The organism is Amycolatopsis umgeniensis (genome assembly GCF_014205155.1).
In the GTDB taxonomy this organism is placed as follows: domain Bacteria; phylum Actinomycetota; class Actinomycetes; order Mycobacteriales; family Pseudonocardiaceae; genus Amycolatopsis; species Amycolatopsis umgeniensis.
Genome location: NZ_JACHMX010000001.1, coordinates 3,425,714 through 3,480,900, shown reverse-complemented (window position 1 = coordinate 3,480,900; position 55,187 = coordinate 3,425,714). Strand labels below are relative to the sequence as shown.

Genomic DNA, 55,187 nt, shown 5'->3' with positions numbered 1-55,187 from the left:
GGTTCCGCTGGCGTTGGCTGTTCTGGCCGGTGCTCGCGGTCAACGTCGGCCAGGCGTTCGGCGTGTACGTCGTGCCTTTCGAGGTGCACCGGGCCGCGATCGACGAACACGGCTGGCCGGGGGTGCTTCCGTCCCTGGTCACCGACGGCGGCGCGGTGATCCTGTCGATCGTGTTGATCGTCGCCTACGTCCGCTCGCGCCGCCTCACGCGGACAGGCGACCCAGTTCCGCTTTGACCGCTTCGATCGCCGCCTTGGTCTCGGCGACCGGATCGGCACCGTCGCGGGCGATCTTGCCCAGCGCGTCGACGAGCGCGGTGTTCGCCGTCGGGGTCCACAGTGGACCGGCGGCGCGGCCGTTCTCCCGGACGAGCTTCGCGGCGTCGGTCCCCGCGGCGGCCTTGTCGAGCACGCTCAGCCGCGCGGGCAGGTGGGAGCCGAACTTGGTGGCGAACTCCTGCTGGAAGTCGGTGCGCTCCAGCCACAGCCATTTGACGAAATCCTTGGCGGCGTTGGGATTCAGGCTCTTGGAGTGCACCATCGCGCTCAACCCGCTGACCGGGACGGACGGCGCGCCCGCCGCGTCGAGCCGGGGGAAGGCCAAGATACCGAAGTCGTCCTTCATGGTGTCCTGGATCTTCGGCAGGTTCCCCAGCCAGGTCCATTGCATGGCCGTGAGCCCGTCGATGAACGGGATCGGGTCGGCCCAGTCCGTCGAAGCGCCCAGCAGCAGCGAACCGTTGAGGTCGTGGAGTTTCGCGAACGCCGTCGCGGCGCGGGGATCGTCGAAGCCGACGGTTTTGCCGTCCTTGAGGTAGTCGAGTCCGGCGGCCCACAGCAGCGGCCCGGCGAGTGCCGCCGCACCCGCGTCGTTGCCGGCGAACAGTCCTTTGACGCCGTCCTTGGAGAGTTTCCTGGCCGCTTCGACGAGTTCGTCGAGCGTCTGCGGCGGCTGAACTCCGGCCTCCTGCAGGAAACTCTTGCGGTAGAAGAGAACCTGCGTGTCGAGTGCCTGCGGGATGCCGTAGAGCTTGCCGTCGACGGTCTGCGCCGCGAGTACGGACTGGTTGAAGTCGTTGCGCACGGGCCCGATGACGTCGTCGAGCGGCGCGAGGAGGTTCTGCCGGACGCGGTCGACGGTGACGTGGCCCTCGAAGACGTCCGGAACCGGGCCCGCCTGAAGCGCGGCGTTCAGTTTCGTTTCGTAGTCGTCGGGATTCCACTGCACCGCGACCTTGGACCTCTGGTACGCGGCCGCGTACCGCGTGACGGCTTCCTGGACACCGGCTTCGGGATACGGGTGGTACCACTGCGCGAGGTCCACCGGCTTCGGTTTCGGCCTGGTCGCCCCGGCGGAGTACGCCGTCGACGGTGGGGGCTTTCCTGATTGGACGGTGTTCGACCCGCAGGCAGAGAGCGCCGCCGTCCCCGCCAACGCGAGGAACGCGCGCCTGCTTGTCTTACGCACCAACAAACCCTTCCGTGAAGGTCGCCTTGGTGGACAGCGTCCCTCAAGATGGCCTTCACGGAAGGGCAGGCGCGCGGGAGATTAACCCGTTAGAGCTGGCTGATGTCGAGTTTGCCTTCGGAGTGGAACGCCCGCAGCCGCTTCTTGTCGAACTTGCCGACACTGGTCTTGGGGACTTCGTCCACAAAGGTCCAGTTCTCCGGGAGCTGCCACTTCGCGACCTTGTCGGACAGGAACTCGCGCAGTTCCTCGGCCGTGACGCTCTGGCCTTCCTTGAGCACGACGGCAACCAGCGGGCGCTCGTCCCACTTCTCGTCGGGGATGCCGACCACGGCCGCCTCGGCCACCGCGGGATGCGCCATCACCTGGTTTTCCAGGTCGACCGAGGAGATCCACTCGCCGCCGGACTTGATGACGTCCTTCGCGCGGTCGGTCAGCGTGAGATAGCCGTCCGGGCTGATCTTGCCGACGTCGCCGGTGCGCAGCCAGCCGTCGTGGAACTTCTCCGGGTCGGGCTCGTCACCGGTGGTGCCGCTGTAGTACGACGCCGCGATCCACGGGCCCTGCACTTCGAGCTCGCCGACGCTTTCGTTGTCCCACGGCAGTTCCTCGCCGTTGTCGCCGATCAGCCGGGCGCTGACGGACGCGGGGAACCGGCCTTGGGTGTAGCGGTACTCCCACGCCTTCTCGCCGGTGGCGGCGGCGGGCGGACGCGCGACGCTGCCCAGCGGCGACGTCTCGGTCATGCCCCAGGCGTGCAGGATCGGCACGTTGTAGCGGTCCTCGAACGCGTGCATCAGCGACGGCGGCGCGGCCGAGCCGCCGACGACGACCTCACGCAGATGCGAGATGTCCTGCGGGTTCGCGTCGAGGTGCGACAGCAGACCCTGCCAGATCGTCGGGACGGCGCCGGCGAAGGTCGGCTTCTCGGCGTCGAGCATCTGGGCGATCGGGGCGGGCTGGAGGAAGCGATCCGGCATCAGCAGCGACGCGCCGACCATCAGCGCCGCGTACGGCATGCCCCAGGCCATCGCGTGGAACATCGGGACGATCGCGAGGGCCTTGTCGTGCTGCGCCAGCCGCATGCTGTCGGTCATGGTGACCTGCATCGAGTGCAGCCAGATCGACCGGTGGGAGTACGCGACGCCCTTCGGGTCACCCGTGGTGCCCGAGGTGTAACACATCGCGGCGGCCGAACGCTCGTCCACCTCGGGCCAGTCGAAGGTGTCCGGCTGGCCGGCCAGCAGCTCGTCGTAGGAGTGCACCTGGACGCCGTCCGGCGCCGGGAGGGTGGAGGCGTCGCCGTTGGCCACGATGACGTGACGGACGGTCTTCAGCTCGGGGAGCTGCTTGGCCAGCAGCGGGACCAGCGTTCCGTCGACGATGACGACCTGGTCCTCGGCGTGGTTCGCGACGAAGACGAGCTGCTCGGGGAAGAGCCGGATGTTCAGCGTGTGCAGCACCGCGCCCATGGCGGGGATCGCCAGATACGCGGCCATGTGCTCGGCGTTGTTCCACATGAAGGTGCCGACGCGCTGGTCGCCGGTGACGCCCAGGCTCCGGAGGGCGTTCGCCAGGCGCGCGGCGTGTTTGCCGAGCTCACCGTAGGTCTCACGACGGGCTTCTGAACCGGTCCAGGTGATCACCTCGCTCTCGGAGTGCACCGTCGTGCCGTGGCGGAGCAGCCTGCCCAGTGACAGCTGTCCGTCCTGCATCGTGCTCAACATCGCGTACTCCCGTGGTGCTCGTTCTCCGGTGAACTGGGGTGGGGCCGACTCTAATGCGGGTGGGGTGAACTGGTCAGTAACATCGCAGGCAACCGTTCGGTCACAGTGTCGCGCTAACGGGTGTTCGCCGCTTCGGGTCAAGATCATCAATAATTCGTATTTTTCTTACCGTGAAACGAAAAATGGCTAACAGTGCGAAGTCGCGGCATCGCTCATAAGGGTGATGAACGCCATCGAATCGCCGCCCGAAAGGCGTGTTTCCGCAGGCTGGGGCGGGTTGCCCATGGCGTGGTCGAGGGGTAATAAGTGCGTGTCGGTTTCACGGCCGAGGAACGGGTGGCGTTTACTGGAGCCGTGGTACAGAGACGGCTGGCCAGCGCTTGCTCTCGCAAGCATGGGTAAAGGCCGTCGGCCGCGAAAGCGGAGACCTGAGATGAAAGGACTACTACGTTGGCTCTGCCCACGTTGACTCCGGAGCAGCGCGCCGATGCCCTCGCCAAGGCGGCTGAGGCTCGCAAGGCGCGCTCCGAGCTGCTTGCGTCGATCAAGTCCGGCAAGGAGAGCATCGACAAGGTGCTCAAGCAGGCCAAGGAGAACAAGACCATCGGCAAGACGAAGGTCACGCAGCTGCTGAAGGCCGTGCCCGGCCTGGGCGCGGTCAAGGTCGCCGCCCTGCTGGAGCAGGCCGGGATCGACCCTGACCGGCGTGCAGCCGGCCTGGGCGAGCGGCAGCGCGAGGCCCTCCTCGAGGCGCTGAAGTAACGCTTCCGCCCAGGTCACGGGCTGTCCAGGGGAAGGTGCTGCCTGAGAGGCTGTTGCCCGGGCAACACTTTCCCCTGGTCTCAGCCGGAGCCTGGGACGCTGGTGGGGTGACGACCAGTACCGCACCGGCGACCCCGGCAGACCTGGCCGCCCGCTACGAGCGGGGCGACTTCCTCCTGGCCACGGCGCGGCACGCGCTCCTCGCGAGCGGGGCCGCGGCCACCGTGACCGACACCGATCCGGCGCGGCTGTCCCGGGCACTCCCCGGGCTGTTCACCGGTACGGGCGCTCCGGTCGCGGTCGGCGTGCTGCCCTTCGACACCAGCGAGGGCACGTCGAAGCCTGGTCATCTGGTCTTGCCCCGTGCCGTGCACCGCGCGTCGTCCGACCGCGGGGCCGTGCCGCCGCGCACCGCGCTCCCGCAGCCGGTCAAGGTCACGCCCGCGCCCGAACCGGAGGCGCATCTGGCCGCCGTCCGCGCGGCCGTCTCGGCGCTGAGCGACCGGGACCTGCGCAAGGTCGTCCTGGCGCGCGCGCTCGATCTCGACTTCTCCGAGGCCGTCCCCGTCGCCGACGTCGTCCGGAACCTGGCGAACGGCAACCCCCGGCACACGACCTACGCCGCGCAGCTGCCCGGCGGGCGCACGCTGGTGGGCGCCACTCCCGAACTCCTCCTGTCCCGCACCGGTGGCGCCGTGCTGTCCCGGCCGCATGCCGGGTCGATGCCCCGTTCGGCGGACCCGGCGATCGACAGGGCCAACGGTGAGGCGCTCCTGGCGTCCGAAAAGGACCACCTCGAACACGCCGTGGTGGTGGAGTCCGTCGTCGAGATCCTGCGGCCCTTCTGCCGGACGCTCGACGTCCGCGGCCCCGAACTCGTCTCGACGCCGGCGATCTGGCACCTCTCGACCACCGTCACCGGCGAGCTGATCGACCAGGACGTCACCGCGCTGGACCTCGCCGCCGCGCTGCATCCGACCCCCGCCGTCTGCGGCACGCCGACCGCCGCCGCGCGCTCACTGGTGGGGGAACTCGAACCGTTCGACCGCGCGTACTACGCGGGCGCCGTCGGCTGGGTCGACGCGGCCGGGGACGGCGAATGGGCCGTCGGGATCCGGTGCGCGGAGATCGCCGACACCTCCATGCGGCTGTACGCCGGGGGCGGCATCGTGCCCGCTTCCGACCCCCAGACCGAACTCGACGAGACCTCGGCGAAGTTCCGCACCCTGCTGGCCGCCATGGGGCTCGAGATCTGACGCGTTTCGTCCTCTGGATGCGGTCCTTGCGCGTGCAACTACCGCATCCAGAGGACGAAACGCGCCGGGGGCCGACCGGCCAAGTCTCGTCAGCGGTAGGGACGGTTAGAGCCAACCGGGTCTTAGGTACCTACTGGGTTCTGGCTGCGGTTGGTCGTGAGTGGGGGACCGTCAACGTGCACCAGGGTGCCGCGCCGTAGTCGGTTAAGGGGGTCGTAAGCGGTAGGGGACGGTTGGAACGCGACTTACCACTCACGACCACCTGGCTGTGGTACCCCGCCTTGGGGTGAAGGTCCCTTTCCCCTCGTCAGACGCCGCGAAAGGGCCCTTCGCCGCGTCGCATGCGGCGAAGGGCCCCTTCAGCCCACGCCGCGTGCCGCGAGGGGTCAGAGGGTCACGAAGTCTTCGGTCACCGCGATCTCGTCCGACGTCAGCAGCGCGACGGCGGCCCGGTAGCCCTCGGCCGCCTTCAGGTCGGCGAGCCGGGTTCGTTCCGGGTCGAGGGCGGGGTGGCTCGAGCGGGCCAGTCGCGCCTGCTCGTCGTACCCGGAGAACGTGATGCTCTGCAGCGGGATCTTGAGGCCCTTCCCGGTCGCCTTCATGACGGCTTCCTTGCGCGTCCAGTACGTGAAGAACGCCGTCGCGCGCTGGTCGTCGGACAGACCGGAGATCGCGGCCTGCTCCGTCGGGGTCAGCGCGTACTCCATGAGCGAGTCTTCGGCCCGCCTGGTGGCCGTCTCGACGTCGAGGCCGACCGGCGTCCCCGCGGTGGCCGCGACGCCGATGAGGTCGCCGGAATGCGAGATCGACAGCATCAGCGGCGCGCCGGGCACCCGGGGGCGTCCGTGCGGTTTGCCGCAGTCATCGCAGGTCGCGTCGAACGTCACGTCCTCGACGGCGAGGCCGAGGCGTTCGGCCGTGACGGTTTTCGCCAGCACTCGGCCGGTCAGGAACCGGCGTTTGTCGATGTCCTGACGGTAGTTGTCGTACCGGCCTTGCTCGAGTTCGTCGAGCAGGGTCAGGAACCGGGGTTCAGCGGGCAGGGGCTCCGACCAGCGGACCGCACATTCGATCACGTCTTCTTTTTACCCGATTCCACACCGTCATCACCCGAATGTTCGTCGAGCAGCGTCGCTTCGTCGAACGGCGACCGACCGTCCAGCGTGCGGTCCAGCTGCTCGCGGTCGATCTCCTTGGTCCAGGTGCCGATCAGCACGGTCGCGACGGCGTTGCCCGCGAAGTTCGTCAGCGCGCGGGCCTCGGACATGAACCGGTCGATGCCGACGATGAACCCGACGCCGTCCACCAGCTCCGGACGGTGCGACGACAGCCCGCCCGCCAGCGTCGCGAGCCCCGCGCCGGTGACCCCGGCGGCGCCCTTCGACGCGATGATCATGAACACCAGCAACGAGATCTGCTCGCCGATGGTCAGCGGTTTGTCGAGCGCGTCCGCGATGAAGATGGACGCCATCGTCAGGTAGATCGCGGTGCCGTCGAGGTTGAACGAGTACCCGGTCGGCACGGTGATGCCGACCACGGATTTGGAGACCCCGGCGTGCTCCATCTTCGCGATCAGCCGCGGCAGCGCCGATTCCGAAGACGACGTCGACAGGATCAGCAGGAACTCGCGGCCGAGGTATTTCAGCAGCTTGAAGATGTTGACCTTGGCCAGCAGGCCGATGATCAGCCCGAGCACCACGAACACGAACAGCGCGCAGGTGATGTAGAAGCCGAGCATGATCACCGCGAGGCTCTGCAGCGCCTTCCAGCCGGTCTCGCCGACGACGGCGGCGATCGCGCCGAACGCGCCGACCGGGGCCGCCCACATGATCATCGCCAGGATCCGGAACACGAGCCGCTGGATGTGCTCGATGCCGCGGCGGATCGGCTCGCCCTTCGTGCCGAGCTTCTGCAGCGCGAACCCGGCGAGCAGCGCGACCAGCAGCGTCTGCAGCACCTCGCCTTCGGTGAACGCCGAGACCAGCGTCTTCGGGATGATCCCGAGCAGGAACTCGACGGTGCCCTCGCTCTTGGCGATCTGGCCCTGGCCCTTTTCGGCGATCTCGGGGGTCAGGTGCAGCCCGGTGCCGGGCTGGAGGATGTTGCCCACGACCAGGCCGATGACCAGCGCGACCGTCGACATCACCAGGAAGTAGCCGATCGCGAGCCCGCCGACGCGGCCGACCTTCGCCGCCTTCGCCACGGAGCCCACGCCGAGCACGATCGTGCAGAAGATGATCGGCGAGATCATCATCTTGATCAGGTTCACGAACCCGGTCCCGAGCGGCTTCAGTTCCTTGCCGAGCTGGGGGAACAGGATGCCGACCGCGATGCCGAGCGCCACCGCCACGATGACGGCGATGTAGAGGTAATGGGTCCGGTCCCGCTTCGTCGCGGGTGCCTGCGTGCTCATGGGTGCCCTTCGACAAGACGGGGACAGGTTGCGAAAACTTATGACAACTTCTCGGCGAACGACAACCGAAGCGGTACGCTGAGCTAAGCGAGCGCTTAGTCAATGCCGAACAGGAGCGGGCTGACCATGGATTTCTCTCTGAGCGTCGAGGAACGCGAGGTGCGCGACTGGGTCCGCACGTTCGTCCAGCGCGACCTGATGCCGCGTGAGCAGGAGGTGCTGCGCCGCGAACGCGCCGGCCAGCCCGGCCTGACCTCCGACGAGCTGCGCGAACTGCAGCTGAAGGCGAAGGAGTCCGGCTTCTGGGGTGTGCAGACGCCCGAGGAGTACGGCGGCATGGGCCTGTCCGCGGTGATGACCGCGTTGCTGGAGGCCGAACTCGGCCGCACGTTCGTGCCGTTCCGCTTCGGCGGCGCCGCGGACAACATCCTGTACTACGCCAACGACGAGCAGAAGGAGCGCTACCTGCTCCCGACGATCTCGGGCGAGCGCAAGTCCTGCTTCGCGATCACCGAACCCGGCGCGGGCTCGGACGCCAAGGCCATCCGGACGTCCGCCCGCAAGGACGGCACCGACTGGGTCATCAACGGCGAGAAGACCTTCATCACCGGCGGCAACGAGGCCGACTTCGTGATGGTGTTCGCGATCACCGACCCCGAGAAGGGCGCGAACGGCGGCGTCACCTGCTTCCTCGTCGACCGCGACGCGGGCTGGAAGTCCGAATACATCGACACGATGGGCGAATGGGGTCCGGCGGCGCTCGTCTTCGAGGACGTCCGCGTGCCGGAGACCCAGATCCTGGGTGAGCTCGGCCACGGTTTCGACCTGGCCATGCAGTGGATCGGCGCCGGCCGCTACCTGCTTCCCGCCCGCGCGATCGGTTCCTGTGAGCGGCTGATCTCGATGGCCATCGAGCACGCCAACACCCGCGAGACGTTCGGGCAGAAGATCGCCGAACGCCAGGCCATCCAGTGGATGATCGCGGACTCCGGCACCGAGCTCGAGGCGCTGCGCTGGCTGGTGCTGCACGCCGCCTGGCAGGTGGACCAGAAGGTGGACTCGCGGCACGCGCAGTCGATGGCGAAGCTGTACGGCGGGGTGAAGGCGAACGAGATCGTCGACCGCGTCCTGCAGATCCACGGCGGGATGGGCTACACGCGGGAACTGCCGGTCGAGCGGTGGTACCGCGAACTGCGGCTGCTGCGGATCTACGAGGGCACCGACGAGATCCAGCGCCGGACCATCGCGCGCAACCTGCTCAAGGGGCACGTCAAGGTCGGCGGCACCCTCGGCTAGCACAGACGACGAAGGGGCCTTTCCCAGCGGAAAGGCCCCTTCATCACTTCGGGCTCTAGTCTTCCTTCTGGCCCCGCATCGCGATCGGGACCCCGGCCAGGTCCTCCTCGTTGCAGAGAAGCTTCACGTCGTAATACGGCGAACCCTGGCGGTCGTCATAGTCGAGATGGACGGCCAGCACATCGACCGGTTCCCCGAGCCACTCCTGAGCCTGGCGTAGCCATGTCGCGCACCGTTCGAGGGCCGTGGGCAGGTCGTCGTCGCGGAATCCCACCGGGCGGTAGGGGACGTCCTGCACCTGATCACGGGGGTTCGAAGGCACCGGCAACGCCGGCGAGAGACCCGAGTCGTCCAGTTCGAGTTGGATCGTTTGCTCAGTCACCCTTCGAGCGTCCCCCAGAGAAGCCGTCTGAGCAAGGCGTATGAGCCTAAAGTCGCCGCTAAACGGGCACTCGCCACACTCCCGAGACCACTTCACGGCAGTTTTGCAAGGCCGTGACATCCAGATGACGTGCACAGGCGAGTGCCCGCAGCGCCAGTTCCGCGTAATGCGCGGCCAGTTGATCCAGGGTGAGCGGCCCCGACGGCGAATACCAGCGCGCGACCCCGCTGCACATCTCCACCAGTGCGAGCCTGGTGACCGAAGGCTGATCCGTGTGGAAGACGCCGGCCGCGACACCGTCTTCGATGGCGTCCGCCCACAGTCTTTCGTAGGCGTCGCGCAGCGCCACCACTTCGGCCCTGGCGCCGGGGGTGAGCGCGTGCACCTCGTTGTCCACCACGCGGGTGTCGTCCGGCTGGATGGCGTGCGCGAGGACGTGCAGCGCCACCAGGGATCCGAGCCGCGACACGGGATCGGCGAGCCCGGCTGTCGCCTGCTCGGCCGCGTCGAGCAGGCGCCGCAGCGACTCGTTCATGATGGCGACCAGCAGGTCCTCTTTGGTGCCCATGTAGTGGTACAGGCTGGCCGACGACAGCTCCGCCTCCTGGGCGAGGTCCCGGATGCCGGTGCCGTGGAAACCCTTGGTGGCGAACAGTTTCACCGCGGCCTGGCGAACTCTGTCACGCGTGTTCACAGCCATGTTCCGGTGGTCCTGTCCCACGAACCGGCGCGGAGGTCTTCCGCCTTCTTCAGCTCGCCCTTGGCGACCCGTTCCGACGGCGTCATCGGCAGTTCCTTCGCGAACGCCCAGAACCGGGGAACCTTGAAGTAGGCCAGTTTCGCCGAGCAGAACTCCGCCAGTTCGGCCGGTTCGCACTGGTGTCCCTCGTTTTCGTCGAGGACCAGATACGCCTTGACCTCCTCGCCGCGGAGTTCGTCCGGCACCGCGATGACGGCGGCGAGCGCGACGGCCGGATGCAGCTGCAGCGCCCGCTCGACCTCGTCGGCGGAGATGTTCTCGCCGCTGCGGCGGATCATGTCCTTGGTGCGGCCCACGTAGTACACGCGGCCCTCGTCGTCCATTGTGGCCAGATCGCCGGTGTGGAACCAGCCGCCGTCGAACGCGCGCCTGGTCGCTTCGACGTCTTCGTGGTAGCCGTGCATCAGGCCGACCCCGCGGATCAGCAGCTCGCCGGTTTCCCCGCGCGGCAGGGGTTTGCCGTCGGCGTCCGCGATCACCACTTCGCGCGTCGGGGCGGGCCTGCCGAGGCAGCCGGTGCCGACGGTCTCCTCGTGATCCGCCGGGTACATCCGGATGTCGCCGCCGGTTTCGGTCATGCCGAAGGCCTCGTACCAGGGCGTTTCCCAGCGCGCTTCGAGCGCGGCGTGCAGGTCTCGCGGGATGGCCGACGCGCAGATCGCGCGGACCTGATGTGCCTTGTCCAGTTCGCTTTCCGGCTGGCGAAGCAGGAGCGTGGGCATCAAGCCGAGGCAATAGAACCACGTGACGCCGTGTTCGCGGACCTTCTCCCAGAACGTGGACGGATGGAAGCGGTCGAGCACCACCAACGTCGCGCCGCCCGCGAGCCCCAGTGCGACGTTCCACTGTGGATCGATGTAGTGGAACGGTTGCGCTGTCAGGATGACGTCGTCCGCGCCGACCATGGGGAACTCCGTGGCCAGGCTGATCGCCAAGGTCGTCCAATACCGGTTCGGCAGAACGCAGCCCTTCGGCGCGCCCGTGGTGCCGGAGGTGTACTGGATGTTGACCGGGCGTTCGCCCTCGCTCGCGAAGCTCGTTTCGCCGCCGGAACCGGTGAGCTCTCCGGGCGTCAGCACTCGCTTCAGCGAAGTCTCGGGCGCGATCTTGTTCAGCAATTCCAGGAATTCTTCGGCCGCGACGGCGAATTCGGCGCCGGAATGCCGGAGCACGTGGGCGCCGTCGAATTCGCGATAGCCGGTGTTGACCGGGACGAGTACCCCGCCGATCTTGGCCAAGGCCAGCCACAACAACGGGAATTCGGGCTGGTTGCGCAGCATCACCGCGACCCTGTCGCCCGGCTTCACGCCGAGGTCCAGCAGCGCGTGGGCGAACTCCGTGCTGCGCGCGTCGACCTCGGCGAACGAGAAGCTCTCGCCGGTGGAGTCGAAGATCCACGCCGTCTTGTCCGGCCAGAGCCCGGCGGCCCGGCTGGTCAGCCCGAGGAGGGTGTCGATCCCGGCGAGCGAGGTCATGTCCGGCTCCGGAACGCTTCGGCCGACGCGAGGACGGCGGCGGAGTGTTCGGTGATCAGCGCGTGGCTGACCTCGAGTTCGAGCGCGGCGTCGAGTGAGCTGTCGATGCCGGAATCGAGGGCGCGTTTGGCCATCGTGGCCGCGGCGGCCGGATGGGCGGCGATCCTGGCCGCCCAGTCGAGCGCGGTGTCCATCAGGTCGTCGGCGGGCAGGGCGGCGTTGACCAGGCCGAGTTCGTGCGCCTTGGCGCCGCTCACGCGTTCGCCCAGCAGCAGGAGCTCCTTGGCCTTGAGCGGGCCGACCAGCAGCGGCAGCAGCCGCGACGCCGCACCCGTGACGCTCAGCCCCAGCGAGACCTCGGGGAAGGCGAACACCGCGTCTTCGGCGGCGAGGATCAGGTCGCAGCCCATCGCGAACTCGGCTCCCGCGCCGATCGCGTACCCGTGGACGGCGGCGATGACGGGCTGGCGGAGCCCGCGCAGCCGGCGGGTGACGTCCTGTAGCCGGTCGAGTCGCGGGCGTGAATCCCCCTCAGGGGTGGGCTCCTTGAGATCGTGACCCGCGCAGAACGCGCGCCCCCGGCCGGCGAGCACGACCGCCCGCGCGTCCGACTTCGCGGCCGCGTCGAGGGCTTCCAGCAGGTCGTCGACCAGTTCGGCGACCACCGCGTTCAGGCGTTCGGGGCGGTTCAGCCAGATCACGCAGATGCCGTCGTCGAGTGCGTAGTCCACGGTGCTCATGACGTCGAGCCTAGACGACCGATCGATCGATCGATAGGGTCGGATTCATGCGGGTCGACACGGTCTACGAGAACGCCCGGTTCCTCACCGGAGTGGCGGAATCCGAAGCCTTGGCGGTGCTGAACGGGCGGATTGTCGCCATCGGTGCCGATGCGGCTGCACTTTCCGCACAACGCCGCGTCGATCTGGGTGGCTCGGTGGTGGTGCCCGGGTTCCACGACGCGCACAACCACATGGCCTGGTTCGGCATGGCGCTGGACGACGTCGCGCTCTCGGATTGCCGCAGCGTGGACGAGGTGTACGACGCCGTCGCGCGGCGCGCGGCCGAGACGCCGCCGGGCGGCTGGATCATCGGCAGCGGCTACGACCAGAACAAGCTCGTCGGCGGCCATCCGACGAGGCAAGGGCTCGATCGCGCCGCTCCCGGGCTGCTCGTGCGGCTCAAGCACACGTCCGGGCATATGACCGTGGTCAACTCCGCCGTGCTGGAGCGGCTGGACCTGGCGAACGTGCCGGTGGGCGGCGACGTCGTCCGCGACGGGGACGGTTCGCCGACCGGGCTGCTGCGGGAACAGGCCCAGCTCCTGCTGCGGCCGCTGACGTACCCGACGCCGATCGAGAGGGTCGTGCGAGGGCTGGACAGGGCGAGCGAGCGGTATCTGGCCGAGGGCATCACGAGCGTCCAGGAGGCCGGGATCGGCGGAGGCCTCGTGGGGGAGACGCCCGCCGAACTCGCCGCGTACCAGCTGGCCCGCGACCGCGGGGTGCTGCGGGTGCGGAGCACGGTGATGGTCGCGGCGAGCGTGCTGCACGACCTCGATGCCGGTGCGGGCTTCGGTCTGGACCTGGGGATGCGCACCGGTTTCGGCGACGAATGGCTGCGGCTCGGCGCGATGAAGCTGTTCGCCGACGGTTCGCTGATCGGCCGGACCTGCGCGATGCACGAGCCGTTCGCCGGGGAACCGGACAACGTCGGCTACTTCCAGGTGCCCGAGGACGAGATCGCGCGGACGATCGCCGCCGCACACAAGGCGGGCTGGCAGATCGCGACGCACGCGATCGGTGACCGCGCGATCACCGTCGTCCTCGACGCCTACGAAGCCGCCCTGAAGGCGGATCCGCGTCCCGATCACCGGCACCGCATCGAGCACTGCGCGGTGCTGCGGCCCGAGGAGTTGCAGCGGCTGGCGTCGCTGGGGCTGATCGCCTCGCCGCAGGGCCGGTTCGTCAACGAGATCGGCGACGGGATGCGGGCCGCGCTCGGCCCCGAGCGCGAACCGTGGTGCTACCGGCTCAAGAGCCTGCTCGACGCGGGATGCGTGCTCCCCGCCAGCTCGGACCGCCCGGTCGTCGAAGGCGCGCCGCTGCTCGCGCTGGCCGACATGGTGCGGCGGAAGACCGCCTCCGGCGTCCTCCTCGGCCCCGAAGAGCGGCTGACCCCGGCCGAGGCCTTGCGCGCCTACACCTACGGCTCCGCGTACGCCGCTTTCGCCGAGAAGGACCTGGGCACGCTGCTGCCCGGCAAACTCGCGGACTTCGCGGTCCTCTCGGCCGACCCGACCGACGAATCCACTTTGGATTCGATCCACGTCGCCGCGACCGCCGTCGGCGGCGACCTCGTCTACGAACGGAGCTGAGACTGATGCCGGTACGGGACGCCGTCGCGGACGACATCGAGGAGATCTGCGCGCTCATCGAGGAGCACGCGGTCTACGAGGACAAACACGATCTGAAGCTCGACCGCCGGGAGATGGCCGGGTTCCTCTTCGGCCCCGATCCGAAGGCGTGGGTGCTCCTCGCCACACCGCCGGACGAGCCGGCCGAGGTCGCGGGCTTCGCCTTCTGCAGCTGGAACTTCTCCACCTGGGAGGCCCGGCCGGGGATCTGGCTCGACGACCTCTTCGTCCGCCCCGAGCACCGCCGCTTCGGTCTCGGCCGGGAGCTGCTCGACGAGTTGAGCGCGCGGACACCGGGCCGGGTCGAGTGGGACATGCAGGAGGGCAACGAGAAGGGTGAGGCGTTCTACGCCCAGCTCGGCGCAGACCCCGTCCCCGGCTGGATCCGGTACCGCTGGCGGCCGCACGCTGGGTGAGCCGCGGCCAAGCGGCAAGCCGTAAACTCACGTCCATGGGTGAAGGGGCAACTCGCAGGTCGTCGTCCGTGGAGGACTACGTCCGGGTGATCTACGGGCTGGTGGAACGCGGCGAGGCCGTCACCAACACTTCGCTGGCCGGGCGGCTGGAGGTCAGCCCGTCTTCGGCGTCCGGCATGGTCACCAAGCTGTCCCAGCTCGGGCTGGTCGCGCACGTCCCGTACCGCGGGATCGAGCTGACCACGGAAGGCAGGTCGCTCGCCCGCTCGGTGCTGCGCCGTCACCGGCTGATCGAGACGTACCTGGTGTCCGAACTCGGCTTCACCTGGGACGAGGTGCACGCCGAGGCCGACGCGCTCGAGCACGCGGTTTCGGACAGGCTCGTCGAGCGGATAGCCGCGAAGCTCGGCAACCCGGTGCGAGACCCGCACGGCGACCCCATCCCCGCCCCGGACGGCAGCGTGGAGGAGATGCCGATGCGCATCCTCGACGACCTCCCGCCCGGCGCGGTCGGCGAGATCGTGCGCGTCTGGGACACCGATCCGGAGCTCCTGCGCTACCTCACCGAGCACTCCATCGGCCTCGGCGAGCGGATCGAAGTCGTCGAGCGCCAGCCGTTCGGCGGGCCGATGGTGGTCAAGGTCGGCTCGCCGCCGGACGCGGCGACACACGCGATCGGCAAGGAGATCGCGCAGGCGCTGTCGGTCGCGCTGCGCTGACCCCCCGTGTCCACTGTGGACGCGTTTCGGCCGGGTCGCTCGGTGGGAATTTTCCCTACGTCCCTGCATAATTCGGCTTTTCGGCACGTCACCCACATGCCGGTCGGATAGGTGATCTAAGGCCCTTCCGATCATGTGTCCCCGCGCCTAGGCTGCGCTATTCCGGGTGGCTAGCGAGCGTACGAAGGCGATGACAATGACCGGTCAGCGGACACACACCATCGACCGGGGGGTGGCGGAAGGACGTGAACTCAGGCGGCTGCTGGAGACCGGGCCCTTCGCGGACGCCCTCAGAGCGGCGATCAGGGCGAGGGGTCTCGGTCTCGACCGGATCCGGTACCGGCTGCGAGGGCGGGGGTGCTCGATCAGCCTGGCGACCTTGAGTCATTGGCAGTCCGGGCGCTGTCGTCCGGAACGGCCGGAATCCCTGCTGGTGCTCAAGAATCTCGAGGAGATCCTCGGGGTGCCGCCGGAATCCCTGTCACGGCTTCTGGGACCGCCGCGCGGCCGGGCCACCCGGTGTACGGTGCCCGGCGAGGGCCTGGTGATGCAACGAGGCCGGGAGACGGGAACCTAGGGAGTACGAGTGCGGGCGGTCGTCTTCGAGGAGTTCGGGGTGCTGCCCGAGGTACGCGAGGTGCCGGATCCGTCCGTGCCGCCGGGCGGGGTGGTGATCGCCGTCGACGCGACCGGGGTGTGCCGCAGCGACTGGCACTCCTGGCAGGGTCACGACACGTCGGTCAAGCTGCCGCACGTCGCCGGGCACGAACTCGCGGGCCGGATCGCGACGCTCGGTGAGGGCGTCCGCGGCTGGTCTGTCGGGGATCGGGTGACCGTGCCGTTCGTCTGCGCCTGCGGTACCTGCGCCCAGTGCGCGGCCGGTGACCAGCAGATCTGCGACCGCGAGTTCCAGCCGGGCGCGACCCACTGGGGCTCGTTCGCGGAGTACGTCGCCATCGAAAACGCCCAGGTCAACCTCGTGTCGCTGCCGGACTCGCTTTCGTCGGCCGAGGCCGCGGCGCTGGGCTGCCGCTTCGGGACGGCGTTCCGGGCGGTGCTGCGCCAAGGCGGCGTCCGGCCCGGTCAGTGGGTCGCGGTCTACGGCTGCGGCGGTGTCGGCGTCTCGGCGATCCTGCTGGCCGTCGCGGCCGGTGCGTCGGTCGTCGCCGTCGACCCCTCCCCGGGGGCGAGGGCGCTGGCCACGCGGATGGGGGCTGTTTCGGCCGTCGATCCTTCCGCTTTCGACGGGCACGAAGCCGTCGCCCTCCATGTCCGGGAGCTGACCGGCGGCGGCGCACACGTCTCCCTCGACTGCCTCGGCTCGCCGTCCACCTGCGCGGCCTCGATCGGCAGCCTCCGGAAACGGGGACGGCACGTCCAAGCCGGACTGATGCCGCCCGCGCAGGGCATCGCGCCGATCCCGATGCACCGCGTGATCGGCGGGGAGCTGGAGATCGTCGGCATCCACGGACTGCAAGCGCATGAGTACCCCGAGATGCTGCGGGTGGTGGAGACCGCCGGAATCGACCTCGAGGCCATGATCGGCAAGCGGGTCGGCCTCGACGACGTCCCCGCCGTGCTGACGGCGATGAACGACCCGGTGCCCGCCCAGGCCGGGGTGACGGTCGTCGAACTCGCGCTGTAACCGGGTGTTCGCGGTGTGGTCAACCGGCCGATCGGAGTAGTCCGAAAGGTGGCTTCTCGTGGCTCGTTATGGCAGCTTCTCCGCCGTGACAGTCAGGGCCGCCCCGTCTCAGCCGCATTTCGTCCACCGCGTGCTGCGATGGTTCACCGCGGCCGGCGTCCTGGTGCGGGGCCACCGGATCATCGGCGCGCGCCCTGGCAAACTCGACGTGTGGACGCGCTGATCCCTCGCCCGCGCGCCGAAGTCGCGCCCGGTGCCGTACATGTGCCGGACTGGCTCGACTTCGACGAGCAACGCCGGCTGGTCGAAGCCTGCCGAGGCTGGCGCGGCTACCGGCAGACACGGCTGCCGAACGGCGGCGTCATGTCGGTGCGGACGGTCTGTCTCGGCTGGCACTGGTACCCGTACCGGTATTCGAAGGTGACCGACGACGGCTCCCCGGTGCTCCCGTTCCCTGGCTGGCTGGGCGACCTCGGACGGCGGGCCGTCGGGTCTCCGTCGTACGAGCCGGACATCGCGCTGGTGAACTTCTACGACTCCGCCACGAAGATGGGGATGCACCAGGACAAGGACGAGGCCTCGCTGGAACCCGTCGTGTCGCTGAGCCTGGGGGACGCGTGCGTCTTCCGGTTCGGGAACACGTCGGACCGCGGCCGGCCCTATACGGATGTGGATCTGCGGTCGGGGGATCTGTTCGTGTTCGGCGGGGAGTCGCGGCTGGCTTTCCACGGGGTGCCCCGGGTGTTTCCGGGCACGGCCGATCCCGGGCTGGGGTTGGTGGGGCGGTTGAACATCACTTTGCGGGTTTCGGGACTTTCGTGAGTGAGTGGACCGGTCACACGGTCGGCGTCAGGGATCTCAAGCGAGCCGGAATCGCACCCACTGCCCCGGCCGCACCTGCGCGGCCAGGTCCAGATCCGCCTCCTCCACCACCGCGATCACCGGGTAGCCCCCGGTCACCGGATGGTCGGCGAGGAACAGGATCGGCTGTCCAGAAGGAGGAACCTGCAACGCGCCGGGCACCGCGGCCTCGGGTGGCAACTCGCCGCCGCGCGCCCGCGACAACGTGGGCCCCTCGAGGCGCACACCCACCCGATCGACATCGGCGGTGGCGACGTAGCCGGAAGAGACCAAAGTGGACAGTGCGCCGGGTGTGAACCAAGAGACCCGGGGGCCGGGAGTGACCCGCAGAATGGGCACCTCGGGCAAGGGGGTGCGGGGTGCGAGATCCACGCCGGGATGGGGCAGCACCCGTTGTCCCACCGGCAAGGTCATCCCGGCCGAAAGCGCGGGCGGGCCGAGTTTGCCGAGGGTGTCTGTCGCCCGGGCGCCCAGCACGGGCGGGACGTCGATGCCGCCGCGCACGGCGACGTAGCACCGCAAACCCCGGGAGGCCATGCCGAGCACGAGGTCTTCACCAGCACGGAGAAGGATCGGCGAGCCGGGGCCGAAAGCGCGGCCGCCGACGGTGATCGAGCAGGGCGCACCGGTGACGGCGACGGTCGCCGGGGCCGGGAATCGCAGGACGAGGCCGCCCAGGACGCTTTCCAGGGCGGCGTTGCCTTCGGGGTTCCCGACCAGCCGGTTCGCCAGCCGCAGCGCACCGCGGTCGGCGGCGCCGGATCGGCCGACGCCGATCGCGGCCAGTCCCGGGCGCCCGAGATCCTGCACGGTGGCGAAAACCCCGGGTCGGACCACTTCGATCTTCGCGGTCATGAAGTGAACCGGATCCTCGTACCGGGTGCGAGCAGGTTCGGCGGCTCCCGGTCGACGTCCCACACCGGCAGCGTGGTCCGGCCGATCAGCTGCCAGCCGCCGGGCGAGGCGTTCGGGTACACCGCCGTGTACTCGCCCGCGATCGCGACCGATCCGGCGGGCACCCGGGTGCGCGGGCTCGTCCGGCGCGGCAGGTGCAGGGCGGGGTCGAGTCCGGTCAGGTAGGCGAAACCCGGGGCGAAGCCGCAGAAAGCCGAGACGTAGGTGCCGTCCTCGTGTCGCCTGACGACCGCTTCCATCGACAGGCCGGCGGCGGCCGCGACGTCGGCGAGGTCCGGGCCGTCGTAGCGGACCGGGACGACGATCTCGGCGGACTCGCGTGGTGCGACGTCCACTGTGGACCGATCGAGGACGTCGCCCGCGAGCCTGTCGTGGTGGGTTCGGCCCGGGTCGAACCGGATGAGCAGGGTCCGCGCGGCCGGGACGAGTTCGACGACGCCGTCCGGCGGGTCCTGCTCAAGTGACGCCTGCAGTCCGAGCACCTCCGACGGATCGTCGAAGTCGACCATGGCCGCACGCGCCCCATAGGGCAGAACCCGCATCACGCGGCCTCGAGGAACGATCCGATGTGGACACCGGACGCGCCGAGCCCCGCGCGGATGCGTTGCGCCAGTTCGACCGCGCCGGGTGTGTCGCCGTGCACGCAGAGCGAATGCGGCCGGATTGCCAGTTCGGTTCCGTCGGCGGTGACGACCTTGCCGGTGGTCGCCATCGTGACCGCCCTGTCGGCCACCTCGTCCGCGTCGTGGAGCACGGCGCCCGGCAGTTTCCGGGAGACCAGAAGGCCTTCGGGCGTGTACGCGCGGTCCGCGAAGGCCTCGGCATACGCGGGGAGCCCGGCTTTTTCGGCCTGCTCGGCCATTTCCGACCCCGGCGGGCACAGCAGCGCGAGCGCGGGGTGGAACCGGCGGATCCCCTCGACCACCGCGGCCGCCTGCTCCGGATCCACCGCGGCCGTGTTGTACAACGCCCCGTGCGGTTTGACGTACCGCACCCGGGTGCCCGCCGCCTTGGCGAACACGTCGAGCGCGCCGATCTGGTAGAGCACGTCGTCGGCCAGATCGGCGGGGGCGACGTCCATCGCCCGCCGCCCGAATCCGGCCAGATCCCGGTAGGCGACGTGGGCGCCGATGACGACGCCGCGTTCCGCCGCGCGTTCGCAGACGCGCCGCATCACCGACGGGTCACCGGCGTGGAAGCCGCAAGCGACGTTCGCGCTGGTGACGATGTCGAGCATGGCGTCGTCGTCGCCCATCTTCCAGGCTCCGAAGCCCTCGCCGAGGTCACTGTTGAGATCCATCAGGCCACCCTGAACTCACTGTCGAGTTTGTCGGTCACGAACATGTAGCCCGGCGCGTGCGTGACCGCGAACGGCGGCCGCGAGGCCATCAGCGCCGCCTGCGGGGTCACGCCGCACGCCCAGAACACCGGCACGTCACCGGGTTCCGCGTCGACCGGGTCCCCGAAATCGGGTTTGCCGAGATCGTCGATGCCGAGCGCGGCCGGGTCGCCGATGTGCACGGGCGCCCCGTGCACGGCGGGCATCCCGCGGGTGATGCGCACAGCGTCGTCGACGCGGTCCTCGGGGATTTGCCGCATCGAGACCACCATCGGCCCGTGCAGCCGTCCGGCCGGGACGCATTCGCGGTTCGTCAGGTACATCGCCACGTTGCGGCCCTGGTCGACGTGCCGCAGCGGGATGCCCTCCGCGGCCAGCGCAGATTCGAAGGTGAAGCTGCAGCCGATCGAGAACGCGACCATGTCGCTGCGCCACAATCCGCTCGCGTCGGAGAGCTCGCCCGCCAGCGCGCCGTTCTGCCAGACGCGGTAGCGCGGCAGGTCGGTGCGCAGATCCGCGCCGGGCGCGAGCCGCGTCGACGGGTCGCCGGGATCGCTGACATCGAGTACCGGACAGGGCTGAGGGTTCCGCTGGCAGAACAGCAGGACGTCGTAGGCCCAGTCCTCGGGGACGGCGATCAGGTTGGTCTGGGTGAACCCGTTCGCCCAGCCGGTGGTCGGGCGGGCCGTGCCCGCGCGGAACAGGGCGCGGGCCTCTCCTGGCGACAAGGTCGCCGGTTCGTCGAAGGTGGTCATCGCGGTGCCTCCTCTTCCGATTGTCCTCACAGGAGTTCGCGGCCGCGAGTCTCGGGGAGACCGAGCAGCGCCAGTACGGCGATTCCGTAGCCGACCGCGCCGAACACCATCGCGCCGCCCGCGCCGAGGAAACCGACCACGGCGGGGAAGGTCGCGCCGATGGCCCGGCCGAGGTTGTAGGTGAAGCCCTGCCCTGTCCCGCGAAGCGCCGACGGATACAGCTCGGCGAGGAACGCGCCGAATCCGCTGAAGATCGCGGACATCGAGAACCCGAGCGGGAAGCCGAGGAACAGCACGAGTGTGTTCGCGCCCGCCGGGATCTGCGTGTAGGCGATGATGAGGCCCGCCGACAGCACCGAGAACAGCAGGAAGGTTTTCTTGCGCCCCAAGATATCCGTGAGATAGCCGCCGGTGATGTAGCCGATGAAAGCGCCGGAGATCAGGAAAGCGAGATAGCCGCCTGTTCCGATGACGGTGAGTCCGCGGGTGGTCTTCAGATAGCTCGGCAGCCAGGTCGCGAGCGTGTAGTAACCGCCCTGGACACCGGTGGCGAGCAGCGCGGCGAAGAACGTCGTGCGCAGCAGGTCCGGCTTGAAGATGCCCTTGAACGAACCGCGTTCCTTCTTGGCCGCGCGGGCGGCCTGCGCGACGGGCGCGTCCTGGACGTTCCGCCGGACCCACAGCACCAGCAGCGCCGGGATGACACCGGTCCAGAACATGACGCGCCACGCGATGTCCGGGCTCCAAATGCTGAAGACCACCGTGTAGACGACGACCGACAGTGCCCAGCCGACAGCCCAGGCGCTCTGGACGAAAGCGACCGTGCGGCCGCGATATTTCGCCTGCGAGTACTCGGCCACCAACGCGGCGCCGGCGGCCCACTCGCCGCCGAACCCGAGACCCTGCAGGGCGCGGAAGACCAGGAGCGTTTCGAAGTTCGGCGCGAATCCGCAGAGCACGGTGAAGACCGTGTACATCGCGATGGTGATCTGGAGGGTGCGCACGCGGCCGATGCGGTCGGCGAGGATGCCCGCGCCGATGCCGCCGATCGCCGAAACCACCAGCGTCGTCGTGCCGAGCAGGCCCGCCTCACCGCCGGAAAGGCCGTAGTACGCGGTGATCGCGGCCAGGCCCAGCGGCAGGGTCTGGTAGTCGAACGAGTCGAGCCCGTACCCGCCGAACGCGCCGACGAAGGCCCTGCGGCCTCGCGAACCGAGCGTGCGGAACCAGGCGAAGGGACGTGTGTCTTCGGTAGTGGCTGTCGCGGTCATCGGCACCTCCAGAGGGTGAAGCTCATCGTGGCACGGGTCACATGGATAGCCACTGTAGGTATTGTTCAACAATTCCACAAGAGGATCCTTGGCTTGGCCTCTTGTGCGTAGGTAGGATCGGTCACGTGACGATTGCGGAGGGTGGTCCTTCTTCGGTGCAAGGACTCGAAGCGGACCGAGGCATGATCAGCCGCACCAGCACCGCCGAGCGGGTGGCGGGTGTCCTGCGCACGCGCATCGCCGAGGGCTTCTTCCTGCCCGGCGTACGGCTGTCGGAACACGACATCGGCTCGGCGCTCGGCGTCTCCCGCAACACGCTGCGTGAGGCTTTCCGGCTGCTCACACACGAGCGGCTGCTGACCCACGAGCTCAACCGCGGCGTCTTCGTTCGGGTGCTGTCGATCGAGGACGTCGTCGATCTCTACAAGGTGCGCAAGGTGGTCGAGTGCTCGGCGGTCCGCGCTGTCACGGAGAAGCCGCCGACGTTCGCGAAGCTCGCGCGCATGGTCGAGGACGGCAGGCTCGCCGAACGGAGTGAGCGCTGGCAGGATCTCGGCACCGCGAACATCCGGTTCCATTCGGCGGTCGCGGAACTCGGTGGCAGTGAACGGATCGACGAGCTGATGCGCGGCATCTTCGCCGAACTGCGGCTGGTCTTCCACATGATGGCCGACCCGCGGCGCTTCCACGAGCCGTACCTCAAGCGCAACGCGGAGATCCTCGAGCGCATCGAGGCCGGCGACGGCGTCGGCGCCGAAGCGCTCCTCGCGCAGTACCTCACCGACGCCGAAAACCAGCTCGTCGAGGCCTATGCCGAACGCGCCCAGCCGCATTCAGAGGACTGAATGCGTGGGCGGGACAGGGGTGTTGCGAAAGTGGCGTTCGCAGCGGTGAAGGTTGCGAAAGTGGCTTTCGCAACGGCTGCCCGCGGCTTCGCGTGACGACCCACTCCCACTCCCGCCTCACCGCCTCACCGCCGCCCAGGTGTCGCGAAAGCCACTTTCGGGACATCAGACGTCCCGAAAGTGGCTTTCGCGACACGCCTGATCGCCGACAGCGCCCGACCGGACGTAGTGAAGGCCTCCCTCACTACCCTCAGGGTAGGCAAGGAGGCCTTCACGGAAGGCTCGCGTTCAGAGGACTGAATGCGGTAGTCCGGAGTGCGAACTACCGCATTCAGAGGACGAAACGCCGGGGTCTAGGGGGTGGTCCACTTCTGGTTGGCGGCGCCGGTACAGGACCAGATCTGCAGGCGGGTGCCGTTGGCCGAGGAGTTCCCGGTGGCGTCCAAGCATTTGCCGGAACCGGAGTTCACCAGGTCACGGGCGGCGTTGGCCGCCCATCGCTGATTCGCCCCGCCCGCACAGTCCCAGAGTTGCAGCCGCGCGCCGTCCGCCGTGGACATCCCGGTGACGTCGAGGCATTTGCCCAGTGAGCGCACCGTTCCGTCGGCTTGGAACGACCACTGCTGCGCGGCCGAACCGTTGCAGTCGTACAGCTGCACCGCCGTCCCGTTGGCGCTGTTCGCCCCGGCGACGTCGACGCATTTACCGCCCAGCCCGGTGATCGCGCCGGTGCGGACACCGCCGCCCGACTGCGTCCCCGACCAGGTGAACGTCGCCGACGTCGACGCGGGTAGTGCGTAACTGAACGACTGCCCGCCCCAGTTGACGCGCACGTTCTGGCTCGCGCCGCTGGTGTTGTACGCGATCAGCGCCTTCGACCCGTCCGGGTTCTTCCACGCGACGTTCCGCACCGCGGAGTTGTCGTTGGTGGAGATCCGGTACGCGCCCGGTTTCACGAACTTCGTCAGGTGCCCCATCGTGTAGTACTCGACGGTGTAATCCACCTGCCCGTGCCGTGAGTCTCCATTGTGGACGGTGATCAGCCCGGTGCAGGTGTCGCAGCCGCCGTTGTGCGGACCCTTGTTCTGGTCGAGGGCGAGGCTCCATTTGATGAAGCTCTTGCTCCAGTTCCGGGTGTAGTCGACGATGTTGGCCATGTCCTCGGCCTGCTGATGGCTCACCCAGGTCCCGCCGGAATGCTCCGTGCTGTACGCGGGCACGTTCGGGTACTGGTCGTGCACCGTGGTCTGCTGGGCGACATTGCCGCCGTAGCCGTGCCACGCCATCCCGCCGAAGTTCGGATCGTTCCGGATCGCCGCGTCGTCCATCGTCGGCGCGCCGAACTCCGCGTACTTGTCCCAGTTCCAGTCCAGCGCGAGGACCTTTGTGGACAGACCTGCGCCCTTCAAAGCGGGCAGCAGATTGGTCTTCGTGAAGTACTGGAGCCCGGAGCCGTTCCAGTTCATCGACGGATAGCTCGCACAGCACGTCGGCTCGTTCTGCACCGACACGTAGTGGATCGGGACGCCTTGTGCCTGGTACGCCTGAATGTACTTGACGAAATACTGGGCGTACGTCGGATAGTTCTCGGCCTTCAGCCAGCCCAGCTTGAAGTCGCCGTTGTCCTTCATCCACGGCGGCGCGCTCCACGGCGACGCCATCACCTTGGTCGCCGGATTGATCTCCCGCGCCTGTTTGGTCAGCGGCAGGATGCTGTCGAGATCGTGGTCGATGGAGAACTTCGCCAGGTTCGGATCGGTCTGCCCGGCGGGGAGATCGTCGAACGAGTAGCTGAACCGCGCCAGATCCGAGGAGCCGAGCGGATTGCGGATGAAGGTGACGCCGATGCCCGCGACCGGGTCGAACAGCTTCCGCATGGTCTCGTCGCGAGTCGCCTGCGACAGCGCGCCACTGCCCTTCATCAGCCACGCGGCGGTGTCGGTGAACGACGCGCCCGCACCCTCGAACTGCTGGTACGTGGTGTTCTCGTCGACGGTGATGGTCTGCTGGCCCGTCCCGGTGCCCGCGGCGAAGTTCACGGGCGACTGCTGCTGAAGACCGCGCGTGACGTTCACGCCACGCGAGTCGTTGGTCGTGGTGAGCCAGATGTTGACGGCTTCACCGGCGGCCTCGGCCTTTGTCGCGGTGAGGGTGGCCGCGGCGAGGGTGGCCGCCGCGATCACCGTCGCGACGAGCAGCGGCGGCTTTCTCACGGCGTGGTCCACTTCTGGTTCGCGCCGCCGCCGCAGGTCCAGATCTGGAGCCTGGTGCCGTTCGCGGAGCTGTTCCCGGTGGCGTCGAGACACTTGTTCGCCTGCGGGTTCACGATGTCACGCGCGCCGCTGATCGCCCACTTCTGCGCGCCGGATCCGTTGCAGCCCCACAGTTGCACTGCCGTCCCGTCCGCGGTCCCGCCGCCGGAGACGTCCAGGCACTTGCCCAGCGCGCGGATCGTGCCGTCACTCCCGACGGTCCAGTTCTGCGCGGCGTTGCCGTTGCAGTCGGTGATCTGGATCGGCGTGCCGTCGGAGCTGTTCGCGGCGGCGACGTCGACGCATTTCCCGCCGATGCCGGTGATCCGCCCGGTGTTCCCGGCCGTGTTGCTGGAGTTGACGTGCACGTAGTCGACGACGAGGCGCTGCGGGAAGACGGTGCTGGAGTTCGGGTCACCCGGCCAGTAGCCGCCGACGGCGAGGTTCAGGATCAGGTAGAAGGGGTGGTCGAACACCCAGCGGTTGCCGTTGAGGTCGGCGGGCGTGCGGGTCTGGTAGAGGTTCCCGTCCACGTACCACTTGATCTGGTTCGGCGCCCAGTCGACGGCGTAGGTGTGGAAGTCGTCGGAGAAGTTCGGGCCGTTGTAGCCCGCGCCGATCCCGCCTGCGCCGGAGTAGCCGGGGCCGTGGAGGGTGCCGTGCACCGTGTTCGGCTCGAAGCCGACGTTCTCCATGATGTCGATCTCGCCGCTGTTGGGCCAGCCGACGTTGCCGATGTCGGCGCCGAGCATCCAGAACGCGGGCCACATCCCTTGCCCGCGCGGCAGTTTCATCCGGGCTTCGAACCGGCCGTAGGTCTGGGTGAACTGGCCCTGCGTGGACAAGCGGGCCGAGGTGTACTCGCACCGCCCGTACCAGCAGTTGTAGTTGCCCGGGTTCTCCTTCTTCGCGGTGATGACCAGGTTGCCCTGGCCGTCGAGCGCCGCGTTGTTCGTCCCGGACGTGTACCACTGCCGCTCGTGGTTGTTCACGTTGTCACCGGTCTCGAAGTGCCACTTCGAGGTGTCGATGCCCGCGCCCGCGGGCCCGTTGAAATCGTCGGTGAAGGTCGCGGCCAGGACCGCGGCTTCGGAGGCAGGGGCCTGGGCCGTGGCCGGAAGTGAGCCGAGAAGAACGCCGGCGGCTAGGAGCGCGGCCCAGCGAAAGCGGGATGAGATGGACATCGTTGTCGCCTCTCTGACCGTTGGGGACCCCACGCGGCAGGGACGCGCGGGAGAACGGAAAGCGCTGGCAGAACTACTTTGTTGTGCCTGGCAACAAAGTATGCATGGTCTCTACCACTGCGACAAGATGTCCGGTGACGTATTTTTTGACCCCGAATTAAGGCTCAGGCGGCGGTCCCTCGTTTGGACCCGGCCGTCCGCGGGTCCGCGCCCTGGTCCAGCAGGGCGGCGACAGGGAGGGTGGCGGCTCCTATGGCGACGGCGTCCGGCCCGAGCTGCCCGAGTTCGATCTCGGTCTGGTCGAACACGTGCGCGAGCGCGTGCTCGCCGGCCACTCGCCGGATCTCGGGCAGGTACTCCTCGCCGAGCGCCAGCCCGGCCCAGCCGCCCAGCACGATCCGCTCCGGATTGAACAGGTTGATCAGGTTGCCGATCCCGGCGCCGAGGTAACCCGCCGTCTCTTCCAGGACCTTGGCGGCGGCTTTGGATTTGCCCGCGGATTCCAGCAGTGCGGCGAACTGCGTCTGCTCGTCCTCGCCCGAAGTGGTCTTCCCGCCGCGCGCCTTGCGATAGCGCGCGAGGACGCCCTCGGCGCCGACGTAGGACTCCAAGCAGCCGCGTGATCCGCAGCGGCAGTCCTGTCCGCCGTAGACGATCGTGGTGTGGCCCCATTCGCCCGCGCTGCTGGTGGAGCCCCGGTACGTGGTGCCGTCGGTGACCACGGCCGCGCCGACCCCCGAGCCGATCAGGACGATCACCGCATGCCGGGCGCCGCGACCGGCGCCGAACCACATTTCCCCCTGGCCCTGGGTTTTCGCGCCGTTGTCGACGAACAACGGCAGCTCGACGCCCTCCGCGCGCAGGAGATCGGTGAGCGGGACCTCTTTCCAGCCGATGGTGGGCGCGTGCACGCGGAGCGCCCCGCCCTTTCCGGCAGAGCCTTGTTCGACCGTGCCGGGAACGCCGACACCCACACCGAGCACGGTCGTTTCGTCGATACCCGATTCCGTGATCACTTCCCGGAGTCCGGACGCCACCTGGGTGACGGCCGACGCCGCGTCCGGCCGGGGTGAGGCGAGCGGATGCTCGACGGTGGCGAGCCGGTTCATGGTGAGGTCGAACAGTTCGACCTTCACCCCGGTCTCGCCGATGTCCACGCCGGCGACATGGCCGTACGCCGGGTCCACGCGGAGCAGGACGCGCGGCCTGCCGCCGTCGGATTCGACCAGTCCGGCTTCGGTGATGAGGCGTTCTTCGCCGAGCTCGGCGGTCACGTTGCTGACGGTCGCGGCGCTCAATCCGGTCAGACCGCTCAATTCGTGGCGGCTGAGCGGGCCGTCGAAGTAGAGTTTCGACAGCAGGAGGGAACGGTTGTGCCGCCGCAGGTCACGGACGGTGGTGCGCTTGGCAGGCATGCGGATACCCATCTCATGGCGGCGGACCTTTCCAGGATGCCCCACGACCTTAGCCTCCGCCATGTATTAACTGGTGAAATAAGGCAGGCTGGCCGGGAGGAGGGTGCCGTGACGGAGGAAAACGAGCTCATCGGCACCTTGCCGTCCGATTTCCGGTGGGGAGTCGGCAGCTCGGCCTACCAGATCGAAGGCGCGGTCGCCGAAGACGGACGAACACCGTCCATTTGGGACACCTACGGCCAATCGCCCTGGTCGATCGACAACGGTGACACCGGCGAGGTCGCCTGCGACCACTACCACCGGATGCCCGCCGACATCGCGCTGGTGAAGGAACTCGGCGTCGACACCTACCGGTTCTCCGTGTCCTGGCCGAGGGTGCAGCCGCGCGGGCGCGGCGGCGTCAACCCGGCCGGGATCGCCTTCTACGACAGGCTGGTCGACGAGCTGCTCAACAACGGCATCGATCCGTGGCTGACGCTGTATCACTGGGATCTGCCCCAGCACCTCGAGGACGCGGGCGGCTGGCCCGCCCGCGACACCGCTGTCCGTTTCGCCGATTACGCGACGCTCGTGTTCGAGCGGCTGAGTGACCGCGTCCGCAACTGGACGACGCTGAGCGAGCCGTGGTGCACGGCCATGCACGGTTACGTCCACGGGGTGATGGCGCCCGGCCGCCGTGACGCGAAGGCGGGGATGGCGGCGGCGCACCACCTGCTGCTCGGCCACGGCCTCGCCGTCCGGCGGATGCGGGAACTCGCGCGGCCCGGCACGAAGTTCGGCATCACGCTCAACCTGAGCACCGCCGACCCGGCCACCTCCAGCGAAGCCGACCGCGAGGCCGCCCGGTTCGAGGACGGGCTCGGCACGAGGTTCTATCTCGACGCGCTCGTGCACGGCCGGTACCCGGAGGACGTCCTCGAGGATCTCGCGCGACAGGGCATCCGGCTGCCGTCCGAACCGTGGGATCCGTCGATCATCGCGGCGCCGCTCGACTTCCTCGGCGTCGACTACTACTTCGGGACGCGCTACTCCGGGGTGGAGGAGAACGGGAACGCGGTGGAGCACTTCGGGATGCCCTCGTTCCGCAAGGTGCCGTTCGGGGCGCCGTCGACGGTGCTGGGCTGGGAGATCCTGCCGGACAAGCTCACCGAACTCCTCGTCCGGATCAGTCGCGACTATCCCGGCCTGCCGCTCTACGTCACCGAAAACGGCGCGGCTTTCACCGACGTCCCCGACGAGACAGGCTTCGTCCGCGACGAAGACCGAGCCGCGTACCTGTCCGCGCACATCGCCGCCACCGCCGCCGCGCGGCAGGCGGGCGCGGATGTCCGCGGCTACTTCGCCTGGTCCTTTTTGGACAGTTTCGAATGGGCATACGGCTATGCCAAAAGGCTCGGCCTGGTACGGGTCGATCGCGAGACGCAGGCGCGGACGATCAAGCAGAGCGGGCTCTCCTACCGCGACATCGTCGAGCGGGTCAGGAAGTCAGCGACCGCGCGATGATCGTCCGCTGCACCTCGGACGCGCCTTCGTAGATCCGCGGCGCCCGGACCTCGCGGTAGAGGTGTTCGAGCAGATGCCCGCGCCGCAGCGCCCGCGCGCCGTGGATCTGGACGGCCGAATCGACGACGTACTGGGCTGTCTCGGTGGCGAACAGTTTCGCCATCGCCGCGCGGCCGGCGAGGTTCCGCTCGCCCGCGTCGTAGGCGGCCGCTGCGGCGTAGACGAGCAGCCGCGACGCCTCGGTGCGGGTCGCCATTTCGGCGAGGGTGTGCGCCACCGTTTGCTGTTTCAGCAACGGTCCGCCGAACGCGACCCGGTTCTGGGCGTGGGCGACGGCGACGTCGAGAGCGGCTTGCGCCATCCCGACGGCGAACGCGCCGACGCTCGGCCGGAACAGGTCCAGTGTTCGCATGGCGACGCCGAAACCGCGGTCCTGCTCGCCGAGCAGTTCGTCCCGCTCGACCCGGACCCCGTCGAACACGAGGGTGCCGATGGGATGCGGGCTGACGAGGTCGAGATGCTCGCCGGAAAGCCCGGCACGATCGGCGGGGACGACGAAAGCGGAGACGCCGCGCGAGCCCGCGTCCGGGGTGGTGCGGGCGAAAACGCTGTAGAAATCGGCCTCGGGGGCGTTGGAGATCCACATCTTCTCGCCGGTGAGACGCCAGCCGTCGCCGTCGGGTTCGGCGGAGAGTTCCAGGGCCGCCGCGTCGGAGCCCGCGTTCGGTTCGGTGAGCGCGAAAGCGGCGACGGCGTCACCCGCGGCCACGGCGGGAACCCATTTCGAGACCTGCGAATCCCGTCCGGACTGGAGCACCGGATACGTGCCCAAACCCTGCAGGGCCAACGCGGTCTCGGCCTCGGTGCTCTGGCTCGCGAGGGATTCCCGCAGGATGCAGAGATCCGTCGCGGCGGCCTCCCGGCTCGGGCTGCCGCCGTCGACACCGGGGAACAGCCGGGAAAGCAGGCCGAGCGCGCCCATTTCCTCGAGCAGCGGCCGGTTGACCGCGCCTTCGGTGCCGGATTCGGCCAGCGGCCGGAGCTTCTCGGCGCCCAGCCGTCGGACCTCGGCGGCGAAGGCCTGCTGCTGCGGGCTCAGTGCGAAGGCTGTCATCGGTCGCTCCCCGGTCGCCAGCGTGCGTGCGCGGTGCCGGGTTCCCCTGACCGCAACAGCTCCAGCCGCGGTTTCGGCCCGTCGGTGCGGCCGCCCTGTGGTTTCCGGCTGCCCGCCGCGTACTGCTTCGGCCACGGCATCGCGTAATCCTGTTCGGCCGCGGCGTGAAGTGTCCACTGTGGATTGTAAAGGTGGGTCCTGCCGAGGGCGCACAGATCCGCGCGGCCAGCCAGGATGAGCGAGTTGACGTCGTCGTAGGAGGAGATCGCGCCGACGGCGATCACCGCGACCCCGTACTCGCGCCCGATCTCGTTGCGGATCCTGTCGGCGTACGGCGTCTGGTAGCTCCGGCCGTACTCGGGCTTTTCCTCGCTGACGACCTGCCCTGTCGAGACATCGATGCCGTCGACGCCGTGCTCGGCGAACGCGCGGGCGATCTCGACGGCGTCTTCGACGTCGATCCCGCCGTCGTACCAGTCGGTCGCGGAGATGCGGACCGTCATCGGCCGGTCGGCGGGCCACGCCGCGCGGACCGCGTCGAAGACTTCGAGCGGGAAGCGCAGCCTGTTCTCCAGCGAGCCGCCGTAGGCGTCGGTGCGGTGGTTGGTCAGCGGGGAAAGGAAGGACGACAGGAGGTAGCCGTGCGCGCAGTGGAGTTCGAGGAGATCGAATCCGGCGCGACCGGCGGCACGGGCGGATTCCGCGAACTGCTCACGGATCTCGGCGAGTTCCGCGATCGTCAGCTCGCGCGGGGTCTGGTTCGCCTCGCTGTACGGGAGCGCGGACGGAGCGCAGATCTCCCAGTTGCCTTCCGGTAGCGGCTGGTCGATGCCGTCCCACATCAGCTTCGTGGAGCCCTTGCGCCCGGAATGGCCGAGCTGGACGCCGATCCGCGCGGGGGTGTTGCCGTGGACGAAGTCGGTGACCCTCGTCCAGGCGCGTTCTTGTTCCTCGGTGTACAGCCCGCCGCAGCCGGGGGTGATACGGCCGGTCTCGGAGACACAGACCATCTCCGTCATCACCAGCCCGGCGCCGCCGAGCGCCTTGCTTCCCAGGTGCACCAGGTGGAAATCGGTCGGGACGCCGTCGGAGGAGGAGTACATGTCCATCGGGGAGACGACGACGCGGTTCGGCAGGTCGAGGTTGCCGATCCGGTACGGCTGGAACATCGGCGGCTTGACGTCGGTGTCCAAAGTGGACGCGAACCAGGTGTCCAGTTCGGTGGCGAACTCGGGATCGCGCAGCCGGAGGTTGTCGTAGGTGACGCGGCGGCTGCGGGTGAGGATGTTGAACGCGAACTGCGCCGGGTCCTGATGCGTGTACTGGCCCATGTTCTCGAACCACTCCAGGCTCGCCTGCGCGGCACGCTGGGTCGAGGTGACGACGGGGCGGCGCTCGGCCTCGTAAGCGGTCAACGCACTGTCCATATCGGACTGTTCGTGCAGGCAGGCGGCGAGCGCGAGCGCGTCCTCCATGGCGAGTTTGGTGCCGGAGCCGATGGAGAAATGCGCCGTGTGCGCGGCGTCGCCGAGCAGGACGACGTTCTCGTGGCGCCAGCTCGCGCAGCGTACGGTGGCGAACGCCGTCCACTTCGAGTTGTTGGCGAACGTCTGATGGTCGCCGAGGACGTCGGCGCACAGTTCGCGGATGACCTCGATCGACTTCTCGTCGCTCTCGCCCGGCGCCAGCGAGGTCGAGGCGATCTCGCCGAAAGCGCGCTGCCAGACGTCCTCGTGCAGCTCGAGGATGAACGTGCTCGCGGTGTCGCTGTACGGGTAGCCGTGGATCTGCATGATCCCGTGCGGGGTTTCGAGGACGTGGAACTTGAAGGCGTCGAACACGAGATCCGTGCCCAGCCAGATGTACTTGCAGCGGCGGGTCTGCAGGGTCGGGCGGAAGCTCCCGGCGAGGGCGTTGCGGGTCGGCGAGTTGACGCCGTCCGCCGCGACGACGAGGTCGTACTCCGCGCTCGCCTCGGCGGCGCTCGGCGCCTCGGTGTGGAAACGCACGTCCACGCCGAGTTCCGCGCAGCGTTCCTGGAGGAGGCCGAGCAGCCGTTTGCGGCTCATCGCGGCGAACCCGTGCCCGCCGGAGGTGTGCACCGTGCCCCGGAAGTGGACGTCGATGTCGTCCCAGCGCGCGAACTCGCGCCGCATGGCGGCGTGGATCACCGGATCGGCGTGCTCGATGCCGCCGAGCGTCTCGTCGGAGAACACCACCCCGAATCCGAAGGTGTCGTCGGGCGCGTTGCGCTCCCAGACGGTGATCTCGTGATCGGGATGGAGCTGTTTCGCCAGCGTGGCGAAGTAGAGCCCCGCCGGGCCGCCGCCTAACACCGCGATACGCACGTCGCCCAGGGTATGTCGCGGTATGTACGACCGTCAACGATGCGGGATATGCTGATCCGCATGGAGCGCATCAACCCGCCCGGGCTCGGCCGTCCTTCCGGCTTCTCGCACGCCGTCTCGGCGAGCGGCCGGTTCGTCTTCCTCGCCGGTCAGACGGCTTTGAACGAAGAAAACCGCATCGTCGGCGAAGGGGTGGTCGAGCAGTTCGAACGCGCGCTGTCCAATTTGCTCACCGCGTTGCGCGCGGCGGGCGGGGAGCCGTCGGATCTGTGCAGCGTGACCATCTACATCGTCGACATGGACGACTACAAGGCCCACGCGCGCGAGATCGGCGCCGTGTGGAAGCGGCTGGCCGGGAGCGAGTACCCCGCGATGGCGGGGATCGGCGTCAGCCGGCTTTGGGACGTCGAGGCGCTGGTGGAGGTGCAGGGCTTCGCGGTGGTCTAGGGGAGGGTGTGCGACACGTGCGCGGCCGCGGCCTCGCCCAGTCGCGAGTGCAGCGTGAAGAACAGGTCCGCGGCGCGGATCCCGGCCCAGCCGGCGGGCAGCAGTTCGGCGGGCAGGCCCGGGTCGAGGTACGGCAGCCGCCGCCAGTCGGTCAGCACGCGGACGTAGTCGGCGAACGCCTCGGCCTCGTCCGTGGTCTTGCGCCGCTGCCAGCGCCGGAGCGCGGGCGCGTGCTCGTCGAGGAAGGCGGAGTACAGCGACTCGAGCTGGTCGAGGTCCCACCAGTCGCGGACCTTCTCCCGCACGTCGCCGAACGCGAGGTGCTCGGCGTGGAAGAGGTCGGCGTAACCCTCCAGCTCGAGCCGTCGCAGCATGTCGGAGGTCGCGTCGCGCAGATGCGCGGGCGCGATCCAGACGCCGGACGACGCGGTCCCGAAGCCGAGCCGGGCGAGCTGTGTGCGCAGAACGTGCCTTTTGTGCCTTTCGGCTTCCGGGACGGAGAACACCGCCAGCAGCCACCCGTCGCCGGGGGTGGCGCGTTCGCGGCGGAAGATCCGCTCGTCGCCTTCGCGCAGGATCGCCAGCGCGGTTTCGGAGAGTTCGTACCCGGCCGCCCCGGTCCGGCGGACCGCGGAAAGGATCCCGCGCCGCTTCAAGCGGGAAATGGACGACCGGACGGCGGGTTCCTCGACGTCCACTCCGGCCAGTAGATCGATCAGGGAGCGGACGGAAAGCCAGCCGCCTTCGCCGCGTGAGTAGAGGCCGTACACGGTCACGATCAACTGGCGCGGTTGCGCCGTTCGCCCCGCGCCGTCGACTTCGGTTGTCTCCGACACGGCCGTCACCCGGTCACCATACAACGACGATGAGCTCATGTTTCGGCCGTGACCGAAGCGTTCCGCACTTAGCGTCACGGTATGCGAGACCCACTGATCGAAGCCCCCGTCCCGCCGGTGCCCGAAGCCGTCGAACCGGGTGGTGTCCGCTGGCTGCGCGCGAACGTCGCCCGGTTCAGCCGCCCGGAGGACCACGCGCGGCGCCGCGGGCTCGTGCTCGCCGAACTCGCCCCGATGGGCTCCTTGCGGGACAAGGCGTTCGCGCTCACTTACGCCTTGCGGGAGGAGCCGGTGGACCGGATCCTGTGGACGGTCCCGGTCGCCGTCCTCGCCGCGGAACTCGGTCTCCCGGACGTTTCCCACGACATCGCAACGGTTTCCGCGAGCTACCACCCGCACACCGAAACCGGGCCCGAAGCCGAAGCGGCCATGCGGCGACTGATCGAGGCCTGCGGTGGCGACGTCGACGAGCGGACGGCCGCGCGGATCGGACTCCTGGTGCAGGCCTGCGACGCGACGGCGAAGCTGCTCGGCAAGGCCATGGCGGCCCACCGGCCCGGTGAGGACGTCGCGAGCCTGCTCGACCGGGTCCTGCGCGAGGACCCGCCGGTGCGGATCACCCGGCGGTGGGTCGACGGCGATGTGGTCGAGGTGGACCTGACGGAACGTCCGTTCGGAGCAGGGCCCAAGCGGTGCCCGGGACAGACGCGGGCACTCGACGTGGCCGCGGGAATTCTTGACGTCCTCCTGTGCTAATACTTACCCCGGCAATCCGGAACTGGGGAGTTTTTCGATGCTGTATTTCAATGGTTTCTTCGGCGTTCTCACACTCGGCCTGTGGATCTTCTGCATCGTCGACGTGATCACCACGGACGAAGGATCGTGCCGCAACATGCCCAAGGGGATGTGGTTGCTGCTGGTGCTGATCGTCCCGCTGATCGGCTCGATCGTGTGGCTGGTCGCCGGCCGCCCGCAGCACGCCGCCCGGACCCCGCGCGGCCGTTACGAACGCGAGAGCCCGGCGTTCCCGGAGTACGACCGGCCGGGCCGGTTCGCCGCGACGAGCGCCGAGGACGACGAAGAGTTCCTGCGCAAATGCCGGGAGCGCGCCGAAGCGCAGCGCCGCAAGGCCCGCGAAGACTGAGTAGCCTCGGCCGGGGAGATCCACACAGGAGGAAAGATGTCCGAAACGCTCGACTGGAACAAGAACATCATCAAGGAATTCCGGGAGAACGAGGGGAAGGTGGGCGGCATGTTCGAGGGCGGCTCCCTGCTGCTCCTCACCACCACGGGGGCGAAGAGCGGCGAGCCGCGCACCTCGCCGCTCGTGTACGCGATGGAAGACGGCAACTACCTCATCGCCGCGTCGTACGCCGGATCGGACAAGAACCCGGCCTGGTACCACAACATCGTGGCGAACCCGAAGGTCACCCTCGAGGTCGGCACGGAGAAGTTCGACGCGACGGCGACCGTCGTACTCGAAGACCGCGCCGAGCGAGACCGTCTCTACGCGAAGATGGTCAGCACGATGCCGGGCTTCGCCGAATACGAGAAGAAGACCGATCGGGTGATCCCGGTCGTCACGATCTCCCGCTGACTCACGCGTTCAGTCCTCTCGTGGCGGTAGTTCGTGCTACGAACGACCGCCACCAGAGGACTTATTGGAGGGTCAGTCAAAGGTGGGGTGTTCGTGGGCGGAGCCGGCGACGGGATGAAGGCCTCCTTCGCCGCGTCCGATGCGGAGCGGCCGTGTCGCGAAAGCCACTTTCGGGACATCAGGCGTCCCGAAAGTGGCTTTCGCGACACCCCGGAAGTCTGCCCTTCTGCTCGATAAACGCAGGTGTTCAGCGCGCGCCGCTGGGGGCCTCGACGGCGCTCGGCCGCTGGAGTTCGGCTTCGGCTGCTCGCAGCGCCTTGCGTTCCTGGCGGCGCGCGATCAGCTTCTTGCCGGTGACGATCATCGGCTGCTCCACCCAGCGGTGGATCAGGTCCGCGATCCCCAGCCCCACCGCGAACACGGTCAGCGCGCTGATCATCCGGTGTTCGCCCAGCGGCGGGATCGCCGCGACCACTGCGAAGTGCACCGGGCCCTGCAGCAGGTAGAGCGAGTACGAGCGCTCACCGACGAAACGCATCACCCTGGTCGCCAGCAGCCAGCGCAGCGGCCCCGGCGAGACCAGCACGACCAGCAACATCGCCGAGAGCAGGCCGTAGGCGATCAGCAGGCCGAGGTTGCTGCCGGTCTCCCACCACAGGCTTTCCATGTTGACGTGCAGTACGGCGAAAGCGCCGAACACCGGGATCGCCGCGAGCGGATGGGTCAGCGGTTTGATCACCGCGTAGGACCGGCGGTAGTGCATCGCGATCGCCAGCACGCAGCCGATCAGCAGGATCGCGTAGTGCACCGTCGAGCGGTAGATCGGCACCTGCGGCCCGTTGAGCACCCAGCCGCTGGTGACCCCCACCAGCCCCGCCATCAGCGCGAACGCGGCGAACGCCAGCGCGAGCTTGCGCCAGGCCGCGGCCAGCCCGACGGCGCCCGCGACCACCAGCAGGAACGGCCAGACCAGGTAGAACTTCTCCTCGATGCCCAGCGTCCACGAGCCGCTGAAGAAGTTGTCCGCGCCGTCCGGCTTGCTGCCGGGCAGGAACTCGTTGAAGAACGTCAGGTAGTACTTCAGCGCGTGCGGGAACTCGCGGGTGAAGAATTCGCCGCGCAGCCACACGAACACGACGATCCCGCCGAGGATCACCAGGTACGGCGGCAGGATCCGGAACACCCGGCGCAGGTAGAACGCCGAAAGCGAGATCCGGCCGGTCCGGTCCTGTTCACGCAGCAGGAGCGTCGTGATCAGGAAGCCGGACAGCACGAAGAAGATGTAGACACCGACCCAGCCGGACAGCCAGCTCCACTTCGGACCCGCGAAGTGGAAGAGGATCACGATGGTGGCCGCGATCGCGCGCAGCCCGTCGAGCGCGGGGAACCGACGCATGGCGAGGAACTCGTCATGGTCCAAAGTGCGCACAGTGCCCCCTAATGGCGGTATCGGCCCGGAAGTATACGGGTGCCGCCCACTGCGCCTTCGCGCCGGATAGGGGCCTCCTACCAGCGGATTTCGGAGATCACCCAGCGTCACGCGCCGGTTCGACGTTATGGGTGAGCCGGAACCGGTTCGCCGGGTCGACGGCCGCCTTGATCTCGGCGAGCCGTCGCAGGTCCGCCGCGGAGTACACCCGGGACGCTTCCTCGCCCGGGCCGCTCTCGCCGTAGACGAAGGTCAGCAATTTGCCTGTCGACCAGGGCTTCAGCGCGTCGAACAGCTTTCCGTGGGCGCTCCGGATCTTCGCGATCGAAGCGTCGTCCACCACGGACAGTGCCCGGACGGTGAACCGGGCTTCGCGATCCCAGCCGACGCCGGGGTGCTCGGGCGTGTCGGACAGCGCGCCACCGAGCAGGTCGAGCAGGACGACCGTCGGTACCGGTGCGTCCGGGCCCGCGTGCTCGAGGATCGCGTCGAGCATGGCGTCGTTGAGTTCGGACACGGTGGCGTTGTCGGCGCGGTAGCCGTGCGGGAACGGCGGCTCGTTCGCGATCTTGCCGGATTCGGTGAACGGGATCTCGGCGAGTGTGTCGCCCAGCGTCGCCGCGGCGGCGCGCAAGGGCGCGACCAGGCGTTCGCCCTCGGCGGCGTCGCCGAGATAGGCGATCCGGATCTGGGCGACGTGCTGCCCGCGCAGCGGCTCGGGCAGCATCGGCAGATCCGGCATCGGGACCATGCCCAGCGACGAGGTCATCTCGCGCGGCATCTCCGCCGCCCAGTCGCGCCAGGCACGGAGCACCGTGGCGAGCGACTCGGTGCCGAATTGCAGGCTGCCGCCGTACAACCGGGTGACCGGGACGAGCCGGAACTCGAGCGCGGTGACGATCCCGAAGTTGTCGCGGCCGCCGCGCAGCGCCCAGAAGAGGTCCTGCTCGGTGTCCGGGGTGGCGCGCCGGAGCTCGCCGTCCGCGGTCACGACCTCGATGGCCGTCACCTGGTCGGCGGCCAGCCCGTACTTGCGGCCGAGCAGGCTGAACCCGCCGCCGAGCGTGTAGCCGACGACGCCGACACCGGGGAAGGAGCCGCTCAGCGGCGCCAGCCCGTGCTCGGCGGCCGCTTCGATCACCGCGCCCCAGCGCACACCCGCGTCGACCCTGGCGATCCCGGCGTCGATCCGGATCCCGGTCATCCGCTGGGTGGTGACGAGGACACCGCCCTCGAAGGGGATGCCCACGCCGTGCCCGGTGGAGTGCACGGCGACCGGGAGGTCGTGCTCGCCGGCGTGGCGGACGGCTTCGACGACGTCCGCGGCCGAAGCGGCGGCCACGATGACGTCGGGACGGCGGGATACGGCGGTCTGGAAGCCGGCGAGTTCGGAGTCGTACCCGGAATCGCCGGGGCGGAGCATCGTGGTCATGAGACCAGGATGGTCTCGATTCAGTCATAAGTCCAAGATCTGGTTTGTCTGGGAACTATAATCATCGGTTATGGAACTGCGTCAGCTCGAATACTTCGTCGCGGTGGCCGAGGAGGCCAACTTCACCCGCGCCGCCGAGCGGCTGCACGTCGCGCAGCCCGGCGTCAGCGCCCAGATCCGCCGTCTCGAACGCGAACTCGGCCAGCCGCTGCTCGACAGGTCGGCGAGGGCGGTGCGGCTGACCGAGGTCGGCGCCGCCGCGCTGCCGCACGCGCGGGCCGCGCTCGCCGCCGTCGCCGGGGTGCGGCAGTCGGTCGACGATCTCACCGGCCTGGTCCGCGGCCAGGTCGCGATGGGCATGGTGTCCTCGCGCGGTCCGGTCAACCTGCCGGATCTGCTCGAGCGCTTCCACGAACGCCATCCCGCCGTGGACATCACGCTCGCCGAGGCGACCTCCGACGTCCTGCTCGCGGGCGTCGCCGACGGCCGTTTCGACATCGCGCTGATCGGGCTCTCCGGCGAACCGCCGCCGGGAATCGGTTTCGAGGTCGTCCTCGACGAGCCGCTCGTCGCCATCTCCGGGCCGGACGATCCGCTCACCGGGCAGGCCACGATCACGCTGTCGGAACTGGAAAGCCGTTCGCTGGTGAGCCTGCCGAAGGGCACCGGCATGCGCGCGATCGTCGACGCGGCCTTCCTGGCCGACAGCGCGCGGCCCAGGGTGACGCTGGAGGCCGGCGACCCGAACGTCGTCGCCGAACTGGTCGGACGCGGGCTCGGCGTCGCCGTGGTGCCGATGTCGCTGGCGACCTACTACACGAAACTGCACGCCATGGAGATCACGCGGCCCGCCGGGTTGCGCGCGAAACTGGCGCTGGCCTGGCGGACGGAGGGGCCGGTCAGCCCCGCCGCCCGCGTGTTCATCAGTCAGGCACGGGCGCTGCTCGGGCTGTGAGCCGCCAAAGCGTGGTCACCTCCTTCGCGCGAGCGGCGTGCAGCGGATCGCGTGGATCGGTGGCCCGCGGATGTCTCGGCCTCGTGTCCTCCCGGCCCCGGACTTCGAGGCCGGAACGCTCGAACGCCGCGAGGAGCCGCTCGCGCGTGCGAAGGCCCAGCAGTTCGGCGAGGTCGGAGAGGATCAGCCAGGCCTCCCCGCCCGGTTCGAGGTGCCGGGGCAGCCGATCCAGGAACGCGTGGAGCATCCGGCTTCCCGGGTCGTAGACGGCGCGTTCGAGCGGCGTGTGCGCACGGGACGGCAGCCAGGGCGGATTGCAGACGACCAGCGGTGCGCGTCCTGGCGGGAACACGTCCGCCTCGAGGGTTTCGAGTCCGCTGAAACCGAGCCGCCCGAAGTTCTCCCGCGCGCAGGCGAGCGCCCGCGGCTCGTTGTCCGTCGCCACCACGCGCCCCACCCCGCGATGGGCGAGGACCGCGGCGAGCACGCCCGTCCCGGTGCCGATGTCGAACGCCAGTTCCTTGGTGGGCAAGGGAGTTCTGGCGACCAGATCGACGTACTCGCCGCGGACGGGGGAGAAGACCCCGTGGTGCGGATGGATCTTCGCGCCGAGCGCCGGGATCTCGACGCCTTTCATACGCCATTCGTGCGCGCCGACGACGCCGAGCAACTCCCGCAGCGACACCAGCGACGCGGTTTCCGAAGGCCCGTACGCCTCGGTGCAGGCCACCCGGACATCCGGACCCCGGCGCAACGGCAGGACATGCCCGGGATCCAGCGGGACCAGCAGCCCGCCGAGGATCCGCGCTCGGCGGGACTGATGGTTTCGCTGCTCCTGGAAGGGTTTCCCGGCCGCCGTGCCGCAACGGCGGGACAGCGCGGACAGGAGGTTCCGCGCGTTCGGGTAGTCGCCGTGCCAGACGAGACCGGTGCCGGCCACGGCGAGCCGATACGCCTCGTCGGCGGTGATCGCGTCGTCGACGGCCACGACGTTTCGGGGCGGTTTCGAGCCGACGGTGGTCAGCCAGCGCCGACCACCGTCCTTTGTGGACAGGGGGTTCATGGTTTCCGTTCCTGGATTCGCCCGCGGCGAAGGAACCCCGCGGGCGTCGCTCGTCGGGGGACAAGGTCAGGAACGGCGGCTAGTGGACCGCCGCGGCATGAACCGGTGTCGACACGAAGCCGAGTTTACCGGAACGCGCCGGCGTGCTCGGCGGCCCAGACCTCGAAGTCCAGCCCCGGCCTGCCGGTGACGTCCTGGACGGTCGTGGTGACCTCGCCCGGTTCCGTCATCAGGTCGCGCATCCCGGTCAGCATGGTGTCGACGATGAAGTCCGGCGTCTTCGCGAGCAGGGCCGCGCGCGCTTCTTCCAGCGGGATCTCCTCCCAGCGTGCCGGACGGTCCGCGGCCTCGCCGAGGATCCGCACCTGCTCGATCTGCGTCATCGCCCGCGGGCCGGTGAGCGAGTACTTCGCGCCCGCGTGCCCGTCGCCGGTCAGCGCTTCGACGGCCACCGCGGCCATGTCCTTCTCGTGGATCAACGGCAGCGACGCTTCGCCGTACGCGCCACGGACGACGCCGTCCGCGCGGATCGACGGCGCCCAGCCGAGGGTGTTGGCCGCGAAACCGTGCGGCCGCAGGAAAGTCCAGTCCACGCCGGCGGCTTCGATCGCCTCCTCGACCACGCGATGCCAGGCGCCGATGGCGTTGTCCTGCTCCGCCACGGAATCGTCGACGGCGGCCGAAGAAAGGAACACCACGCGCTTCACCCGCTCCCCGAGCAGGGACACGGTGGGCACCAGTGCTTCGGCGGATCCGGCGAGCATCAGGAACACCGTGTCGACGCCGTCGAGCGCCGGTGCGATCGTCTCGGGTTTCGTCAGGTCGCCACTGACACCGCCGGGTGGCGGAGTCCGGCTCAGCGGCCGGACCGGGACGTCTCGCGCCCGCAACTGGGCGACCACCTGCGAGCCGACGTTGCCCGTCGCACCGGCGACCAGGATCGGCTTCATGCCGCCACCGCCGTCACCGAAGAGATGATCGGGCGGTACCGCTTGACCGACCCGCCCGACATCCCCGGGTACGTCTGCACCTTCTGCCACGCGCCCGTCGTGCCGATGCCGTTGGCGCCCGGTGCCGCGAGCGCGGCGACATGCGCTTCGGCGCCGGTCCATTCGGCGTAGTTCAGTACGCGTGTCCCGTCGGAGCTCACGTGGAAGTAGCCCGAGATCCCGCCTTCCGGACGCGCGGGCTCCGAGGCCAGCGCCGCGAAGACGAGGTCGATCCAGTCCCGTTGCCGTTGTTCGTCGGGCCCCTCGAACTCGACCGAGACGATCACCAGGCAACCGGGCGCACCCTCGCCGCGTTCGCCGCGGTAAAGGTGGAAGACGGGCGCGCCGTCCAGGTCTTCGATGGCGTCTTCGCTGGTCCACTGCTCGTAGGTGAAGGCGCCGTCGTGATCGATGCCCTCGTACGCGGTGAAGGAGACGAGCCCTTCGCCCCGGCGCTTCTCGAACGCCGCCAGGGCCGCTTCGGCACTCGGCCATTCCCGCGCCACCGCCGCCAGCTCGCCGTCCGGCGTCGGCCAGTGTCCTTTGTGGATGGTCATTCGGAGATCCCCTCTTCGGTCATGCCTCCAGCATGGAACTTAAACAAGGGTTCAAGTCAAGCTAGGCTGGCGGACATGTCCGAACCGCCGTCCGAACTCACCATCGGTGAGTTGTCGCGGCGCAGCGGCGTCGCCACCTCCGCTCTGCGGTTCTACGAGCGTCAGGGCCTCATCCGCAGCAGGCGTACCAGCGGAAACCAGCGCCGGTACCCGCGCGGCGCGCTCCGGCTGGTGGCCTTCATCCGCGCGTCGCACCACCTGGGCATCCCGCTCGAGGTGATCGGCGGGGTGCTCGACCTCCTGCCCGAAGGCGCCGAGCCGGATCGGTTGTTCTGGCAGCGCGCTTCCGCCTGCTGGAGCGCGGAACTCAACAAACGCATCGAGCAGCTGGAGTGCATGCGCGACCGGTTCACCGAATGCATCGGCTGCGGTTGCCTGTCGTTCGAGCAGTGCGTGCTGGTCAACCCTGGCGACGTCCTCGCCGCGAAAGGGCCCGGTCCGGCGCGGCTGATCAGCGACTGACCGCGGCCAGTTTCCGTTCCAGCAGCCGTCTTTCGGCGCTGTTGCCCGCTCGCTGGATCGCCACGTCGTACTCCCGCGCCGATTCCGCCCCGCGGCCGACGCGATGCAGCAGATCCGCGCGGATGGCGTGGTAGAGGTGGTAATCGTCCAGTTCGAGGCCGTCGATCACGTCCAGCGCCACTTCGGGGCCGTCCACCTCGGCCACCGCGACGGCCCGGTTGAGCGCGACGATCGGCGTCGGGTTCGCCGCCAGCAGCAGGTCGTAGAGCTGGACGATCTGCGACCAGTCCGTGCTCCCCGTGTCGGCGGCGTCGCTGTGGACGGCGTTGATCGCCGCTTGGAGCTGATACGGGCCGGGCTGGTTCCGCCGCAGGCAGGCGCGGACCAGCGCCTGTCCTTCGGCGATCAGCTCCCTGTCCCACCGTGACCGGTCTTGCTCGGTGAGCAGGACGACGTCGCCGTCCGGGCCGGTGCGGGCGGCGCGGCGGGACTCGGTGAGCAGCATCAGCGCCAGCAGCCCGGTGGCTTCCGGCTCGTCGGGCATGAGCCCGGTCAGCAACCTGCCGAGCAGGATCGCCTCGGCGCACAGGTCGTCCCGCACCAGGCGTTCGCCCGAACTGGCCGTGTAGCCCTCGTTGAACACGAGGTAGATCACCGCGAGCACCGAACGCAGCCGATCCGGCAGGTCGGCGTCACCGGGGACGCGGTACGGGATCTTGGCGTCGCGGATCTTGCCCTTCGCCCGGACCAGCCGTTGCGCCATCGTCGTCTCGGGAACGAAGAACGCGTGCGCGATCTCGCCGGTGGTCAGCCCGCCCAGCAGTTTCAGCGTAAGCGCGACCTGCGTGGTGAGGGCCAGCGCCGGATGGCAGCAGGTGAAGATCAGCCGTAGGCGGTCGTCGCGCACCGGGCCCTCCTCCGCTGGTTCGTCGTCGGCGTTGAGCAGCGCGGCCTGGGCGTACTTGTCGTCGCGCGCGGCTTCCCGGCGCAGACGGTCGACGGCCTTGTTGCGGGCGGTCGTGATGATCCAGCCCGCCGGGCTCGGCGGTGGGCCGCTGGACGGCCATCGGTCCACCGCCTCGGCGAAGGCGTCCTGGACCGCGTCTTCGGCGATGTCGATACTGCCGAAGACGCGGACCAGCACGGATACCGCGCGGCCGTATTCCTCGGTGAAGACACGGCCGATGTCCTCGTTGGTCAGGGAACGCACGAAGGGTCTTCCACACCCTGGAACGGCCGCACCTCGACCGGAAGATAGGTGATCTCGGCGACCCGGCTGCCCCATTCGAGTGCGGCGTCCAGATCCGGTACCTCGACGATGGTGAAGCCTCCGAGATGCTCCTTACCCTCGACGTAAGGACCGTCCGTCATGGCGATCTCGCCGTTCTCCTTGGCCTTGAGCACGGTGGCCGTGGTCGGCGGGTGCAGTCCGGCGGCGAACACCCAGACGCCGGCCGTCTTCATCTCGTCGTTGAGCGCCTGGATCTTGCGCATCACCGGTTCGAGCACCTCCGGCGGCGGGACGGGGCCGTCGGGGTGGTAGAGGCTGATCAGGTACTGGGTCATGGCGTCCTCCTCAATCGAGCGGTTCGTCACTCCTTATACGAAGGGCGCCCCGCCGATTCGACAGTCGCGGCGATCTTTCCTGGTTTCTTCTCGCCGCGCACATCGGCGCAGGTCAGCCCTGGTCGGCACTCGCGGCTCCTCGCAGGAGCCGTCGCGTCGCGGCGTGGAGACGCTCGGCCTCGTCAAGATCGACCTCGTCGATCGTGAGCCGCTTGTCGCGCTGATACGCGCTCAAGGGTGCTTCGGGCCGGTTCCGGATGAGGTCGAGCATCGGCAGGATCGCTTTCTCGGTGGGTGTGCCCAGGAGTTTCGCGAGGACGCCGACCAATGCCCGCGATGTCCTGCCGAGCGCGCCCTGGTGGCTCGTCCGGACGAATCCCGGGTTGTAGAGCACGTATCGCACATGTTCGGAGGCGAGCCGGGACGCGGACAACAGGCCCATCCGGCGGCTCTGCAGGTTCGCCGCCTTCCAGGTGAAACCGCTCGAGAGCTGGAAGTCGTCCCATCGGATGGCGTCCTTCGGCGCGCCGGGGACGGTGGTGTCGAGGATCAGCGGCCGCTCGGCGGCACCGAGCACTCCTTGGAGCTCCGACGCGAAGACATGCCTGCTCAGGTAGTACAGCGCGAACGTGTGCTCGAAGCCTTCGCCGGTCAACTGCCGGTCTCGATGCACGTATGCGGCGCCCAGCACCAGCGTGTCGACGACGGGGAAGCGTTCGGCGATCTCCTGGGTGGCGCGGAAGTTCTCCGACACCTCGCGCAGGTCGGCCTGGATGAAATGCGCGTCGCCCGGCAGTTCGCGAAATTTCGCCTCACTGCGGCCGACCACGACGACGGTGTGGCCCGCGCGCAGCCTGTCGGCGGCCAGCGCGCGGCCGAGGCCGTCGGTTCCCCCGGTGATCACGATCGTGGACATGGTCTCCTCCTGTTCCGGAACACTTGATCCGGAACATCACCGTATCCGAAACATGAGTTCCGGAACAGGTAGGATCCGCTCATGACCACTTCGCGACGTCAACGCTGGGACGCGGTGCGGAACCGCGGCCAGGTGCTGGAGGCCGCGCGTGAGTGCTTCGCCGAACGCGGTCTCGCGACCGACGTCCGGGAGATCGCGCGCCGGGCCGACGTCGGCGTCGCCACCGTCTACCGGCACTTCCCCACCAAGGACGACCTGGTCAGAGCGGTGTTGGAGGACGATGTCGCCGAGTGGGAGGCCGTCTCCGAGAACGCGAAAGCGGCTGAAGACGCTTGGGAGGGGATCAGCCTCGTCGTCGAGCGGACGCTGGCGATGATGGCCCGGCATCGGGCGTTCCTCGACGGGCTCACCGTCACCGAAGGCGCTCTCGACGCCTGTCGCGCGCATCTCGCCGAGAGTCTCGACGGGTTGGTCGAACGCGCGCGACGGGAGGGACGTCTGCGGGACGACATCACGTCGGCGGACATCGGCCTGCAGATCCTCGCGCTCGGCCGGATCGTCGAACTGACCGCCGGGCAGGGCGACGACGTCTGGCGTAAGCACGCCGGGCTCGTCCTCGGCGCGTTCGAGGCCTGACTGGTACTGCCGGACCCAGGCTGAACAGACCGTGCCATCTCTCCTCGTGGGCCGGTTACCTGGACTCAGAACGAGTCCACAGAGGAGAGACAAGATGACGAACATCCAGGCACGGCACGAAAACAGGGTCGCCGTCGTCACCGGTGCGTCCAGCGGGATCGGCGAGGCGACCGCACGGCGGCTCGCCGCCTCGGGTGCGGCTGTCGCGCTCATCGCCCGTCGCACGGACAGGCTGGAAATGCTCGCCAAAGAGATCGAGGGGGACGGCGGTACCGCACTCGTCCTCGCGGCCGACGTCGCCGACGCCGGGGCGATGCGGGCCGCGGCGGCCGAGGTCGAGGCGAAACTGGGCCGCGCGGACCTGCTGTTCAACAACGCGGGCGTGATGCTGGCCGCGCCGATCGACGAACTCGCCACCGATGACTGGCAGCGCATGATCGACGTCAACCTGACGGGTCTGATGAACGCGATCGGCGCGTTCGTCCCGCATCTGGTCGCTTCGGCGGCCGAAAAGGGGGTCGCCGATCTGGTGAACACCTCGTCCATCGGTGCTCAGGGCATCTTCCCGTCCTTCGCCGTATACGCCGCTTCGAAGGCGTACGTCACGCACCTGTCGAAGAACCTTCGTGCCGACCTCGGCCCGAAGCACGTGCGGGTCGCGGCGATCGAGCCAGGTCTGGTCGAGACCGAGCTGCAGGGCCACGTCACCGACGCCGGCGCGCTGGAGTGGCTCGACGGCATGCGCGGGACGCTGACCTGGCTGAAGGCGGACGACATCGCCGAGACCGTGGCTTTCCTGACCTCGCTCCCGGCGAGGGTGAACCTGCAGCAGGTCACCATCGTGCCCACCACGCAGGTCTGAGCCGCGTTCAGGGGAACAGGATCCGGGCGATCGCGCGGGCGGCGGTGTCCGGATCCTCGAGGTGCTCGGCGCGCAGCGCGCCGGTGAGCCACAGGTTGGCGAAACCGTGCATCAGCGACCACGCGGCGACGCCGGCCATCTCGTCGTCACTGACCGATGAGGCGCCGCTGGTCAGCAGGAGCCCCGCGCGGTCACGGGCCGCCGTCAGTGCCGCGTCGTCCTCGCGGTGGAGTTCGGGACGGAACATCACCTCGAAATGCGCGCGATGCTCGATCGCGAAGCGCACGTAGGCGACACCGACCTCGACGAAGTCCTGCCCGCTCTCGACGGCGAGCGCGTCCGCGAGCAGGTCGAATCCCTCGGCGGCGAGTGCGGTGAGCACCCCGGCCTTGTCGCCGAAGTGGTGTACCGGCCCGGCGTGCGAGACCCCGGCTCGCCGGGCGAGGTCGCGGAGGCTGAGGCCGGCCGGGCCGTGTTCGGTGACGGCCGCGACGGCGGCGTCGAGCACGGCCCGGCGGAGGTCACCGTGGTGGTACGGACTCATGCCCGCGAATCTAGTCATTGACAAGATGGGCCGCAAGGGCGCATCTTGTCAGTGGAAAGTTTCGCTGCTCGGAGGGCATGGTCATGGATCCCGGTCTCGTACCCGTACTGATGTTGGTCGCCGTCACGGCGACGTTGTCCCTGCTGGGAGCCGTCGGCGTCCGGCGGCTGAAGCCCTGGCCGGTGGCGGTGCGCGGCGGCGTCGCGGCACTGTTCGTCACGACCGGGCTCGCGCATTTCATCGGCATGCGCGAGGAACTCGTCGCGATGGTGCCGCCCGCGCTGCCTGCGCCCGGGCTGCTGGTCACCGTCACCGGTGTCCTCGAACTCGCGGGCGCCGCCGGCGTGCTGTGGTCGCGTACGGCGCCGTGGGCCGCCGCCGGGCTGACCGTCCTGCTGCTGGGGATGTTCCCGGCGAACGTCTACAAGGCGGTGAACGGGCCGGTGACGTCGGTGATGGACGAACTGGTGCCGAGGAGCCTGATGCAGGTGGTCTTCCTGGCGGCGACGGTGTCCTTGGTGGTGTATTACGCGCGTACGCCGAACAGACCCTTTGCCCAAAGGAGACCTTAAGTCTTTCCCAAGTCCGCGCACCGTTCGCGGTGACGGCCCTACCATCTGAGAATGAAGATCTCATTGTGGATCGGATTCTGTGGGCTGTGCATCCTCGCCGGGCACATGCTTCTCGGTGCGGTCGGTGTCGTACTGCTGATGAGCTGCCTCCCGGCGGGGCGCGACCACGAATCCGGTGACAGGGCGGGAAAAGCGCCCGCGCGACTGGCCTGAGGGAAACCTCAGCCCAAGGTGCTCGCGAAAGCGAGCGCGCCCAGAACCGGAACGGCGAGTACCGTGAGCAAAACCGTCTTCCGGCTCGGTTTGGGACTTTCCAGTAATACGCCGACACCGGCCGGGACCAACGCGACACAAAGCCCGGCGGTGCCGATGATCGACACGATTTCGGTTCCCTTCAACACGCCGAGCGGCAGCAGTCCCATCGTCGCCAGCCCGATCGACCGGACGACGCCGAGCGCTTTCGTGCGATAGGCGGCGAAAGCGAGTACGTACCAGCCGAACATGATGGTGAACGACAGGAAACTGAAAAGATGCAGATCCTGATATGACTCACTGACCACGCTCTCGGCGAAAGAGGCTCCACGCCGCTCGGTGAGCCCCAGCGCGGCCTGGTCGATCCCGGCGTGGAAGGTCCGCTCGAAGAGTCCTATTAGGACGAACAAGCCGCCCCAGGTGGCCAGTACGGGCTTGGTCCGGCCGATCTTCGTGGCGAGCGCGAGGATCGCGGGCCACAGCAAGACGTTGCCCGCCAGGAAACACGTGTAGGCGGCGGTCATCAGCGCCGGATGGTCGCCCATCGCCCTGAGCTGATCGGGGAAGAAGAAGTTGAACCGGGACCGCAGCAGCGTTCCGGTGAGCAGCAGGACCGGGCCGAGGACCATCGAGACCGCGGTGACGCGGCGGCCGGGGAAGACGTAGTCGGTTTTCATGACCGTGAGCCTGCCGATCCGTGTTCGTTCCCGGATCGGCTCGAGGTCTGTACTTCGGGCTCAGACCGTGGGTGGACTCTTGGGTGGGTGTTGGGTAGCTGTCGCCGGGTTTCGGCGATGGGGCGGGGTGGTGGGGTCCTGTTGGTGGGGTGGGTTGCGGCGGCGTGGGAGCTTGGCCGGTAGCCGTTTTTCGGCAACGGGTTGGCATGGAGGGGGCTCCGTTGGACTCGCGAGCGGTAGCCGGTTTCCGGCGATGAGCCGGGACGTGGGGCGGCTCTCTTGGTGGAGCGGGCCTCACGGCTGGGCGACTGGCGGCAATGGGTAGGGGAGCGGTGGTCGTTTTCGGCGATGAGCCGGGGGTGGTGGGGTTTCGTTGGTGCGGTGACGTTGGAGTTCGGCCGGTAGCCGTTTTTGGCAACGGGTTGGCACGGAGGTGAGCTCCGTTGGGGAGGGAACGGTCGCCGGTTTTCGGCGATGAGCCGGGGCGGAGGTGGGCTCCGTTGGTGGGGTGGCTCACGGCTGGGTAGCTGGTGGCGTTGCGGAAGGGAGCGGTAGGCGGTTTCGGCAACGGTGGAGTTCCGCTGGCGAAACGGCTCATGACCGCGCAAGCTGGCCGCGCTAGGGAAGAGAGCGTTAGCCGTTTTTCGGCGACGGTGCTCAGAACGGTGGTGGTTCCTCGGCTGGGGGTGCCTCCGGGCGGGGTTCGTGCAGCGGTGGGGGTGTGCTGTCGTAACTCTGCCCGGTCGGCGTGGTGACAGTCAGAGTGCCATCAGACGCGAGCCGGTAGATCCAGCCCGGTTCGTCTTTCAACCGATGATCTCGGCGGCACAGGTCGATCAGCTCATCTGTGTTGGTGTGCCCACCGAACTCCCACGGCACCGAGTGGTCGATATCGCAGGCCTGAGCCGGTCGGTGACAGCCCGGTCTTCGGCACTCACGATCCCGCACCCGAACAAACTCGCCCTGCCCGGCTGACGGCCGGTATCGGTTGCGGCCCAGGTCCAGAACCTGCCCGGACAACGGATCGGTGATGATCCGCCGCAGCACAGTGTCCGCACCGGTCGCGATCTCCCGGGCCAGTGTGGCGGGAACATGGCCGTGCCCGGCCAGCTCTGCCGGTTCGTCGTTCACCCCGAGGTAGGTGAACAGGTCCATGTAGAGGAACACCTCGGTACGTTCGGTCTTCCCGCCCTGGCCGCCCAGCAGGAGATCGAGCGCCACGTCGGCACGGAGTTGGTCGAGGGTGCGGGTCTCGCTGCCGGTCTTCAACGCCCGCGCCTCACGATCGATCCGCACATAAGCCGCGGCGACCTTCTCGACGGGGCCGTCCTCGACCTCGATCGACGCCACCCCCGTCTCCCCGTGGCGCACGGTCAATCGGCGGCCGTCGCGTTGCCGTTCGGTACGCCTGCCCGCGCCCTCGCGGTCGACGGTGATCGCCGCATGCCCCGCTGCTTTACGGATCTGCTCGGAATTCTTGTCCTCCAATCGATCCTCCAGCAGAGCATCAGCCGCGAGGGCGTCCTCGTCCGATAGCCACGCGGTCGCGGCGGCGACTTTCATCGCGCCGAAGCCGCTGAGTTTGCCTTGGTCCATCAATCCCAGGGTGCGGGGCAGGCGGGTGGTCAACGCTTCGGCCGCGGCGACCATCGCACCCGCGTGATTGTCCACAAGAGACAACGCGAACGCGACTTCCTGCACCACGCTCCGCGCACCCTCACGATGCCGTGACAACTGCGCCAGCGCCCGGAACCGCACCGCCTCCAACCGCGCGATATCAGCCGACACCGCCTGCGCCAAAGCGACACACTCCTCGTCACCCAACGTGCGAGGATCGGGCATTTCCTTCAATACAGCCAAAGAAGTATCCACCCGACAAACCTACAACCAGCCACCGACAATTCCGGATCCTGCGGCCGCCGGGAGGTGTTGCCGGTTTCCGGCAATAGGTGGGCGTGTGATCGGCCGCCGGCGGTTCTCGACTTCGCGCTTCCGGGAGGTGTTGCCGGTTTCCGGCAATAGGTGGGCATGTGACCGGCCGCCGGCAGCTCCCGACCCCACACTCCCGCGAGGCGTCGCCGGTTTCCGGCAATAGGTGGGCGTGTGACCGGCCGCCGGCAGCTCCCGACCCCACACTCCCGCGAGGCGTCGCCGATTTCCGGCAACAGACGAACACGAGGCATCATCGAGAAAGCGACCATCGCCGAATTCCGGAAACGGAACTGTTCGGTATCCGGCCAAGGCCAAGGCCAAGGCCAAGGCCAAGGCCAAAGCCGAGACCGAACACCGAACAGCACCACTCGCTCAGTAAGCCGTGTCGAGAGCGACCGCGATGTCACCGATCGGCAGCGGGAAGTCGCCGACCTTGGTCGCCGCTCCGGTCAGCAGGTTGACGGTGTAGAGCGTCGAAGGCGGCGGTCCGGCGGCCGGGTTGAGCACGGCGAACGCGCTCACCGAGGTCGTCTTGCCGTTGGTCAGATCGCTGAAGATGTCGAAGCCCGCGATCGGGCCGGCGTCGACGCCGAGCGCCCCGGTGGGGCTGAGGAGCCCGTTGTTGGCCGGTGCCTGGATGAGCACCTGGTCGGTGGCCGTGCCGATGTCGAACAACGTGGTGGCGGTGTCGGGGTTGAGGTCGTTGTTCGTGTAGGCGGCGGCCGTGACCCCGTGGGTCCGCCCGGGTGCGGGAGGTGTGGTCAGGGCGGTGTCTTCGACCGTGGTGCCCCCGATGTTGTGCCGCAGGTTCTGGCCGTTGTCGCTGATCACCCGGAGCCGGTCGGCCGCCGGGTTGAAGTCGACGCCGAAGTCCTTGCCGTACAGCGGAATGGTCAGTTGCGAGACCTTCGTGACGACGACGTCCGGCGTCTTCGGCGGGGTCGAGATCGTGTAGATGCAGCCCTTGTTCCCCACCCCGTACAGCAGACCGTCCTGTACCCGGAAGTCGATCCCGATCAGATAGGTCTCCCCGCAGGTGAGTCCCTGCACGAGCCGGACCCAGTTGAGTACCTGGGGTGTGGCGGTGTTGAAGTAGGCCATCAGCTTGCCGTCCGACGAGATCGCGAACGCCTCCGGTCCGGCCGCTTGCGCCGAATTCGCGCTCCCGGTGCCGGCGACGAGCGCCGCCGCGACGGACACCGTGGTGGCCGCCGCGATCAAGGCTTTCTTGAGTCGTGCCCTCATCCGTACTCCCCTCAACGGAAAACAGTGCGCCCCAAGCTATTCGGCGGCACTGGACGGCCATTGGACGTCGGTTGGACCCGGCGTCCGGCGGCTTGCGGACGGCCGGGGCCGGGGGAACAGTGGGAGGACAACGGATTCAGGGGGAGCGATGACGCTCAAGAAGATGCTCGCCGGTTCGGTGATCCTGTGCGCCGGGCTCACGTTCGTCGCCACCGGCGAGGCGAACGCGGCCAGGGAATGCGCCTCCGGCGCCAAGGTCATCAAACCGGTCGTACTCGAGGACCCGGGGAAATGGACCTACACGTTCGACCTTTCCTGGTGCGCGAACGGCGGAACGATCGTCTGGGCCGAGCCGTCGGTGACGGCGCGGGTGCACAGTTCCGCCTGCCGCTGGGTCGGCCGGATCGAGGAATCCTTGGGCGGGAAACCGAACAGCTCGGTCTGGCAGGCCTACGACATGAGCGAGTTCTCCTGCCTGGACAGCAAAGGCAAGGAACACGGCGTCAACCCGTGGGTCGTCGTCACCTTCGACCCGGCGGGCGGGTACGAAAGCCGTAGCGACGTCGCCGCCTGACTCAGGCGCGGAGGATCGCTTCGACGGCCGCGGCCGCCCGTCTTCGTAGCGCGCCGTAGCCTGCCCGTTCGGCGAGGGCGAGCGCTTGGCGGGCCTGGCCGAGGTCGCCGGTGGCGACGGCGAGGCCGATGAGCGCGTCGGCCTCGGGGTAGCGGTCGCCGGTTTCCCTCAGCAGCGCCAGCGCCTGCCGGTACCGGCGGACGGCGTCCCGCCGGTGACCGGCGCGATGGTGCACGCTCGCGAGCGCGACGAGCACCTCGCCCTCGCCTCGCGGTTCGCCGGTCTCGTGCGCCAGCCGCAGCCCGTCGCGCGCGTGGGTGAGCGCGTCGGCGAGACGGCCGAGATCGCAGTACGCCGAGGCGAGCCTGCCGAGCGTTTCCGCCTCCCCGGCGCGGTTCCCGGCCTCGCGATGCAGGGTGAGGGCCTCGGCGAGCAGTCCGGCCGCTTCGCTGACCCGCCCGCGGGCGTGCTGCACCTGGCCGAGGTTGCTCAGGTTGATCGCTTCCCCGTAGCGCGAACCGATCCGGCGATACCGGCGCAGGGCCCGGGCGTAGTGCTCGGCCGCCCTGGGCAGATCGCCCATCTCCCAGTGGACGAGCCCCAGATTGCCCAGCGCCACGGCTTCCCCGGCCGCCCTGCCGGCGCGTCTGCTCAACTCCAGCCCCCGGGAGAACCGCGCCGCGGCGGCCGGAAGCCGTCCGGACTGCCAGTACGCGCAACCGAGGTTGCCCAGCACCGCGGCCTGCGCCTCCACCCAGCCCGCCCGCCGGGCGAGCATCAGCGCGCCGGTGTAGTACCGGACGGCCTCCCGGTATCGCCCTTGGCGGAAACTCAGGTCGGCCAGGCTGAACCTGGCGGCCGCGCGGGCACGCGGATCGCCGTCCTCCTCGGCGGCGGACAGCGCGGCCGCGGCGGCCGCCCGCCATTCCACCTGGCGCAGGGACATCCAGAAGTAGCCGCGCAGCGCGTCGGCCAGCAGCCAGGCCATCGGACGCGGCCCGATCCGCGCCGCGTCCTCGATGACGGCGACGAGGTTGCCCAGTTCGGTCTCCAGCCAGTCCGCCGCGTTCTCCTTCACGGCGGCGGGGATCGGCCCGTCGGGCACCGAAAGCGGAAGACGGAACATGTGCGGGTACGCCAGTTTCGCCGCGTTGTCGACGGCACGCAGGTACCACTCGTGCAACCGGCCGCGGGCGGATCCGATCTCGGCCGGGGATTCCCGCGCTTCCAGGCGATCGGCGGCGTAGCGCCGGAGCAGGTCATGGAAGTGGTAGCGGTCCGGCGCGTGCTGTTCGACCAGATGCGCGCCCGCGAGCGCGTCCAGCATCGGGCCCGCCTGCCCCGAGCCGGTGAGGATCTCGACCGCCTCGACGCCCATGTCGTTGCCCGGCACCAGGCTCAGCAACCGGAACAGGCGGCTCGTTTCCGCGGGCAAGGCCCGGTAAGAGAGGTCGAAGGCCGTCCGGATGGCGATCTGTTCGTCGCCCGGAACGGTGAGCGCGGCGAGCAGGTTGCCCTTGCGCAACTCGACGGAGTAGTCCTCGATGCCGTTCCCGGGATGGTCGGCGAGGTTGGCCGCGGCGATCCGCAGGGCGAGCGGCAGGTACGCGCACAGTTCGGCCACCTCGGCGGCCGCTTCGCGTTCGGCCTTGATCCAGTCTGCGCCGAGCACCCGCGCGAGCAGTTCCAGTGCCTCACCGGGGTCGAGCATGCCGAGGGTGAGCCGCCGGGCGCCGTGGAAGGCGACCAGACCGGCCATCCGGTCGCGGGCGGTCACCAGCACCAGGCAGCCGGGACCGGCGGGCAGCAGCGGCCGGACCTGGTCCACGCGAGCGACGTTGTCCAGCAGTACCAAGGCCTTCCGGTCGGTCATCAGCGTCCGGTACAGCGCGGACGCGGTCTCCGTGTCCGCGGGCAGACGTTCGGCGGGGATCTCCAGCGCGGCGAGGAAGCGGGTGAGCACTTCGAGCGCTGTCGCGGGCGGGCCGGGCGAATGGCCGCGCAGGTTCGCGTAGAACTGGCCGTCGGGGAACCGGTCCTTCACGCGGTGCGCCCAGTGCACGGCGAGCGCCGTCTTCCCGGCGCCCGCGGTACCCGTGATGGCCGCGAGCGCCACGGCGCCGCCGACACCGCCGGACCTCGGCACCAGTTCGTCCAAAATGGACAGTTCGGTGGTCCGGCCGGTGAACCCGGGCGGTTCGGCGGGCAACTGCCGGGGGACCCGGGCGCGGGGACGCGGGGACGGGAGCGGCTCGCCGTCGTCGAGCAGGGCGGCGTGCGCCGCGAGGAGTTCGGGTCCCGGTTCGACACCCAGTTCCTCCACGAGCCGCTCGCGAACCTCCTGATAGAGCCGGAAAGCCGTCGCCCGCTGACCCGCTCCGTGATACGCGCGGATCAGCCGGGCCTGGGCGGGCTCGTCCAGTGGCTGGTCGGCGGCGGCTTCGACCAGTTCGGTCAGCACTTCGTCGGCGGCGCCGATGGCGAGCATCGCGTCGCCGTACCTGGCGAGCAGCGCACGACGTTCCGCGATCAGGGCCACGACCTTCGGATGTGTTGCGAGCAAAGGGATATCGGCCAGTGGTTTCCCGTGCCACCAGCGCAAGGCCTCGCCGAACAAGGCCGCGGCACGGCCCGTCTCGCCGTCGCGCTGGGCGTCGTTCGCCTCGGCGACGAGCCCGCGGACGTGGGGAAGATCGACCTCGACGGCCTCCCGGCGCAGCGCGTATCCACCGCCGACATGCGGCAGGATCTCGCTCCCGGACCGGGACGGACGGCCGGGTTCCAGCAGCCGCCGAAGATGTTTGACGTGCGTCTGCAGGACGTTCACCGCGCTGCGTGGCGGCCGTTCACCCCAGAGCGCGTCCACCAGGTCCTGCTTGGACATCGCCTCGCCGCCGGCGAGTACGAGCAACCCCAGGACGGCACGGCGGCCCGGTGGGCCGAGATCGAGTTCCGCCCGGTCGAGCCACACGCGCAACGAACCCAGCACCTGGATCCGCACAGCCGTCGGCGCCACCGGTGGGAACGTAGCGAGCCATCCCGCCCCGC

The 55,187-nt window shown here is 68.9% G+C and carries 56 protein-coding genes (1 of these 56 cut by a window edge); 24 read left to right on the top strand and 32 right to left on the bottom strand.

The window, feature by feature from the left end:
* Positions 1–236, top strand: partial view of a hypothetical protein gene (locus HDA45_RS16000; RefSeq protein ID WP_184896083.1) — the 3' portion only. It extends 220 nt beyond the left edge of the window; 236 of the gene's 456 nt are visible here — the last part of the coding sequence; its start codon lies off the left edge, out of view; the stop codon is at positions 234–236.
* On the opposite strand, the gene HDA45_RS15995 is transcribed toward HDA45_RS16000, so the two are convergent.
* Entirely contained in the window at positions 205–1,467 is a 1,263-nt protein-coding gene (locus tag HDA45_RS15995) for an extracellular solute-binding protein (RefSeq protein ID WP_184896081.1), read from the bottom strand. The two genes, HDA45_RS16000 and HDA45_RS15995, sit on opposite strands and share 32 nt — an antisense overlap.
* Before the next feature lie 89 nt (positions 1,468–1,556).
* A complete protein-coding gene (locus tag HDA45_RS15990) occupies positions 1,557–3,194 on the bottom strand; it encodes a long-chain fatty acid--CoA ligase (RefSeq protein ID WP_184896079.1) in 1,638 nt (545 codons plus the stop codon).
* Between the two features lie 450 nt (positions 3,195–3,644).
* Here HDA45_RS15990 and mihF point away from each other — a divergent pair, with 450 nt between their 5' ends.
* Together mihF and HDA45_RS15980 are read left to right on the top strand one after the other, a co-directional pair.
* The gene (mihF, locus tag HDA45_RS15985; RefSeq protein WP_005155963.1) at positions 3,645–3,956 is read left to right on the top strand and encodes an integration host factor, actinobacterial type; all 312 of its coding nucleotides are present in this window, start codon (positions 3,645–3,647) and stop codon (positions 3,954–3,956) included.
* Positions 3,957–4,063: 107 nt separating this feature from the next.
* The gene (locus HDA45_RS15980) at positions 4,064–5,212 is read left to right on the top strand and encodes an isochorismate synthase (protein ID WP_184896077.1); all 1,149 of its coding nucleotides are present in this window, start codon (positions 4,064–4,066) and stop codon (positions 5,210–5,212) included.
* Between the two features lie 386 nt (positions 5,213–5,598).
* On the opposite strand, the gene HDA45_RS15975 is transcribed toward HDA45_RS15980, so the two are convergent.
* The gene (locus HDA45_RS15975) at positions 5,599–6,288 is read right to left on the bottom strand and encodes a 4'-phosphopantetheinyl transferase superfamily protein (protein WP_184896075.1); all 690 of its coding nucleotides are present in this window, start codon (positions 6,286–6,288) and stop codon (positions 5,599–5,601) included.
* Positions 6,285–7,625, bottom strand: a complete 1,341-nt coding sequence (locus HDA45_RS15970) for a cation:dicarboxylate symporter family transporter (protein WP_184896073.1) — start codon at positions 7,623–7,625, stop codon at positions 6,285–6,287. Before HDA45_RS15970 ends, HDA45_RS15975 begins: the two co-directional genes overlap by 4 nt.
* Positions 7,626–7,751: 126 nt before the next feature.
* Between HDA45_RS15970 and HDA45_RS15965 the strand changes: the two genes are divergently transcribed.
* Complete coding sequence (locus tag HDA45_RS15965) at positions 7,752–8,921, top strand: acyl-CoA dehydrogenase family protein (RefSeq protein ID WP_184896071.1); 1,170 nt, start codon at positions 7,752–7,754, stop codon at positions 8,919–8,921.
* Positions 8,922–8,976: 55 nt separating this feature from the next.
* Here the strand turns inward: HDA45_RS15965 and HDA45_RS15960 are convergent, their stop codons facing one another.
* Genes HDA45_RS15960 through HDA45_RS15945 form a run of 4 tightly spaced genes read right to left on the bottom strand, consistent with a single transcriptional unit; the run spans position 8,977 to position 12,278 of the window.
* On the bottom strand, positions 8,977–9,303 hold the full coding sequence (locus HDA45_RS15960) for a hypothetical protein (RefSeq protein WP_184896069.1): 327 nt from the start codon (positions 9,301–9,303) through the stop codon (positions 8,977–8,979).
* 58 nt (positions 9,304–9,361) lie between these two features.
* Positions 9,362–10,003 carry a TetR/AcrR family transcriptional regulator gene (locus HDA45_RS15955; protein WP_221471136.1) on the bottom strand — a complete coding sequence of 214 codons (642 nt, stop codon included), beginning with the start codon at positions 10,001–10,003 and terminating at the stop codon, positions 9,362–9,364.
* Positions 9,994–11,538 (bottom strand): AMP-binding protein, encoded by a 1,545-nt coding sequence (locus HDA45_RS15950; protein ID WP_184896067.1) that lies wholly within the window; start codon positions 11,536–11,538, stop codon positions 9,994–9,996. Before HDA45_RS15950 ends, HDA45_RS15955 begins: the two co-directional genes overlap by 10 nt.
* Positions 11,535–12,278, bottom strand: a complete 744-nt coding sequence (locus HDA45_RS15945; protein WP_184896065.1) for an enoyl-CoA hydratase/isomerase family protein — start codon at positions 12,276–12,278, stop codon at positions 11,535–11,537. The genes HDA45_RS15950 and HDA45_RS15945 overlap by 4 nt, the downstream gene beginning before the upstream one ends.
* Positions 12,279–12,325: 47 nt before the next feature.
* Here HDA45_RS15945 and HDA45_RS15940 point away from each other — a divergent pair, with 47 nt between their 5' ends.
* From HDA45_RS15940 to HDA45_RS15910, 7 genes are all read left to right on the top strand, one after another.
* Positions 12,326–13,915 (top strand): amidohydrolase, encoded by a 1,590-nt coding sequence (locus tag HDA45_RS15940; RefSeq protein ID WP_184896063.1) that lies wholly within the window; start codon positions 12,326–12,328, stop codon positions 13,913–13,915.
* A gap of 5 nt (positions 13,916–13,920) precedes the next feature.
* Positions 13,921–14,370: a GNAT family N-acetyltransferase gene (locus tag HDA45_RS15935; RefSeq protein ID WP_184896061.1), complete on the top strand. Its 450-nt coding sequence runs from the start codon at positions 13,921–13,923 to the stop codon at positions 14,368–14,370.
* Between the two features lie 35 nt (positions 14,371–14,405).
* On the top strand, positions 14,406–15,089 hold the full coding sequence (locus HDA45_RS15930) for a metal-dependent transcriptional regulator (protein WP_184896059.1): 684 nt from the start codon (positions 14,406–14,408) through the stop codon (positions 15,087–15,089).
* Between the two features lie 190 nt (positions 15,090–15,279).
* Complete coding sequence (locus HDA45_RS15925) at positions 15,280–15,666, top strand: transcriptional regulator (RefSeq protein WP_184905694.1); 387 nt, start codon at positions 15,280–15,282, stop codon at positions 15,664–15,666.
* 9 nt (positions 15,667–15,675) lie between these two features.
* Positions 15,676–16,734, top strand: a complete 1,059-nt coding sequence (locus tag HDA45_RS15920) for an alcohol dehydrogenase catalytic domain-containing protein (protein WP_184896057.1) — start codon at positions 15,676–15,678, stop codon at positions 16,732–16,734.
* Between the two features lie 85 nt (positions 16,735–16,819).
* Positions 16,820–16,957, top strand: a complete 138-nt coding sequence (locus HDA45_RS15915; RefSeq protein ID WP_184906581.1) for a hypothetical protein — start codon at positions 16,820–16,822, stop codon at positions 16,955–16,957.
* Complete coding sequence (locus tag HDA45_RS15910) at positions 16,945–17,556, top strand: alpha-ketoglutarate-dependent dioxygenase AlkB (RefSeq protein ID WP_184896056.1); 612 nt, start codon at positions 16,945–16,947, stop codon at positions 17,554–17,556. The genes HDA45_RS15915 and HDA45_RS15910 overlap by 13 nt, the downstream gene beginning before the upstream one ends.
* Positions 17,557–17,592: 36 nt before the next feature.
* Here HDA45_RS15910 and HDA45_RS15905 read toward each other — a convergent pair whose 3' ends face one another.
* Genes HDA45_RS15905 through HDA45_RS15885 form a run of 5 tightly spaced genes read right to left on the bottom strand, consistent with a single transcriptional unit; the run spans position 17,593 to position 21,875 of the window.
* Positions 17,593–18,450, bottom strand: coding sequence for a 5-oxoprolinase subunit C family protein (locus tag HDA45_RS15905; protein ID WP_184896054.1), 858 nt, complete (start codon positions 18,448–18,450; stop codon positions 17,593–17,595).
* Complete coding sequence (locus HDA45_RS15900) at positions 18,447–19,052, bottom strand: 5-oxoprolinase subunit B family protein (RefSeq protein WP_184896052.1); 606 nt, start codon at positions 19,050–19,052, stop codon at positions 18,447–18,449. The genes HDA45_RS15905 and HDA45_RS15900 overlap by 4 nt, the downstream gene beginning before the upstream one ends.
* Positions 19,052–19,810: a LamB/YcsF family protein gene (locus HDA45_RS15895; RefSeq protein WP_184896050.1), complete on the bottom strand. Its 759-nt coding sequence runs from the start codon at positions 19,808–19,810 to the stop codon at positions 19,052–19,054. The genes HDA45_RS15900 and HDA45_RS15895 overlap by 1 nt, the downstream gene beginning before the upstream one ends.
* Complete coding sequence (locus tag HDA45_RS15890) at positions 19,810–20,604, bottom strand: putative hydro-lyase (protein ID WP_184896048.1); 795 nt, start codon at positions 20,602–20,604, stop codon at positions 19,810–19,812. Before HDA45_RS15890 ends, HDA45_RS15895 begins: the two co-directional genes overlap by 1 nt.
* Positions 20,605–20,630: 26 nt before the next feature.
* Positions 20,631–21,875 (bottom strand): MFS transporter, encoded by a 1,245-nt coding sequence (locus HDA45_RS15885; RefSeq protein ID WP_184896046.1) that lies wholly within the window; start codon positions 21,873–21,875, stop codon positions 20,631–20,633.
* Between the two features lie 182 nt (positions 21,876–22,057).
* Here HDA45_RS15885 and HDA45_RS15880 point away from each other — a divergent pair, with 182 nt between their 5' ends.
* A complete protein-coding gene (locus HDA45_RS15880) occupies positions 22,058–22,720 on the top strand; it encodes a GntR family transcriptional regulator (RefSeq protein WP_184905692.1) in 663 nt (220 codons plus the stop codon).
* 353 nt (positions 22,721–23,073) lie between these two features.
* On the opposite strand, the gene HDA45_RS15875 is transcribed toward HDA45_RS15880, so the two are convergent.
* The 3 genes from HDA45_RS15875 to HDA45_RS15865 all read right to left on the bottom strand — a co-directional run bounded on the left by HDA45_RS15875 (position 23,074) and on the right by HDA45_RS15865 (position 27,583).
* Complete coding sequence (locus tag HDA45_RS15875) at positions 23,074–24,933, bottom strand: ricin-type beta-trefoil lectin domain protein (RefSeq protein WP_343072076.1); 1,860 nt, start codon at positions 24,931–24,933, stop codon at positions 23,074–23,076.
* Positions 24,930–26,156, bottom strand: a complete 1,227-nt coding sequence (locus HDA45_RS15870) for a glycoside hydrolase family 16 protein (protein ID WP_184896044.1) — start codon at positions 26,154–26,156, stop codon at positions 24,930–24,932. Before HDA45_RS15870 ends, HDA45_RS15875 begins: the two co-directional genes overlap by 4 nt.
* 164 nt (positions 26,157–26,320) lie before the next feature.
* A complete protein-coding gene (locus HDA45_RS15865) occupies positions 26,321–27,583 on the bottom strand; it encodes an ROK family protein (protein WP_184905688.1) in 1,263 nt (420 codons plus the stop codon).
* Between the two features lie 96 nt (positions 27,584–27,679).
* Between HDA45_RS15865 and HDA45_RS15860 the strand changes: the two genes are divergently transcribed.
* Positions 27,680–29,074, top strand: coding sequence for a GH1 family beta-glucosidase (locus HDA45_RS15860; protein ID WP_184896042.1), 1,395 nt, complete (start codon positions 27,680–27,682; stop codon positions 29,072–29,074).
* Here the strand turns inward: HDA45_RS15860 and HDA45_RS15855 are convergent.
* Complete coding sequence (locus HDA45_RS15855) at positions 29,049–30,188, bottom strand: acyl-CoA dehydrogenase family protein (RefSeq protein ID WP_184896040.1); 1,140 nt, start codon at positions 30,186–30,188, stop codon at positions 29,049–29,051. The genes HDA45_RS15860 and HDA45_RS15855 overlap by 26 nt on opposite strands.
* Complete coding sequence (locus HDA45_RS15850) at positions 30,185–32,536, bottom strand: bifunctional salicylyl-CoA 5-hydroxylase/oxidoreductase (RefSeq protein ID WP_184896038.1); 2,352 nt, start codon at positions 32,534–32,536, stop codon at positions 30,185–30,187. Before HDA45_RS15850 ends, HDA45_RS15855 begins: the two co-directional genes overlap by 4 nt.
* A 48-nt stretch (positions 32,537–32,584) precedes the next feature.
* Here HDA45_RS15850 and HDA45_RS15845 point away from each other — a divergent pair, with 48 nt between their 5' ends.
* Positions 32,585–32,983, top strand: coding sequence for a RidA family protein (locus tag HDA45_RS15845; protein WP_184896036.1), 399 nt, complete (start codon positions 32,585–32,587; stop codon positions 32,981–32,983).
* Here HDA45_RS15845 and HDA45_RS15840 read toward each other — a convergent pair.
* The gene (locus HDA45_RS15840) at positions 32,980–33,828 is read right to left on the bottom strand and encodes a PaaX family transcriptional regulator C-terminal domain-containing protein (RefSeq protein ID WP_184896034.1); all 849 of its coding nucleotides are present in this window, start codon (positions 33,826–33,828) and stop codon (positions 32,980–32,982) included. The two genes, HDA45_RS15845 and HDA45_RS15840, sit on opposite strands and share 4 nt — an antisense overlap.
* Before the next feature lie 72 nt (positions 33,829–33,900).
* Between HDA45_RS15840 and HDA45_RS15835 the strand changes: the two genes are divergently transcribed.
* The 3 genes from HDA45_RS15835 to HDA45_RS15825 are packed head-to-tail and all read left to right on the top strand — an operon-like array spanning position 33,901 to position 35,416.
* Positions 33,901–34,575: a cytochrome P450 family protein gene (locus HDA45_RS15835; protein WP_184896032.1), complete on the top strand. Its 675-nt coding sequence runs from the start codon at positions 33,901–33,903 to the stop codon at positions 34,573–34,575.
* A 37-nt stretch (positions 34,576–34,612) separates the two neighbouring features.
* Positions 34,613–34,963, top strand: coding sequence for a PLDc N-terminal domain-containing protein (locus HDA45_RS15830; protein WP_184896030.1), 351 nt, complete (start codon positions 34,613–34,615; stop codon positions 34,961–34,963).
* A gap of 36 nt (positions 34,964–34,999) precedes the next feature.
* Entirely contained in the window at positions 35,000–35,416 is a 417-nt protein-coding gene (locus HDA45_RS15825; RefSeq protein WP_184896028.1) for a nitroreductase family deazaflavin-dependent oxidoreductase, read from the top strand.
* Positions 35,417–35,663: 247 nt separating this feature from the next.
* Here the strand turns inward: HDA45_RS15825 and HDA45_RS15820 are convergent, their stop codons facing one another.
* Together HDA45_RS15820 and HDA45_RS15815 are read right to left on the bottom strand one after the other, a co-directional pair.
* Positions 35,664–36,845 carry an acyltransferase family protein gene (locus HDA45_RS15820; protein WP_184896026.1) on the bottom strand — a complete coding sequence of 394 codons (1,182 nt, stop codon included), beginning with the start codon at positions 36,843–36,845 and terminating at the stop codon, positions 35,664–35,666.
* A 97-nt stretch (positions 36,846–36,942) separates the two neighbouring features.
* On the bottom strand, positions 36,943–38,277 hold the full coding sequence (locus HDA45_RS15815; RefSeq protein WP_184896024.1) for an FAD-binding oxidoreductase: 1,335 nt from the start codon (positions 38,275–38,277) through the stop codon (positions 36,943–36,945).
* Between the two features lie 70 nt (positions 38,278–38,347).
* On the opposite strand from HDA45_RS15815, the gene HDA45_RS15810 reads away from it, so the two are divergent.
* Positions 38,348–39,232 (top strand): LysR family transcriptional regulator, encoded by an 885-nt coding sequence (locus tag HDA45_RS15810; protein ID WP_184896022.1) that lies wholly within the window; start codon positions 38,348–38,350, stop codon positions 39,230–39,232.
* On the opposite strand, the gene HDA45_RS15805 is transcribed toward HDA45_RS15810, so the two are convergent.
* The 3 genes from HDA45_RS15805 to HDA45_RS15795 all read right to left on the bottom strand — a co-directional run bounded on the left by HDA45_RS15805 (position 39,201) and on the right by HDA45_RS15795 (position 41,841).
* Positions 39,201–40,295, bottom strand: a complete 1,095-nt coding sequence (locus HDA45_RS15805; RefSeq protein WP_184896020.1) for a methyltransferase — start codon at positions 40,293–40,295, stop codon at positions 39,201–39,203. The two genes, HDA45_RS15810 and HDA45_RS15805, sit on opposite strands and share 32 nt — an antisense overlap.
* 125 nt (positions 40,296–40,420) lie before the next feature.
* Positions 40,421–41,245, bottom strand: a complete 825-nt coding sequence (locus HDA45_RS15800; RefSeq protein ID WP_184896018.1) for an SDR family oxidoreductase — start codon at positions 41,243–41,245, stop codon at positions 40,421–40,423.
* The gene (locus HDA45_RS15795; RefSeq protein ID WP_184896016.1) at positions 41,242–41,841 is read right to left on the bottom strand and encodes an antibiotic biosynthesis monooxygenase; all 600 of its coding nucleotides are present in this window, start codon (positions 41,839–41,841) and stop codon (positions 41,242–41,244) included. The genes HDA45_RS15800 and HDA45_RS15795 overlap by 4 nt, the downstream gene beginning before the upstream one ends.
* Before the next feature lie 75 nt (positions 41,842–41,916).
* Between HDA45_RS15795 and soxR the strand changes: the two genes are divergently transcribed.
* A complete protein-coding gene (gene soxR, locus HDA45_RS15790; RefSeq protein ID WP_184896014.1) occupies positions 41,917–42,363 on the top strand; it encodes a redox-sensitive transcriptional activator SoxR in 447 nt (148 codons plus the stop codon).
* Here soxR and HDA45_RS15785 read toward each other — a convergent pair.
* From HDA45_RS15785 to HDA45_RS15775, 3 genes are all read right to left on the bottom strand, one after another.
* A complete protein-coding gene (locus HDA45_RS15785; RefSeq protein WP_184896012.1) occupies positions 42,353–43,573 on the bottom strand; it encodes a sigma-70 family RNA polymerase sigma factor in 1,221 nt (406 codons plus the stop codon). The two genes, soxR and HDA45_RS15785, sit on opposite strands and share 11 nt — an antisense overlap.
* Positions 43,561–43,929 carry a YciI family protein gene (locus HDA45_RS15780; protein ID WP_184896010.1) on the bottom strand — a complete coding sequence of 123 codons (369 nt, stop codon included), beginning with the start codon at positions 43,927–43,929 and terminating at the stop codon, positions 43,561–43,563. The genes HDA45_RS15785 and HDA45_RS15780 overlap by 13 nt, the downstream gene beginning before the upstream one ends.
* A 112-nt stretch (positions 43,930–44,041) precedes the next feature.
* Complete coding sequence (locus HDA45_RS15775) at positions 44,042–44,845, bottom strand: SDR family NAD(P)-dependent oxidoreductase (RefSeq protein ID WP_184896008.1); 804 nt, start codon at positions 44,843–44,845, stop codon at positions 44,042–44,044.
* Positions 44,846–44,926: 81 nt separating this feature from the next.
* Between HDA45_RS15775 and HDA45_RS15770 the strand changes: the two genes are divergently transcribed.
* Positions 44,927–45,481, top strand: a complete 555-nt coding sequence (locus HDA45_RS15770) for a TetR/AcrR family transcriptional regulator (protein WP_184896006.1) — start codon at positions 44,927–44,929, stop codon at positions 45,479–45,481.
* Between the two features lie 94 nt (positions 45,482–45,575).
* The gene (locus HDA45_RS15765; protein ID WP_184896004.1) at positions 45,576–46,343 is read left to right on the top strand and encodes an SDR family oxidoreductase; all 768 of its coding nucleotides are present in this window, start codon (positions 45,576–45,578) and stop codon (positions 46,341–46,343) included.
* Between the two features lie 7 nt (positions 46,344–46,350).
* On the opposite strand, the gene HDA45_RS15760 is transcribed toward HDA45_RS15765, so the two are convergent.
* Positions 46,351–46,887: a TetR/AcrR family transcriptional regulator gene (locus tag HDA45_RS15760; RefSeq protein ID WP_184896002.1), complete on the bottom strand. Its 537-nt coding sequence runs from the start codon at positions 46,885–46,887 to the stop codon at positions 46,351–46,353.
* Positions 46,888–46,964: 77 nt separating this feature from the next.
* On the opposite strand from HDA45_RS15760, the gene HDA45_RS15755 reads away from it, so the two are divergent.
* On the top strand, positions 46,965–47,459 hold the full coding sequence (locus tag HDA45_RS15755) for a DoxX family protein (RefSeq protein ID WP_184896000.1): 495 nt from the start codon (positions 46,965–46,967) through the stop codon (positions 47,457–47,459).
* Positions 47,460–47,510: 51 nt separating this feature from the next.
* Entirely contained in the window at positions 47,511–47,672 is a 162-nt protein-coding gene (locus HDA45_RS15750) for a hypothetical protein (RefSeq protein WP_184895998.1), read from the top strand.
* Between the two features lie 8 nt (positions 47,673–47,680).
* Here HDA45_RS15750 and HDA45_RS15745 read toward each other — a convergent pair whose 3' ends face one another.
* The 3 genes from HDA45_RS15745 to HDA45_RS15735 form a co-directional block, all read right to left on the bottom strand.
* A complete protein-coding gene (locus HDA45_RS15745; protein ID WP_184895996.1) occupies positions 47,681–48,388 on the bottom strand; it encodes a hypothetical protein in 708 nt (235 codons plus the stop codon).
* A 657-nt stretch (positions 48,389–49,045) separates the two neighbouring features.
* Entirely contained in the window at positions 49,046–50,248 is a 1,203-nt protein-coding gene (locus tag HDA45_RS15740) for an HNH endonuclease signature motif containing protein (RefSeq protein ID WP_378316483.1), read from the bottom strand.
* 444 nt (positions 50,249–50,692) lie between these two features.
* A complete protein-coding gene (locus HDA45_RS15735; protein WP_184895992.1) occupies positions 50,693–51,565 on the bottom strand; it encodes a DUF4394 domain-containing protein in 873 nt (290 codons plus the stop codon).
* 148 nt (positions 51,566–51,713) lie between these two features.
* Here HDA45_RS15735 and HDA45_RS15730 point away from each other — a divergent pair, with 148 nt between their 5' ends.
* The gene (locus HDA45_RS15730) at positions 51,714–52,139 is read left to right on the top strand and encodes a hypothetical protein (protein WP_184895990.1); all 426 of its coding nucleotides are present in this window, start codon (positions 51,714–51,716) and stop codon (positions 52,137–52,139) included.
* Position 52,140: 1 nt separating this feature from the next.
* On the opposite strand, the gene HDA45_RS15725 is transcribed toward HDA45_RS15730, so the two are convergent.
* Entirely contained in the window at positions 52,141–55,155 is a 3,015-nt protein-coding gene (locus tag HDA45_RS15725; RefSeq protein ID WP_343072075.1) for an AfsR/SARP family transcriptional regulator, read from the bottom strand.
* Positions 55,156–55,187: the final 32 nt, after the last annotated feature.

Bases quoted from the DNA above. Each gene is read 5' to 3' on its own strand.
- HDA45_RS15990 (WP_184896079.1), bottom strand. From the start codon at position 3,194: ATGTTGAGCACGATGCAGGACGGACAGCTGTCACTGGGCAGGCTGCTC.
- HDA45_RS15970 (WP_184896073.1), bottom strand. From the start codon at position 7,625: ATGAGCACGCAGGCACCCGCGACGAAGCGGGACCGGACCCATTACCTC.
- HDA45_RS15965 (WP_184896071.1), top strand. From the start codon at position 7,752: ATGGATTTCTCTCTGAGCGTCGAGGAACGCGAGGTGCGCGACTGGGTC.
- HDA45_RS15955 (WP_221471136.1), bottom strand. From the start codon at position 10,003: ATGGCTGTGAACACGCGTGACAGAGTTCGCCAGGCCGCGGTGAAACTG.
- HDA45_RS15950 (WP_184896067.1), bottom strand. From the start codon at position 11,538: ATGACCTCGCTCGCCGGGATCGACACCCTCCTCGGGCTGACCAGCCGG.
- HDA45_RS15945 (WP_184896065.1), bottom strand. From the start codon at position 12,278: ATGAGCACCGTGGACTACGCACTCGACGACGGCATCTGCGTGATCTGG.
- HDA45_RS15940 (WP_184896063.1), top strand. From the start codon at position 12,326: ATGCGGGTCGACACGGTCTACGAGAACGCCCGGTTCCTCACCGGAGTG.
- HDA45_RS15935 (WP_184896061.1), top strand. From the start codon at position 13,921: ATGCCGGTACGGGACGCCGTCGCGGACGACATCGAGGAGATCTGCGCG.
- HDA45_RS15930 (WP_184896059.1), top strand. From the start codon at position 14,406: ATGGGTGAAGGGGCAACTCGCAGGTCGTCGTCCGTGGAGGACTACGTC.
- HDA45_RS15925 (WP_184905694.1), top strand. From the start codon at position 15,280: ATGACAATGACCGGTCAGCGGACACACACCATCGACCGGGGGGTGGCG.
- HDA45_RS15905 (WP_184896054.1), bottom strand. From the start codon at position 18,450: ATGACCGCGAAGATCGAAGTGGTCCGACCCGGGGTTTTCGCCACCGTG.
- HDA45_RS15900 (WP_184896052.1), bottom strand. From the start codon at position 19,052: ATGCGGGTTCTGCCCTATGGGGCGCGTGCGGCCATGGTCGACTTCGAC.
- HDA45_RS15895 (WP_184896050.1), bottom strand. From the start codon at position 19,810: ATGGATCTCAACAGTGACCTCGGCGAGGGCTTCGGAGCCTGGAAGATG.
- HDA45_RS15890 (WP_184896048.1), bottom strand. From the start codon at position 20,604: ATGACCACCTTCGACGAACCGGCGACCTTGTCGCCAGGAGAGGCCCGC.
- HDA45_RS15885 (WP_184896046.1), bottom strand. From the start codon at position 21,875: ATGACCGCGACAGCCACTACCGAAGACACACGTCCCTTCGCCTGGTTC.
- HDA45_RS15880 (WP_184905692.1), top strand. From the start codon at position 22,058: ATGATCAGCCGCACCAGCACCGCCGAGCGGGTGGCGGGTGTCCTGCGC.
- HDA45_RS15870 (WP_184896044.1), bottom strand. From the start codon at position 26,156: ATGTCCATCTCATCCCGCTTTCGCTGGGCCGCGCTCCTAGCCGCCGGC.
- HDA45_RS15865 (WP_184905688.1), bottom strand. From the start codon at position 27,583: ATGGGTATCCGCATGCCTGCCAAGCGCACCACCGTCCGTGACCTGCGG.
- HDA45_RS15855 (WP_184896040.1), bottom strand. From the start codon at position 30,188: ATGACAGCCTTCGCACTGAGCCCGCAGCAGCAGGCCTTCGCCGCCGAG.
- HDA45_RS15845 (WP_184896036.1), top strand. From the start codon at position 32,585: ATGCTGATCCGCATGGAGCGCATCAACCCGCCCGGGCTCGGCCGTCCT.
- HDA45_RS15835 (WP_184896032.1), top strand. From the start codon at position 33,901: ATGCGAGACCCACTGATCGAAGCCCCCGTCCCGCCGGTGCCCGAAGCC.
- HDA45_RS15830 (WP_184896030.1), top strand. From the start codon at position 34,613: ATGCTGTATTTCAATGGTTTCTTCGGCGTTCTCACACTCGGCCTGTGG.
- HDA45_RS15825 (WP_184896028.1), top strand. From the start codon at position 35,000: ATGTCCGAAACGCTCGACTGGAACAAGAACATCATCAAGGAATTCCGG.
- HDA45_RS15815 (WP_184896024.1), bottom strand. From the start codon at position 38,277: ATGACCACGATGCTCCGCCCCGGCGATTCCGGGTACGACTCCGAACTC.
- HDA45_RS15810 (WP_184896022.1), top strand. From the start codon at position 38,348: ATGGAACTGCGTCAGCTCGAATACTTCGTCGCGGTGGCCGAGGAGGCC.
- HDA45_RS15805 (WP_184896020.1), bottom strand. From the start codon at position 40,295: ATGAACCCCCTGTCCACAAAGGACGGTGGTCGGCGCTGGCTGACCACC.
- HDA45_RS15800 (WP_184896018.1), bottom strand. From the start codon at position 41,245: ATGAAGCCGATCCTGGTCGCCGGTGCGACGGGCAACGTCGGCTCGCAG.
- HDA45_RS15795 (WP_184896016.1), bottom strand. From the start codon at position 41,841: ATGACCATCCACAAAGGACACTGGCCGACGCCGGACGGCGAGCTGGCG.
- soxR (WP_184896014.1), top strand. From the start codon at position 41,917: ATGTCCGAACCGCCGTCCGAACTCACCATCGGTGAGTTGTCGCGGCGC.
- HDA45_RS15780 (WP_184896010.1), bottom strand. From the start codon at position 43,929: ATGACCCAGTACCTGATCAGCCTCTACCACCCCGACGGCCCCGTCCCG.
- HDA45_RS15775 (WP_184896008.1), bottom strand. From the start codon at position 44,845: ATGTCCACGATCGTGATCACCGGGGGAACCGACGGCCTCGGCCGCGCG.
- HDA45_RS15770 (WP_184896006.1), top strand. From the start codon at position 44,927: ATGACCACTTCGCGACGTCAACGCTGGGACGCGGTGCGGAACCGCGGC.
- HDA45_RS15765 (WP_184896004.1), top strand. From the start codon at position 45,576: ATGACGAACATCCAGGCACGGCACGAAAACAGGGTCGCCGTCGTCACC.
- HDA45_RS15760 (WP_184896002.1), bottom strand. From the start codon at position 46,887: ATGAGTCCGTACCACCACGGTGACCTCCGCCGGGCCGTGCTCGACGCC.
- HDA45_RS15755 (WP_184896000.1), top strand. From the start codon at position 46,965: ATGGTCATGGATCCCGGTCTCGTACCCGTACTGATGTTGGTCGCCGTC.
- HDA45_RS15750 (WP_184895998.1), top strand. From the start codon at position 47,511: ATGAAGATCTCATTGTGGATCGGATTCTGTGGGCTGTGCATCCTCGCC.
- HDA45_RS15745 (WP_184895996.1), bottom strand. From the start codon at position 48,388: ATGAAAACCGACTACGTCTTCCCCGGCCGCCGCGTCACCGCGGTCTCG.
- HDA45_RS15735 (WP_184895992.1), bottom strand. From the start codon at position 51,565: ATGAGGGCACGACTCAAGAAAGCCTTGATCGCGGCGGCCACCACGGTG.
- HDA45_RS15730 (WP_184895990.1), top strand. From the start codon at position 51,714: ATGACGCTCAAGAAGATGCTCGCCGGTTCGGTGATCCTGTGCGCCGGG.